Origin of the sequence: Acinetobacter sp. YH01011, from assembly GCF_013420785.1 — a bacterium.
Classification (GTDB): Bacteria; Pseudomonadota; Gammaproteobacteria; order Pseudomonadales; family Moraxellaceae; genus Acinetobacter; species Acinetobacter towneri.
Genome location: NZ_VOYG01000018.1, coordinates 1 through 52,259, shown reverse-complemented (window position 1 = coordinate 52,259; position 52,259 = coordinate 1). Strand labels below are relative to the sequence as shown.

General features: G+C 40.5%; 47 protein-coding genes and 1 pseudogene. 30 read left to right on the top strand and 18 right to left on the bottom strand.

Features of this window, described 5'->3' with window-relative positions:
* Positions 1-591 precede the first annotated feature (591 nt).
* A complete protein-coding gene (gene gltS / locus FTT78_RS12015; protein WP_026438165.1) occupies positions 592-1,833 on the top strand; it encodes a sodium/glutamate symporter in 1,242 nt (413 codons plus the stop codon).
* A 91-nt stretch (positions 1,834-1,924) separates the two neighbouring features.
* Here gltS and chrA read toward each other — a convergent pair whose 3' ends face one another.
* Positions 1,925-3,151, bottom strand: a complete 1,227-nt coding sequence (chrA, locus tag FTT78_RS12010) for a chromate efflux transporter (protein WP_180044392.1) — start codon at positions 3,149-3,151, stop codon at positions 1,925-1,927.
* A gap of 233 nt (positions 3,152-3,384) precedes the next feature.
* Here chrA and FTT78_RS12005 point away from each other — a divergent pair, with 233 nt between their 5' ends.
* From FTT78_RS12005 to FTT78_RS11995, 3 genes are all read left to right on the top strand, one after another.
* Positions 3,385-4,395 carry a patatin-like phospholipase family protein gene (locus tag FTT78_RS12005; protein ID WP_214129004.1) on the top strand — a complete coding sequence of 337 codons (1,011 nt, stop codon included), beginning with the start codon at positions 3,385-3,387 and terminating at the stop codon, positions 4,393-4,395.
* Between the two features lie 355 nt (positions 4,396-4,750).
* Positions 4,751-4,921: a hypothetical protein gene (locus tag FTT78_RS12000; protein WP_165492551.1), complete on the top strand. Its 171-nt coding sequence runs from the start codon at positions 4,751-4,753 to the stop codon at positions 4,919-4,921.
* Between the two features lie 357 nt (positions 4,922-5,278).
* On the top strand, positions 5,279-5,800 hold the full coding sequence (locus FTT78_RS11995; RefSeq protein ID WP_019837477.1) for an acyl-CoA thioesterase: 522 nt from the start codon (positions 5,279-5,281) through the stop codon (positions 5,798-5,800).
* A 185-nt stretch (positions 5,801-5,985) separates the two neighbouring features.
* Here FTT78_RS11995 and FTT78_RS11990 read toward each other — a convergent pair whose 3' ends face one another.
* The gene (locus FTT78_RS11990) at positions 5,986-6,198 is read right to left on the bottom strand and encodes a hypothetical protein (RefSeq protein WP_096901473.1); all 213 of its coding nucleotides are present in this window, start codon (positions 6,196-6,198) and stop codon (positions 5,986-5,988) included.
* 521 nt (positions 6,199-6,719) lie between these two features.
* On the opposite strand from FTT78_RS11990, the gene FTT78_RS11985 reads away from it, so the two are divergent.
* The 4 genes from FTT78_RS11985 to FTT78_RS11970 all read left to right on the top strand — a co-directional run bounded on the left by FTT78_RS11985 (position 6,720) and on the right by FTT78_RS11970 (position 10,774).
* Positions 6,720-7,742, top strand: coding sequence for a GTP-binding protein (locus FTT78_RS11985; protein WP_096901474.1), 1,023 nt, complete (start codon positions 6,720-6,722; stop codon positions 7,740-7,742).
* 92 nt (positions 7,743-7,834) lie between these two features.
* Positions 7,835-8,365 (top strand): YaeQ family protein, encoded by a 531-nt coding sequence (locus FTT78_RS11980; RefSeq protein WP_004977306.1) that lies wholly within the window; start codon positions 7,835-7,837, stop codon positions 8,363-8,365.
* A 58-nt stretch (positions 8,366-8,423) separates the two neighbouring features.
* Positions 8,424-8,765 carry an FKBP-type peptidyl-prolyl cis-trans isomerase gene (locus tag FTT78_RS11975; protein ID WP_180044390.1) on the top strand — a complete coding sequence of 114 codons (342 nt, stop codon included), beginning with the start codon at positions 8,424-8,426 and terminating at the stop codon, positions 8,763-8,765.
* 167 nt (positions 8,766-8,932) lie between these two features.
* On the top strand, positions 8,933-10,774 hold the full coding sequence (locus tag FTT78_RS11970; RefSeq protein WP_373686465.1) for a diguanylate cyclase domain-containing protein: 1,842 nt from the start codon (positions 8,933-8,935) through the stop codon (positions 10,772-10,774).
* A gap of 24 nt (positions 10,775-10,798) precedes the next feature.
* On the opposite strand, the gene FTT78_RS11965 is transcribed toward FTT78_RS11970, so the two are convergent.
* Complete coding sequence (locus FTT78_RS11965) at positions 10,799-11,119, bottom strand: co-chaperone YbbN (protein ID WP_004977299.1); 321 nt, start codon at positions 11,117-11,119, stop codon at positions 10,799-10,801.
* 152 nt (positions 11,120-11,271) lie between these two features.
* Here FTT78_RS11965 and FTT78_RS11960 point away from each other — a divergent pair, with 152 nt between their 5' ends.
* From FTT78_RS11960 to FTT78_RS11950, 3 genes are all read left to right on the top strand, one after another.
* On the top strand, positions 11,272-12,264 hold the full coding sequence (locus FTT78_RS11960; RefSeq protein ID WP_180044388.1) for an NAD(P)H-quinone oxidoreductase: 993 nt from the start codon (positions 11,272-11,274) through the stop codon (positions 12,262-12,264).
* 303 nt (positions 12,265-12,567) lie between these two features.
* Entirely contained in the window at positions 12,568-12,747 is a 180-nt protein-coding gene (locus tag FTT78_RS11955; protein ID WP_096901477.1) for a hypothetical protein, read from the top strand.
* Between the two features lie 314 nt (positions 12,748-13,061).
* Positions 13,062-13,568, top strand: a complete 507-nt coding sequence (locus FTT78_RS11950) for a hypothetical protein (protein WP_004977287.1) — start codon at positions 13,062-13,064, stop codon at positions 13,566-13,568.
* 132 nt (positions 13,569-13,700) lie between these two features.
* On the opposite strand, the gene FTT78_RS11945 is transcribed toward FTT78_RS11950, so the two are convergent.
* Both FTT78_RS11945 and FTT78_RS11940 read right to left on the bottom strand, forming a co-directional pair.
* A complete protein-coding gene (locus tag FTT78_RS11945) occupies positions 13,701-15,029 on the bottom strand; it encodes a hemolysin family protein (RefSeq protein ID WP_104852324.1) in 1,329 nt (442 codons plus the stop codon).
* 137 nt (positions 15,030-15,166) lie between these two features.
* On the bottom strand, positions 15,167-16,156 hold the full coding sequence (locus tag FTT78_RS11940) for a LysR family transcriptional regulator (RefSeq protein WP_004977282.1): 990 nt from the start codon (positions 16,154-16,156) through the stop codon (positions 15,167-15,169).
* Between the two features lie 645 nt (positions 16,157-16,801).
* Between FTT78_RS11940 and FTT78_RS11935 the strand changes: the two genes are divergently transcribed.
* A complete protein-coding gene (locus FTT78_RS11935; RefSeq protein ID WP_180044386.1) occupies positions 16,802-18,403 on the top strand; it encodes an isocitrate lyase in 1,602 nt (533 codons plus the stop codon).
* Positions 18,404-18,543: 140 nt separating this feature from the next.
* On the opposite strand, the gene FTT78_RS11930 is transcribed toward FTT78_RS11935, so the two are convergent.
* On the bottom strand, positions 18,544-19,374 hold the full coding sequence (locus FTT78_RS11930; protein WP_180044384.1) for a copper resistance protein NlpE N-terminal domain-containing protein: 831 nt from the start codon (positions 19,372-19,374) through the stop codon (positions 18,544-18,546).
* A 356-nt stretch (positions 19,375-19,730) separates the two neighbouring features.
* Between FTT78_RS11930 and FTT78_RS11925 the strand changes: the two genes are divergently transcribed.
* Positions 19,731-20,357: a 1-acyl-sn-glycerol-3-phosphate acyltransferase gene (locus tag FTT78_RS11925; protein ID WP_180044382.1), complete on the top strand. Its 627-nt coding sequence runs from the start codon at positions 19,731-19,733 to the stop codon at positions 20,355-20,357.
* 47 nt (positions 20,358-20,404) lie between these two features.
* Here the strand turns inward: FTT78_RS11925 and ykgO are convergent, their stop codons facing one another.
* The 3 genes from ykgO to mrdA form a co-directional block, all read right to left on the bottom strand.
* The gene (ykgO, locus tag FTT78_RS11920) at positions 20,405-20,527 is read right to left on the bottom strand and encodes a type B 50S ribosomal protein L36 (protein WP_026438469.1); all 123 of its coding nucleotides are present in this window, start codon (positions 20,525-20,527) and stop codon (positions 20,405-20,407) included.
* Positions 20,528-20,632: 105 nt separating this feature from the next.
* Positions 20,633-21,190: a 16S rRNA (guanine(966)-N(2))-methyltransferase RsmD gene (gene rsmD, locus FTT78_RS11915; RefSeq protein WP_004970724.1), complete on the bottom strand. Its 558-nt coding sequence runs from the start codon at positions 21,188-21,190 to the stop codon at positions 20,633-20,635.
* 3 nt (positions 21,191-21,193) lie between these two features.
* Positions 21,194-23,284: a penicillin-binding protein 2 gene (gene mrdA / locus FTT78_RS11910; protein ID WP_180044381.1), complete on the bottom strand. Its 2,091-nt coding sequence runs from the start codon at positions 23,282-23,284 to the stop codon at positions 21,194-21,196.
* A gap of 254 nt (positions 23,285-23,538) precedes the next feature.
* Here mrdA and FTT78_RS11905 point away from each other — a divergent pair, with 254 nt between their 5' ends.
* The 4 genes from FTT78_RS11905 to FTT78_RS11890 all read left to right on the top strand — a co-directional run bounded on the left by FTT78_RS11905 (position 23,539) and on the right by FTT78_RS11890 (position 26,510).
* Positions 23,539-24,057 carry a hypothetical protein gene (locus tag FTT78_RS11905; protein WP_004970721.1) on the top strand — a complete coding sequence of 173 codons (519 nt, stop codon included), beginning with the start codon at positions 23,539-23,541 and terminating at the stop codon, positions 24,055-24,057.
* Between the two features lie 63 nt (positions 24,058-24,120).
* The gene (locus FTT78_RS11900) at positions 24,121-25,437 is read left to right on the top strand and encodes a hypothetical protein (protein WP_004970719.1); all 1,317 of its coding nucleotides are present in this window, start codon (positions 24,121-24,123) and stop codon (positions 25,435-25,437) included.
* Positions 25,438-25,518: 81 nt separating this feature from the next.
* Positions 25,519-26,178 carry an adenylate kinase gene (gene adk, locus FTT78_RS11895; protein WP_004970717.1) on the top strand — a complete coding sequence of 220 codons (660 nt, stop codon included), beginning with the start codon at positions 25,519-25,521 and terminating at the stop codon, positions 26,176-26,178.
* Positions 26,179-26,285: 107 nt separating this feature from the next.
* Positions 26,286-26,510 carry a hypothetical protein gene (locus FTT78_RS11890; RefSeq protein ID WP_225543532.1) on the top strand — a complete coding sequence of 75 codons (225 nt, stop codon included), beginning with the start codon at positions 26,286-26,288 and terminating at the stop codon, positions 26,508-26,510.
* A 129-nt stretch (positions 26,511-26,639) separates the two neighbouring features.
* Here FTT78_RS11890 and nth read toward each other — a convergent pair whose 3' ends face one another.
* Positions 26,640-27,329 carry an endonuclease III gene (gene nth / locus FTT78_RS11885; protein ID WP_154321249.1) on the bottom strand — a complete coding sequence of 230 codons (690 nt, stop codon included), beginning with the start codon at positions 27,327-27,329 and terminating at the stop codon, positions 26,640-26,642.
* 92 nt (positions 27,330-27,421) lie between these two features.
* Positions 27,422-28,216 (bottom strand): RnfABCDGE type electron transport complex subunit B, encoded by a 795-nt coding sequence (locus FTT78_RS11880; protein ID WP_004970712.1) that lies wholly within the window; start codon positions 28,214-28,216, stop codon positions 27,422-27,424.
* A 357-nt stretch (positions 28,217-28,573) separates the two neighbouring features.
* Here FTT78_RS11880 and gdhA point away from each other — a divergent pair, with 357 nt between their 5' ends.
* Complete coding sequence (gene gdhA / locus FTT78_RS11875) at positions 28,574-29,917, top strand: NADP-specific glutamate dehydrogenase (RefSeq protein WP_004970711.1); 1,344 nt, start codon at positions 28,574-28,576, stop codon at positions 29,915-29,917.
* 70 nt (positions 29,918-29,987) lie between these two features.
* Here gdhA and FTT78_RS11870 read toward each other — a convergent pair whose 3' ends face one another.
* From FTT78_RS11870 to rlmH, 3 genes are all read right to left on the bottom strand, one after another.
* Complete coding sequence (locus FTT78_RS11870; protein ID WP_180044379.1) at positions 29,988-30,770, bottom strand: META and DUF4377 domain-containing protein; 783 nt, start codon at positions 30,768-30,770, stop codon at positions 29,988-29,990.
* A gap of 139 nt (positions 30,771-30,909) precedes the next feature.
* Positions 30,910-31,686, bottom strand: coding sequence for a dioxygenase (locus FTT78_RS11865; RefSeq protein WP_096901485.1), 777 nt, complete (start codon positions 31,684-31,686; stop codon positions 30,910-30,912).
* 150 nt (positions 31,687-31,836) lie between these two features.
* Positions 31,837-32,319, bottom strand: coding sequence for a 23S rRNA (pseudouridine(1915)-N(3))-methyltransferase RlmH (gene rlmH, locus FTT78_RS11860; RefSeq protein WP_026438445.1), 483 nt, complete (start codon positions 32,317-32,319; stop codon positions 31,837-31,839).
* Positions 32,320-32,476: 157 nt separating this feature from the next.
* On the opposite strand from rlmH, the gene FTT78_RS11855 reads away from it, so the two are divergent.
* Positions 32,477-33,442, top strand: a complete 966-nt coding sequence (locus FTT78_RS11855) for a M28 family peptidase (protein ID WP_373683476.1) — start codon at positions 32,477-32,479, stop codon at positions 33,440-33,442.
* 354 nt (positions 33,443-33,796) lie between these two features.
* Here the strand turns inward: FTT78_RS11855 and lon are convergent, their stop codons facing one another.
* Together lon and FTT78_RS11845 are read right to left on the bottom strand one after the other, a co-directional pair.
* Positions 33,797-36,223: an endopeptidase La gene (gene lon / locus FTT78_RS11850; RefSeq protein ID WP_131260796.1), complete on the bottom strand. Its 2,427-nt coding sequence runs from the start codon at positions 36,221-36,223 to the stop codon at positions 33,797-33,799.
* Positions 36,224-36,370: 147 nt separating this feature from the next.
* Complete coding sequence (locus tag FTT78_RS11845; protein WP_180044394.1) at positions 36,371-36,967, bottom strand: 5-formyltetrahydrofolate cyclo-ligase; 597 nt, start codon at positions 36,965-36,967, stop codon at positions 36,371-36,373.
* A gap of 351 nt (positions 36,968-37,318) precedes the next feature.
* On the opposite strand from FTT78_RS11845, the gene FTT78_RS11840 reads away from it, so the two are divergent.
* The 7 genes from FTT78_RS11840 to FTT78_RS11810 all read left to right on the top strand — a co-directional run bounded on the left by FTT78_RS11840 (position 37,319) and on the right by FTT78_RS11810 (position 46,034).
* Positions 37,319-38,569: a YncE family protein gene (locus tag FTT78_RS11840; protein WP_104852313.1), complete on the top strand. Its 1,251-nt coding sequence runs from the start codon at positions 37,319-37,321 to the stop codon at positions 38,567-38,569.
* 97 nt (positions 38,570-38,666) lie between these two features.
* Positions 38,667-39,164, top strand: a complete 498-nt coding sequence (locus FTT78_RS11835) for a hypothetical protein (protein WP_180044377.1) — start codon at positions 38,667-38,669, stop codon at positions 39,162-39,164.
* Between the two features lie 520 nt (positions 39,165-39,684).
* Entirely contained in the window at positions 39,685-41,355 is a 1,671-nt protein-coding gene (gene lldP, locus FTT78_RS11830) for an L-lactate permease (protein WP_179996066.1), read from the top strand.
* Positions 41,356-41,379: 24 nt separating this feature from the next.
* A complete protein-coding gene (gene lldR, locus FTT78_RS11825) occupies positions 41,380-42,129 on the top strand; it encodes a transcriptional regulator LldR (RefSeq protein ID WP_004970689.1) in 750 nt (249 codons plus the stop codon).
* A complete protein-coding gene (lldD, locus tag FTT78_RS11820) occupies positions 42,126-43,280 on the top strand; it encodes an FMN-dependent L-lactate dehydrogenase LldD (RefSeq protein ID WP_016659249.1) in 1,155 nt (384 codons plus the stop codon). The genes lldR and lldD overlap by 4 nt, the downstream gene beginning before the upstream one ends.
* Positions 43,281-43,370: 90 nt before the next feature.
* Entirely contained in the window at positions 43,371-45,086 is a 1,716-nt protein-coding gene (dld, locus tag FTT78_RS11815) for a D-lactate dehydrogenase (protein ID WP_035311162.1), read from the top strand.
* 48 nt (positions 45,087-45,134) lie between these two features.
* On the top strand, positions 45,135-46,034 hold the full coding sequence (locus tag FTT78_RS11810; protein WP_004970549.1) for a LysR family transcriptional regulator: 900 nt from the start codon (positions 45,135-45,137) through the stop codon (positions 46,032-46,034).
* A 105-nt stretch (positions 46,035-46,139) separates the two neighbouring features.
* On the opposite strand, the gene FTT78_RS11805 is transcribed toward FTT78_RS11810, so the two are convergent.
* Positions 46,140-46,691 carry a ricin-type beta-trefoil lectin domain protein gene (locus FTT78_RS11805; protein WP_019837853.1) on the bottom strand — a complete coding sequence of 184 codons (552 nt, stop codon included), beginning with the start codon at positions 46,689-46,691 and terminating at the stop codon, positions 46,140-46,142.
* Positions 46,692-47,072: 381 nt separating this feature from the next.
* On the opposite strand from FTT78_RS11805, the gene FTT78_RS11800 reads away from it, so the two are divergent.
* The 4 genes from FTT78_RS11800 (at position 47,073) to FTT78_RS11785 (ending at position 51,150) form a co-directional block, all read left to right on the top strand.
* Complete coding sequence (locus FTT78_RS11800; RefSeq protein ID WP_180009250.1) at positions 47,073-48,647, top strand: sensor domain-containing diguanylate cyclase; 1,575 nt, start codon at positions 47,073-47,075, stop codon at positions 48,645-48,647.
* A gap of 42 nt (positions 48,648-48,689) precedes the next feature.
* A complete protein-coding gene (locus FTT78_RS11795; RefSeq protein ID WP_004970544.1) occupies positions 48,690-49,820 on the top strand; it encodes a TIGR00341 family protein in 1,131 nt (376 codons plus the stop codon).
* A 179-nt stretch (positions 49,821-49,999) separates the two neighbouring features.
* On the top strand, positions 50,000-50,377 hold the full coding sequence (locus FTT78_RS11790; protein ID WP_179988910.1) for a diacylglycerol kinase: 378 nt from the start codon (positions 50,000-50,002) through the stop codon (positions 50,375-50,377).
* A 59-nt stretch (positions 50,378-50,436) separates the two neighbouring features.
* A complete protein-coding gene (locus FTT78_RS11785) occupies positions 50,437-51,150 on the top strand; it encodes a phosphatase PAP2 family protein (protein ID WP_180044375.1) in 714 nt (237 codons plus the stop codon).
* On the opposite strand, the pseudogene FTT78_RS11780 reads toward FTT78_RS11785, so the two are convergent.
* Positions 51,131-52,132: pseudogene (locus FTT78_RS11780) on the bottom strand (ATP-binding protein); the annotation flags it as partial. The gene FTT78_RS11785 and the pseudogene FTT78_RS11780 overlap by 20 nt on opposite strands.
* Positions 52,133-52,259 lie beyond the last annotated feature (127 nt).

Here is a 52,259-nt window from a genome sequence, read left to right as displayed (position 1 = left end):
TCAAATGGCGATTCAGCGTTTAATTGGTTTTGGGAAAAAAGAAGAGTTTAAGGAAATTTTGGCAATTTTAAGAAAGCAGAATCCTGATAGGATAAGGGTTCTGTGAAATTTGTCGTGTACAGAGAAAATTTTTAGAAAAAACCGCAGAAAATAGCAGCTTTTTGTCAAAAAAAATGCATAATGATCGACCTTTAATCTTGCTGTTTTTTTATCAAGTGGTTGAATATCTTTATCGGAAGGTATTTATCCACCTCAGATATTTTGGAGCTTATATGAGATTACCTCTCAGTGTTAAGCCGATTCAGTTGTTTGCACTCGAAGTCACCCCGAAAGTGAAAATACTGTCTTTTGTCTTTCTTTTCTTCTGTTCTAGGCAAACGCAGATGATAACGCTTGAGTGAAACCAAAGGATGGGTTGGCTGAGCGAAATGCATACCTCTTAAACTTCGGTCAAATACGATACTGTTTACATACTTTGTATTGCGGCATTTTTTAGTTGATTTAGAGTCATAGTGATGCAAATGCTTTGGTTTGCATAGACAGCTCTTCATCATATTAAAAACAATCTGCAATCACTATATGGATATTGCCATGGAATTTACTTTTAATGCGTTTTATACGCTGATTGCTGCGGTCATCGTCCTGCTCTTAGGGCGACTTTTAGTCAATAAAATTGATTTTTTAAAACGCTATAATATTCCTGAACCTGTTGCAGGTGGTTTGGTTGCCGCTATTGTTTCATTGTTGGTGAATCAATTTTGGGGTTATAGCATTACCACCAGTAGCGCATTGCAAACTAGCTTTATGCTTATTTTCTTCGCCTCGATTGGTTTAAGCGCGAACTTCACAAAATTGCGTCAGGGCGGAATCGGTTTAATTATTTTCTTGATTGCAATTTCCACATTTATTGTGTTGCAAAACATTGTCGGCATTAGTCTTGCAACATTGTTAGGTATTGATCCACTAATTGGTTTAATTGCAGGATCGATTACTTTAACTGGCGGTCATGGTACAGCAGGTGCGTGGGGTGAAATTTTAGAAACCCAATATGGTATTCAAGGTGCTTTGGCACTGGGCATGGCAAGTGCGACCTTTGGTTTAATTATTGGTGGTTTAATTGGTGGTCCACTGGCTAAAACTTTAATCAATCGTCATCAATTGGCTGTACCACGTACCGACGAACAAATTGAAAAACGCGATAATACGCCTGCGGATCAAGATTCCAATGAGTTTATTCCATTTGAATATCCGCATCAGGTTCGTTTAATTACAGCAGATAATGCAATTACTACTTTAGGTTTATTTGCAGCGTGTTTGGCATTTGCCGAATTTATGACAGGCGCTGCCAAAGGCACGATGTTTGAATTACCAACTTTCGTTTGGGCATTGGCGGGCGGTGTGGTTCTGCGTAATGTCTTAGAAAGTATTTTTAAAGTTAATATTTTTGACCGTGCGATTGATGTGTTTGGGAATGCATCTTTATCGTTATATTTGGCGATGGCGTTGTTGTCACTCAAACTATGGCAATTGGCCGATTTGGCAGGTCCGTTGATGGTGATTTTAGGTGCGCAAGCACTCACAATGGCGTTATATGCAGCTTTTGTGACCTTCCGTCTTATGGGGAAAAACTACGATGCAGCCGTGTTGGCAGCAGGACACTGTGGTTTTGGGATGGGGGCAACGCCAACAGCAGTCGCCAATATGCAGGCCATTACCAATATGTATGGTCCATCTTATAAAGCGTTCTTGATTGTGCCGCTGTGTGGTGCATTCTTTGTCGATTTAATTAACGTTGCGGTGATTCAATCTATTCTAAAATTCTTTGGTGGCTAAGCTCCAAAGCATTCAGGCTTGATTCAGTCATCCACAAAAAATGCCAGTTCAATTGAACTGGCATTTTTATTTGATCTGTAGCATTTTTCATTTAAGCCATGAAATGCAAGAATGCTGTATAGACCAGGAAACTACCAATTAAACTGAGCCAAACAGGTAGTTTGGATTTTAATAATCCAATCACCAAAACAATAAACAGCAGATCAACAATACTCAAAATATGACGCTGTGCCATTTCGAGCACCATATACAGCAGCAAACCGACTACCGCTGCATTAATCCCTGTAACCGCATGACGAATATAGGCTTGCTGCATTAACCAAGACCAATAAGGCAAAGTCGAAAATACCAAAAAGAAAGATGGCAGAAAAATCGCCAACGTGGCTAAAGTCGCATTCAGCAGCGTTGATTCTGTCATTGGAATCAAACTGCCCAAATATGTTGCAAAGCTGAACAGTGGGCCAGGCACCAATTGCGCCATGGCATAACCCAAATCGAACTGTTCTGTACTGACTAAGCCTGTGCTAACAAAATCTTGATGCAATAAAGGCAAAATGACATGCCCACCGCCAAAGACCAAAGATGCGGCTTGATAGAAACTTAAATTGGCTGCATAGAGTAATTGAGGTTGCAGCCAGTTTAGACCTGACAGCACAATAAAGGGTGCAACAAAAAGTACTGCCCAAAATACAGCATAACGACGATGTTTGAGTAAATGTGCCGCAGTAAAATGCGTATCTGTCGCCGTTGTATTGGTGGATGATTGTGCAGCAGTTGGTGCTGCGCGTTTCGCCATCCAAATGCCAAAACAAGCTGCAATCAGAATCACTAAAACTTGATTGAAGCTCAAGGGCATCAGATAAATAAATAGGGCAGAAGCAAACATTAAGGCATATTGCCAAACCGTTTTACAAAAACTACGCAACATTTGCCAAAATGCCCAAGCCACCACGGCCAATACGATCAGTTGAATACTGTGAAAGCTATTTGACGACAGTACATCTAAATATTGATGTCCCAAAACTGCAACCAAAGCCATAAACAACGCTGAAGGTAGGGTGAAACCCAACCAAGCTAGGACTGCACCCCAATAGCCTTTTTGCAAATAACCAATCGCTAACCCCACCTGACTACTAGTTGGGCCAGGTAAGAGTTGTGCAAGTGCGACAATTTGTGAATACTGGGATTCATCTAGCCATTTCAGTTGTTGCACAAAACGCTGATGGAAAAACACCAAATGCGCTGCAGGCCCACCAAAAGACAGACAGCCTAATTGCAGAAAAATCCAGAATAATAAGGAATAAGAAGGTGTTGGCATATAATTTTAGACAGATTCGACTTGTGCGCCACTGTAGTGGCTAGACGTGACAGTTTAACGAATTACTACAAGGATCGGTTAAAATAATAGATAGACTATGGGCGGTCATGCAAGGCGAAACAAATAGCATCAGTGGCATGGTTAAGATGGTTGCTGTATCAAGTTAGCTGATCAACCTTGTCACGATTGGCGGTGAAATATCGACTGAAACCTATGGATTCAAGAAGGTCATTATGAAAATTGGGTATGTATCTCTTACAGCATTATTGATGGTGGGATGTCAGGCAGTGCCATCACAGCAGCAATTTTCGACTCAAACTTTACTTGAGTCGCAGCCCGTGGTTGAAGCAGAGTCACGCCTGAATCAAATTGATTTTCGTCAGTTAAAACAACAAAAAAAAGGTCCAGTTGTCGCCTTGGTTTTGGGCAGTGGTGGCGCACGTGGTTATGCACATATTGGGGTGATTGAAGTACTTGAGCAGTACGGTATTCATCCTGATTTTATTGTGGGCAGCAGCGCAGGCAGCATTGTCGGTTCAATTTATGCCAGTGGTAAAAATGCACAGCAATTACGTGAAATTGCCATGAATATGAAAGCCAATGATGTGCGGGATGTGACTTTAGATTTAAAAGGCTTTTTTGATGGTAAAAAAGTTGAAAATTATGTCAATGCACAAGTCGATCAACTCCGTTTGGAGCAATTTAAAATCCCGATGTACGTGGTGGCGACTGAATTAAAAGAAGGCAAAAAAGTTGTATTTAATTATGGCAATACGGGTCAAGCGGTGCGTGCGTCAGTGTCTATCCCAAGTATGTTTGTACCTACTAAAATTGCAGAACATGAATATGTCGATGGTGGTTTAGTGAGCCCTGTACCTGTCAAGGTTGCACGCGATTTAGGGGCAGATATTGTGATTGCCGTGAATATTTTGGCGCAGCCTATTCATACTGAAACCAGTAATGTGTGGGGATTGTTTAACCAAAATATTAATATTATGCAAAAGCATTTGGCCAATGAAGAATTGAAACTGGCAGATGTGGTCATTCAACCTGATTTACGTGAAAAAGCCCATATTTTTGATGTAAAAGGGCGCGAAGCGACTATGCTGGCAGGTGCAGAAGCAACCGCAGCGCAATTAAATAAAATTGATCAGGTCTATCAACAGCATCATTATGCGCATGGGCATAGAATTGTAGACTATAAAGTGAGTAATACTTTTGGGCTTTATGGACAGTTTAAATAGCTGTCCAGATCCTTCATTTAGGTCAATTCAATGAAATCAACAGATTTAACTTAAGTCTAATTAGGTGCTTGATAAAAATAACTTTAATGTTAGATTGCTTAGATTTATTCTTTGTAAGTATTTGATATTATAGTTTAAAAATAAAGATACCCTAAAGATATCTAAATACTGAGATGAGGTATTTAGACTTAAAATCAATTTTTTAGCGTGTTCTTTCGCACTGTTTCCATTTATTCTATGCAGCATTTACTGAATTAGTTTTTTAAGCAGTTTACCAATTGAACATGCTTCCAAGACAGCCTAACTTTTGTGCTTCAGGACTTTAAAACTTTATAAAAAATCGAGGGGATACTTCATGCACGGCTTTGAAATTGGACAGCAGGTGAAACTTGCTACTATGGAGCAAGTTATTTTTACAGTGACGATGATTAATCCAGATGGTTCTTATGTGATTGAAGCTGCACTGAGTACTGAACAAACTTTGACTTATAGCAATGTGTCGCAGGAAATGCTGCGCTTGGCTTAAATGTCGCAGCGAAGTTTGAAAATTTACGGGGAAATTGAACTTTTTTTGTGTAAATTCGCCGAAATTTGCTTGAATAATCCATTGAATAAAAGATTTTAGATTGTTTTTTGAACACTTGAATCAGGGGGATTCACGTAATATTCAATTTGAACAAATATTCTAAAAAATCAGAAATGGATTAAAAAATAACAGCTTGGGAGTCTTAGTCTTTAGTCTTATAATTTTAAATAAATGTTATCATAAACAATATAAATAATAATGATGCAGTTGTTGCCGAAATGAACATTCAAACTTTTATAAACGCGATATAATAATACGCTCATATCTTACTGTCTTTAAAAGAGTCTAGAGAACGCGATGTCACCATTAGATCAAATTGCCCCAGTGTTAGATGACCAGTCAGAATTAACCATGACCGTGTTAATGACACCCGACATGGCAAATTTCTCAGGGAATGTACATGGTGGAACAATTTTAAAACTATTAGACCAAGTGGCGTATGCATGTGCAAGCCGCTATTCGGGTAGTTATGTGGTGACTCTTTCGGTTGATAAAGTGAACTTTAAAGAGCCGATTCATGTGGGTGAATTGGTGACTTTCCTTGCTAGTGTGAACCATGTCGGTCGTACTTCAATGGAAATTGGGATTCGTGTAGAAGCACAAAATATCCAAAAGCGTACAGTGCGCCATACCAACAGCTGTTACTTCACTATGGTTGCAGTGGATGAAAATGGTAAACCAAAACAAATCCCTGCGTTGAAATTAGACAACGACTGGAAACGATGCCGCTTTGAAGCAGCGGAGCAACGCAAAGTTGCGCGTTTGCAAGAAAATCATCATCCATCTTGCAGTATTTATAAGAAAACTGAAAAAACCTAAGTTTTCATCAAATTTAGCTGAAAACCTGTTTGCAATTGTAGACAGGTTTTTTTGTGCCTATTTTTTAATTTTGTCCAAGGCAATATTGATTGGCTTTGTAGATAAACAAAAACTGAGTAAAGCGAGAGAGTGGCTTAAAACTCAGTTTTTGTATTCAATTTACATTTTAAAACGTATCGGTTTTTTTAAGGTTGTTGGGTCGATGCTGCTGGTGTTTCAGTGCTAGCTTCAGATGCAGGTTGTGCAGCAGCTTGTTCTGAAGCAGGTCCAGCCACAGTTTCCTGCGTTGAAACAACCACTTTTTCCTGTTCTGTTGCTGTCGATTCAGCCTTTGCAGCAAAAGTAGTTGCAGTGGCAAAAGCAAAAGTTGAAGCGAGTAAAATTTGTGTCAATTTCATGGTTTGGCATCCTTATTTAAAGTTTTTCATGAGTAGTAGGGAGTGCTCAGCACAAGCATTAAGTAAAAAAACTTATTGCGGCTAAAGTGTTCAAGTCAGTCATCACCTGATTTGAACGGGCTGAACAGGAACTCATGCTAAAGAGCCAAAGCTATGGGATCAATGCTTGCAACAAAGCAAAACAATGGCGGTTACTTGAACCGCACAATGATGATGAATAGGTCGTAGTTTGGTAATTTTTGTTTTAAATATGCAGTCAAATCCAATCAAAATGGCTGTGTTTTCCGCAATAAAATTGCGTGGTTGGCAATAAAACATAACATCAAGCGGCTAAAACTCGTGTATTTCCCCAAATAAGTTGCAGATCATCACGTAATAAATGTAAGCGAATTTTTCAAATCATGATGGTGATAGATGTGCTGAAATGAATAAATTTCAGTGTGTTTAGATTCAGATTGAACTAATCGCTAAACTTGCTTAGCATGCTTGAGTTGTTTGAAATTCAATAAAGTGAGCTTATTTTGAAATTAATTGCACCACAAAAAGCAGTCCCGACGCATATTATTTCTGGTTTTCTCGGTGCAGGAAAAACCACCTTATTGAAACAGTTACTCAGCCAAAAACCAGAACATGAAGTTTGGGCGGTGCTGATGAATGAATTTGGACAAATCGGGGTCGATCAACAACTCTTACCTCAGCAACAGGGTTATCAAGTCAAAGAATTATTGGGCGGTTGCTTATGTTGTAGCAGCCAATTGCCTATGCAAATTGCTTTGTCGCGTTTATTGTCCGAAGCGAAGCCTGACCGTTTATTCATCGAGCCGACAGGTTTGGGGCATCCTGCGCAACTCTTGGAACAACTGACCGAACCACATTGGCATACGCATTTATCGATGCGCGCCTTGGTGACGGTAGTAGATGGTTCGCGTTTGCATGATCAGGCGTGGACGCAGCAAAACCTGTATGCCGATCAGCTCAAAGCTGCACAAATTATTGTGGTGTCACATGCAGACCAAATGCAGGCGGCAGATGAGCAAGCCCTCATACAACTACAACAGGAATATCAAGCCTACGCGCAAAAATGGTTGAAAGCAGAACAGGGTCATCTGGCTTTGACCGAAATGGATATACCGTATGTCGGTACACAGCGTAAAATTCAGCCGTTGCTAAAATTGCAACAGAAGGTCAGCTCTACAAATCTGCAAGAGTCTGCAGAAATCAAACAATTGCCATATCACTATGTCGAAACTGCACAAGGATATGCAGTCGCAGGTTGGAAATTGCCTAAACGTTGGCAATTCGACTTTTATCCCTTATTAGATTTACTCTGTGAACAGCAAGATTGGCTGCGTATTAAAGGAATTTTTTATACCAATCAGGGTTGGAAAAGTTTCAACTTCAATCCGCAGCAATTTAATTATCAATCTACCGATGAAGGCATAGACAATCGGTTGGAAATTATTTATCAAAGCGAGCGTGATTGGGAAAAATTTGAGGCTGAACTATTGGCGTATCGGGTCGATGCTGCTGCGGTTCTAGACTGAAATCTATACGTTATCGGGCAAACGATACAGCAAAATCACAGAAAATCCATTATGCTTAGTGGCAAATTTAAACATAGTTTTAGGAATAGACAATGGCGCTGAAAGCGACAATTTATAAGGCAGATTTGAACATTGCCAATATGGATGTGCATCAATACGGTGACTATCAGCTCACCATGGCATTGCATCCTTCTGAAACTATTGAGCGATTGATGGTGCGTATTTTGGCATTCGCACGTTATGCAGATGAAGCTTTGGAATTTACCAAAGATTTATTTGAAACCGATGAGCCTGCTTTGTGGGAAAAAGACTTAACAGGGCAGTTAATTAAGTGGATTGAAGTCGGTTGCCCAGATGAAGACAAAGTCAAAAAAGCCAGTTCGCGTTGTAAGCAAGTTGCGATTATTGCTTATGGTTCATCGGTAGATGAATGGTACAAACGTAACAGTAAAATCAAAACTTTAAATAATGTTGAAGTGTGGCAACTATCGCCAGCGAGTACCGAAGCCGTTCAAGCTTTATGCGAACGTACCATGCAATTGCAGTTGAATGTAATGGATGGCGAATGGACATTGATTGGCGATCAGGCACAGGCTCAGATTGAGTGGACACAGTTGCAATAACACTTGCACGAGCTGGAAATTATCTTAAACATCGAAGTGCAAATATTTGGAGATGAACATGAGTGCAGAATTAGAAATTATTGATTTGGTGGTGGGTGAGGGGAAAGAAGCGGTTAAAGGCGCTTTAATTACTACGCATTACACAGGCTGGTTGGAAGATGGCACAAAGTTTGATTCATCCTTAGACCGTGGTAACTATTTTGAAACCGTGATTGGTACAGGTCGTGTCATTAAAGGCTGGGATCAAGGCATCATGGGGATGAAAGTGGGTGGTAAACGCAAACTGATCGTACCTGCGCATTTGGCTTATGGTGAGCGCAAAATGGGCAATATCATTCCTACTAATTCTAATTTGATTTTTGAAATTGAATTGTATGATGTGAAAACACGCGATCAATAAACACCTTTCAACTTAGCCAAACCGCTAGAATTTAAGTCATTCATCCGATGCCGATGCCAGTAAGGTCTAGCATAAATGACTTAATTTTTTACTTCAAATTTAGTGCAAGAACGATTAGATTAAAAAACAAGCACAATAGGATTTTTGCATTTTTGAATTTCACTCGGATGTGGCACAAGTGTGCATTACTCTTCTTAATTTTACTGTGCAGTGTACTCACACCACCGCGTGTGTTGGCGCAGTATGAGTCTGCACCTGAATCTTACTATCTATATCAACAACTGCTCAATTCTGTTCAATTTACTGAAGATCAATCGAGTATTTTGACTGGGCGATGGTTGTTTTATCCGCAACAATTGATTCAAGAACCCAGTGCGGTACTGGCATCGAATACCGTTGAATTGCCTGCTTCATTTGAAGATTTAATGGGCAATGCCAATACTTACGGCACTTTTATTGGGCACTTTCAAATTCCAAAAGAATTTCTAGGCAGACGTATTGCGATTTGGATTCCCAACCAATATGGCGCCTATCGGGTATTTTTAAATGGCGATCCACTGGTGCGTGTTGGCACAGTCGGTGCAGATGCGAGTAGTCACCAAACCGAAAATGCCCCACGAATTGCATATTTTGTTCCTGAAAGTGAATATTTTACCCTGACCATTCAAGCGTCTAGCTTTCAGAGCTTGCAAGGTGGTTTAAAAAATCCAATGAAAATTGGTTTAAGTCGCACCATCAATCAACAGTATCAGCGTTTGATGATGAGTATTGCCATGATTTGTGGGGCAGTACTTGGTATTGGTTTGTTTACCTTGATGTTTTCGGCATTTAGTCTTGCAAATGGTGGAAAGACCAAGCGTATTTTTATTTTCGGCATTTTTATTGTTTTTCTGGCATTACACAATTTATTTTCTGCACCCTATGCCTATACCACTTTCCTGAATTTAAGTTGGTCTTGGGGAATAAGACTCGAATATTTATTTAGTTTTTTAGCGATTTTATTTTTCCTGAGTTATATGTTTTTGCTCAGTTCGCGCTATTTGCATCGTTGGGTATATAGCGCGGCAATGCTGTTATTGAGCTTTAATATTGGGGTGACGCTGTGGGCAGAACCCACTATTTTTCAGCAGTTGGCATTTTATAGTTCTTTTTTCTTTGTGCTGATTTTGGCAAATTTTGCTTATGGATTTTATCAAACCCTGCATTCAGGAGAGCATTATTCTAGAATCAATTTTTGGGCAGTAATTATTCTGTGTGGCACATTTATTCATGATTTTTTATTAATGCTGAATTTGGTCAATTCCATTCATTTATCTTTTATTTCGACCAGTGTTTATGCATTGCTCATCATGTTTCAGCAGGCACGAAATTATGCCTACCATAACTTACGCATTGAACGCTTGAACCAAAAACTGATTCATTTAAACAGCTCGTTAGATTTAAAAGTGCAGGAACGCACTGAACAACTCAGTCTTTTGAATGAAAAACTGGAAATACAGATTAAAACCGATGCATTAACAGGGGCATATAATCGCCGTGCATTAAATGAAGAAATTCAGCGTTTGTATTTTGAAACCTTGCAAAATAAGCGACATATTTTGGTCTTTGCGATGCTCGATGTCGATTATTTTAAAAAATACAATGATCATTATGGGCACTTAAAAGGCGATCAAATTCTGCAAAACCTAGTTAAAGTTTTACAAGATATTTTGCCTAAAAATGCGTTTGTGGCACGTTATGGGGGTGAAGAATTTGCCATTTTACTGCACGATATTCCGCAACCTGCGATTGCACCACTCATGCAAAAGGTCTTGCAGGCTGTGCGTGATGCAGCTTTTGAGCATGTAGCACGAGAAGACCATAAACAATATGTGACTTTAAGTATCGGTGTAGCGTGGATGACTCGCGCACAAGCGTATACGCACGTGGATGATTTTATGAAAGCTGCAGATGCGCATTTGTATCAAGCCAAACATGCAGGACGCGATCAGGTAGTAATTCAAACTTAATATGTTGACGCTACTCTACATGGCTTAAAGATAGCTCTGAATTTTTTGTTGAAGTTGTACGACAGAAACATTGCCCGACAGTCGTTCAACAATTTGCCCATCTTTAAAAATCAGAGTGGTCGGTAAACCAAAGACTTGATAACGCAAAGTTAAAATTGGAGATTGATCGACATTCACTTTGCCAAACTTTACCGAAGCATCAAAAAGTTGGGCAAGCTGCTCAAAAAATGGTGCATTTTGAACACAAGGCGTACACCACGTCGCATAAAAACGAATCACCGCAACGCCTGTTTCATATTCAAACTCACGGTAATTATTTTCGTTGTATTCCACAATTTCTGACATCACATACTCTTTAATCATAAATAAAAATTTAATCACGCATGAAACACCACGGCATGAGAATTATACCTAAGTTAATCTGGGTTTTAATGCTTTGCTGTTTTATGTTCAAATAGTCAGAATTCATATCAGCATCAAACAATCAGGGATTTGCCATGACACAAAACACAATGCAGCAGATTATTATTACAGAACCAGGTGGCCCAGAAAAATTAGCCTATGAAACGGTTGCAATACCTGAGCCACAAGCCAATGAGGTTTTGGTCAAAGTACATGCTTTTGGTTTGAATCGTCCTGATATTTTACAGCGTCAGGGTCTGTATCCTATGCCTAAAGGCGTGACGCCAGTGCCAGGTTTAGAAGTAGCAGGTGAAGTAGTTGCTGTGGGTGCAGATGTTAGCCAATTTAAAGTTGGTGATGCAGTGTGTGGCTTAACCAATGGTGGTGGTTATGCAGAATATTGTGTTGTACCAGAAAGCCAGACTTTGACAATTCCAACAGGTGTCAGTTTTGTACAAGCCGCTGCGATACCTGAAACATTTTTTACTGTGTGGGCCAATGTATTCCAAATGGGTAAAGCCAAAGCAGGTGAAACGGCGCTGATTCATGGTGGAACCAGTGGTATTGGTACAACTGCTTTAATGCTGTGCAATGCCTTAGGTTTAAAAACCTTTGCAACCGTAGGTTCAGATGAAAAAGTACAAGCAATTTCACATCTCACCACAGCAATTAATTACAAGACACAAGATTTTGAACAAGTGATTAATGCAGCGACAGACAATGCTGGGGTCGATGTCATTTTAGATATTGTTGGTGCGCCGTATTTGGAACGTAATTTAAACTTATTACGTCGTGATGGTCGCTTGGTGTATATCGCATTCTTAGGTGGTGCAAAAGCCAAAGAAGTAAAACTTGGTCAAATTATGATGAAGCGTCTTACCATTACGGGTTCGACCATGCGCGCCCGCAATACTGCAGAAAAAGCTGAAATTACCAAAGGCTTGCAAGAGATTGTTTGGCCATTGTTAGCAAAAGGCGAATGTCTGCCAATGATTTATAAAACTTTCCAGTTTGATCAAATTCAACAAGCACATGCCGAAATGGATACAGGTGAGCATGTGGGCAAAGTAGTGGTGGAAGTGATTTAAAGACTCAAAATTTAAAATCAGCCCGCATAAAAAACTGACCGAGTGTCAGTTTTTTATGCATATTTTTATAGAAGATTTTAACAAAGATTTTTTGAATCTTTTTTAGCAATTATTTTAATCATAATTACATAAATATTCCTTTAAACTACAATTTAACACAATAAAATTTTTCCAAATAGTCAAATATTAAGGAGGTGTAGGACACACCCTGTCAATAATAGAGCTTATCTTTATATTCATTGAATTCATTCTCAAGATAACAAAATGGTTCATGTAAAATAATTTGATAGAGAGAGCAGGCTTATGAAAATTTTATCTGCATATACGCCAAAACACAGTCTACGTGCATTAAAACGGTTACACAAAAATATTGTTCGTCAGCAAATCAATGTTCGGAACTTAAATAAAATGTATCATGCGATGCTACATTTAGAACGCTATATTGACCGCCTCGATCATGATAAACGCGAAAACTTGTATTAAGTGTAAAGAGCAACCTGTTAATTATTTTTTACTAAAAAGTACAAGTGAGTTGAAAAGTTAAACCTGTTATTTATTGGATTATTCATTTGAAATAACGGGTTTTAAATAGACGGTAAAATTCAGGAGAAAAACTAAGGGAACAATAAGAAATTTAAAATAAACAAGGACGATCAAAGCTGAAAGATCAATTTTAAACTGCTGCACTGTAATAGGTGCAGCACTGCCTTGTGTGAACAATTGCTTCGGAATGTGTCGAGCTTTTAGCTAAATTGTGCGAAAATAGCGTTTTGCTATTTTTTGTCCAAGGGCAGTACATGATTGACCAATCTCCTGAATCATTAAGTGATATCGAAATACTCGACATTTTGCAGTCTATGAAAAGTGATGAGCTAGACACAGAGGCAAAAGAAATTATCCGTAATGGTGGGAAAGCAGGTCGTCAGGAAGCGCATAAAGCAGCGTTGGTGGCATTGAATCAGTCATTCGAAAGCAAATTTGTAGAAGCAGTAAGTTTGGCTTTGCAGTTAAACGAAGCGCAAATGAAAAAAATCCGTTATAAAAAAGACCGTGTACGTATTTTAAAAGCACGTGGCATTGATTATTTAGCCATTGATGGCACAGAAACTGCACAAGTATTGGCTCAGGTTGCACAAGCGATTGTGCGTGAAGATGCTGTGGTGACGCATGATTTGCACAACATTTTTCCTTTCTGGAAAGAGGGCTGGCCGATGGTGCAATTCGACAATGTCTATAAAATTCTAGCTGAAGATATTGCGATTCACTATCAAGCGGTATTAGATGAATTGATCAGCAAATATTAAATAGATATTCAGCTAAATTTCAGAAGTATCAGTTCAGATTTAAAAAAGCACCACTTCATTTTGATGTGGTGCTTTTTTGTGAATGCGAGAAAATGTAGATGCAATCAGGCTGAACGAATACAAGGAATCTCACTATCCATCTGCTTCAGTGTTGTTTTGTATTTCCTGCGTTTCTACAATTCGTGTCACTAAAAGTTGGTCAATTTTAAAATGATCGACGTCGACCACTTCAAATTTATAACCATCAAAAAGTACAGAGTCGGCAGGACGCGGGATTTTACGTAGCTTATACATCATAAAACCTGCAATGGTTTCATAATTTTCATCATCTGGCATTTCATCAATTTGCAGCGCGTGTTTAATGTCTTCAATTGGTGTACTGCCATCAATCAGCCAAGAATTGTTATCACGTTTAATGATTTGCTGATCTTCTTCAATAGGTGTTACCCAATCGCCCATCACAGTAATCATAATATCAGACAGGGTAATCACGCCCACAACCAAAGCATATTCATTAATCACCACGGCAAATTTTTCTTTGGTCGAGCGGAAACGATCTAAGACTTCAGACAGCGTGAGTGTATCTGGAATGGTCAATACATTGCGGATGGTGCTTTCATTCAGTTGCAGTAAAGATTGATTATTGAGGATTCTGACCAGAATATCTTTGGCATCGACATAGCCAATAACATCATCAATATTTTCGCTACAGACCAAAAATTTGGAATAAGGATATTCTGCAAGTTTTTGACGAATACTGGCTTCAGATTCCTTTAGGGTAAAAAACACCACATTTTCACGTGTAGTCATACTCGAAGGCACGTTACGTTCTTCAAGTTCAAACACGTTTTCAATAAAGTGATGTTCCTGCTTTTGTAAAACACCTGCTTGAGCGCCTGCATCCATGACTGCAGAAATATCATCAAATGTAATATTGTCTTCGCGCGTGGTATTTACTTTAAATAAACGGAACAGCACGTTGGCAATCGCATTAATCATCCATGCCAAAGGCTTGCATATCCGAATAAAAATTTGAATCGGATTAATCACCGATACCGCAATTTTTTCAGGGGCGATCATTGCCAAACGCTTAGGCATTAGGTCGGCAAATAAAATAAACAGCGAAGTCACTAAGGTAAATGACAAGGCAAAACTAAGCGTTTCAGCCCATGGTCCTTGATAGAAGCGAACAACTAAGTTGTAAAAATAAGGACGGAATGCGCCTTCACCTAAAATACCACCTAAAATGGCAACTGCGTTTAAGCCAATTTGTGAGGCAGCAAAAAAATCAGCTGAGTTTTCTTGTAGGTCTAAAACTTTTTGGGCACGTTCATCGCCTGATTCGGCTAGAATTTTCAGTTTAACTTTACGTGCACCAGCCAACGCAATTTCAGTCAGCGATAAAAAACCAGCTCCGACAATGAGGATGAGGATAATAACAATATTCTGGAAGAGGCTCACGAATCCACCTGTGGATTATATTATTTTAAATATAACAATTTGAATCTTTATTAAATCATGATTAAACAATGAGGAATATCGAAATATTCCTCATCTGAGTATAAGCGTTTGTGCCAATAAGTTCAGTGAATTTTTAATTAATAGGCTGAAAATTGAGAGTTATTCAGTAAAAACTCACGGTTTTCTTCTTCAATCATTTGGCGCGCTACATATAAAATCAATTGGCGTAACCAACGGTGTGCAGGGTGATGATGTAACAACGGACACCATGCCATCTTTAATTCAAATTCTGGAATATAAAATGGTGGGTCTTTAATCAGTAAGCTTTGGCTTTTGGCTTGTAAGCGCGCAATACGTGTAGGTAAGGTTGCGACTAAATCTACATTAGACGCGAGTAGTGCAGGCATTTGATAATGACGGGTAAACACCGAAATTTTACGTTTTTGTCCAATACGCTCTAAAGCTTGATCAATCCAACCCAGTCCCGCTTGTTTCTCTGGATTCACACCAAAACCAACGCCCATACCTGTTTTAGAAACCCAAATATGTTGTGCATCTAAGTAGCTTTTTAAATTCAGGTTATTGGCAGCAGGGTGTTTGTGATTGAGCAGGCAAGAAAAACTATCACGCCAAACTAAAACCTGATGGAAACTTTGTGGAATTTCATTAAAACGGTTAATCGCCAAATCGACTTTACCTTGTTCCATGTCGCGATAAGACACATCACTCGGGGTTAAAAAGTCTAATACCACATTAGGTGCTTCAGAGCGTAAAGCTTTAACCAAGCGTGGGACTAATGTGGCTTCTGCGTAATCGGAGGTCATAATCCGAAATACACGATTTGAAGTATAAGGGCGGAACTCAGTACGCGGCTCCAAAATCATAGAAAGGTCAGATAAGGCATCGCGGATACGCGGTTGTAATTCTAAGGCACGTTCAGTTGGCGTCATGCCTTCAGAAGAACGAATTAGCAGGGGATCATTAAATAAATTGCGCAAACGACGTAAAATGTTACTCATCGCAGGTTGGGTAACGCCCAATTGTTCTGCAGCACGGGTTACATTTTTTTCACGAAGTAAGACGTCAAGATAAATTAATAGATTAAGATCAACCCGCTCCAGATTCATAAAATAAATACCGAAAATAAAATCACTAAATTATTGGAATTATGCCATAAGCCGTAAGGCTTGTGTATAAATTATGATGAAAAAATCGACGAGATAAACAGCAAAAAATCTGAATAAAAACAGCCAGCCCCATCATTATTTCCTAAAGAAATGTAGGTTGCCTAGTACTGCATCTATACTTTTTAATCTTAAATGCAAAAACACTTAAAAGCATTGGCAGAACTGATAGCAGATTCTATTTTGTATGAAACTTATGCACTTACATTGCGCTGAAAAGCAGCAAAATTTTGCTAAAAAATGGCAGAAATCGCCAATGCAAGCATTTTTTATGAAATGCAAGACTTAAGTCTAATGCAGAAAATATCGGCACAGAGATGAATTTGTAAGCAAAGATATTTGATTGATTTTCTAAATAAGGTTTTTAAAATCAATATGTTGTGTTTTTATTGTTTTTGTGAATTAAGACTTTGATCTATACATTTTTTTAAAAAATACCGAGAATTACACGAGAATATTGGATTAATTCATTCAGTCACTCTACTCTGTATTCATCGTAACGAAGTGCTCTAAATCTGAGCAATCAAGCATAAGCGCGATTTAGCCTTCGATTGATAAATCCTAAATAATATTACAGGGTACAATATCATGACTACATACCAAACAGCGATTGATGCAATCCGCGAATTAAAAGCAAAATTCGGCAACACTTGGGCAGACATCAGTCCTGAAGATGCTGCGCGTATGCAAATGCAAAACCGTTTCAAAACTGGTTTAGATATTGCTAAATATACAGCTGCGATTATGCGTCGTGATATGGCTGCTTATGATGCTGATTCAAGCAAATACACTCAATCTTTAGGTTGCTGGCACGGTTTTGTTGCGCAACAAAAAATGATTGCGAACAAAAAATACTTCGGTACTACTGAACGCCGTTATATCTACCTTTCTGGTTGGATGGTTGCTGCACTTCGTTCAGAATTCGGTCCACTTCCTGACCAATCTATGCACGAAAAAACTTCTGTTCCTGCATTGATCGAAGAAATCTACACATTCTTACGTCAAGCTGACGCAAAAGAATTAAACGATTTGTTCCGCGCACTTAAAAAAGCACAAGACGCTGGTGATACTGCTAAAGCTGCTGAAATCACTGCTCAAATCGACAACTTTGAAACTCACGTTGTGCCAATCATTGCGGACATCGACGCTGGTTTCGGTAACGAAGAAGCAACTTACTTATTAGCTAAGAAAATGATCGAAGCGGGTGCATGTGCACTTCAAATCGAAAACCAAGTTTCTGACGCGAAACAATGTGGTCACCAAGCTGGTAAAGTAACTGTTCCACACGAAGACTTCATCGCTAAAATCCACGCGTTACGTTATGCGTTCTTAGAAATGGGTCTTGACGACGGTATCATCGTTGCACGTACTGACTCTGAAGGCGCTGACTTAACTCAAAAAATCCCAGTAGTTAAAGAGCCAGGCGACATCGCTTCTCAATACATCAGCTACTTAGACACTCAAGAAATTGACATCTCTGAAGCGAAAGAAGACGAAATCCTAATCAAGCGTGATGGTAAATTACACCGTCCTAAGCGTTTAGCTTCTGGCTTGTACCAGTTCCGTGAAGGCACTCAAATTGACCGCGTTGTACTTGACTGTGTAACTAGCTTACAAAACGGTGCTGACCTTCTTTGGATCGAAACTGCGACTCCAAACGTAGAAGAAATCGCTCACATGGTTAACCGTGTACGTGAAGTTGTGCCAAATGCGAAACTTGTTTACAACAACTCTCCATCATTCAACTGGACACTGAACTTCCGTCAACAAGCGTACGACCGTTGGGTTGCTGAAGGTAAAGACGTATCTGCATACGACCGCGCTAAATTAATGAGCGCTGAGTACGACGATTCTGAATTGGCTGCTGAAGCTGACGAAAAAGTACGTACATTCCAAGCAGACGCTTCTCGTGAAGCAGGCGTGTTCCACCACTTGATCACTCTGCCTACTTACCACACAGCTGCTCTTTCTACTCACGAGCTTGCTCAAGGTTACTTCGGTTCTGAAGGTATGTTGGCTTATGTTGCTGGCGTACAACGTAAAGAAATCCGCGGTGGTATCGCTTGTGTGAAACACCAAGCAATGGCTGGTTCTGACATCGGTGACGACCACAAAGAAATCTTCGCTGGTGACAACGCGCTTAAAGCGGGTGACGATGCGAAAAACACAATGAACCAATTCAACGCGTAATCGCTTGATGGTTTAAAAGAAAACCCTGCTGATGCAGGGTTTTTTTATGGCTGTAGAAAAATCAAAGAATTCTGAAACACTTTTTAAGAAATAACTTTAAAGTGAAGTTTCTTTATTTATGAAAATTCAGCAGCTGTAACCTATTTAATTTTGATCACATCTGCCTGTACAGAAGCAGGGTAATGGAAAGACACCTTAATCCATTGTTTTTGTTGTGTAGGAATCGGTTCTAAAAATTGCGGATCGACTACAGCAGCATATTCCTGATATTGCTGATCGACCAAAACCAAGTCATTGGCATGTAATTGTAATGCTTGATCAGATTGATTGTGAATTGCCAGAAAATAATCGTGTGCCATCACAGGGTCGTTTAATTCTTTGACCTCAACATTTTGTACGTGTTCAGCCTGAATATCGACATGCTTCAGGGCATTACTGACTTGCATATTTTCTACAGGATGTAAGAAAACCTGAGTTTCATTTTTCTGTTGATTTTGTGTCTTTTTCTGATTGTATAAGCTGAATTGAAGACCGTGAGCTGTGAGTTGAATACGTGCATAGGCTTGCCCATTTTCTGTATTGAGCAACCATTCATTTGCCGTGTTTTGCGATGGGTGTTGGTTCTGTTTGTCTTGCTGATTGTTGCCCTGAGCAGCTTGAATCGTTCCCGCCACTTGGTTTTCGCGCTGGCGCTGTTTCGAGCGTTTAATGTCGCTGAGTTGAAAGGTTTGATCATCATTCAGGCGTAAATGAATCACATGCTGTTCACAGTTGTCACAAGGCAATAAGGCTCTAAAGTTACCTGTAGCTTGTCCTGTCCATGAAGTTGCTGAATTTTGAACTTCAGTTTTGGGCGTAATTTGTGGCTCAGAAGGCAAAGCGGATTGATATTCCCTGCTTGGATCAGTTGATCCGCAAGCTACTAAAAATAAGCTAAGTGTACTGAGTGCAATCGGATAACGATTCAGCATAAATGTTCTAAACTTCAAACTTGTCTTGCTGCCACCTTAAACTTTCACCTTGTATCTGAAAAGCCAATTTGTCTTATTTTTAATGAAGATTTGTAGCAAATCATAACAAGCCCGATGTTTTAAAGTTTTAAGTTTCACTTCAAGGATTACATCGGATTAGACCGTAAAAAACTCAGCAAACTGTGCGTAAATTTATATATTTACCATTTTAAACTTGCTTGAATCTAGCAATGAATAAGCGCAAAAACAGTATGATTTTGCATGGAATGACAAAAATAAGATGAGTGCAGGAAATTTTTATACATTTATAAAGTATTTGTTTATTTATTCGTCGTTTTAGACTTTTGTATTTGTCGATGCTTGCTAAAATTCGCACACTTTATTTGGGGTATGCGGTTGTGTTTGAAAAGTTAGCTGAGCGAAGCTTAAATTTAATGGGTTGGGAAATCGACAATCATTGTCCGTTGGAATTAGACCAATATGTGATGATTGCTGCACCGCATACCAGTAATTGGGATGCCTTATATGCACGCTTAGGGCTTAAAGCTTTGGGCGTTAATGTTCGCTTGACCATTAAAGACAGCTATATGAAATTGCCGTTTGGGCCATTTGTCCGTGCGATGGGAGGTATTGGTATAGACCGTCGTCCGAAAGCACCAGGCGAAGCACGACCTAGTATGGTTCAGCTCATGACGGACTTATTTAAAACCCATCCTAAATTGGTGATGTTGGTGACGCCTGAAGCCACACGTGCGCGTCAAGAACAATGGAAAACAGGTTTTTATCATGTTGCGTTAAATGCAGGTGTGCCAATTGCTTTGGCGTATATGGATTACGCAAAAAAGAAAACGGGTGTGGGAAAAATTGTGCATCCAACCGGCGATTTTGAAAAAGATATGGCTGAAATCATGGCATTTTATGCGCAGGTTCAAGCAAAATTTCCTGAAAGTTTTAGTGTCGATACACGTTACTATTCAGAATAAGCACACTATTTCAGTGTAATAATCTATCAAAACTAAAAGACAGGGGATTATCCCTGTCTTGCTTTAAAACGTGGATTGGATTTGCAAATCACAAATAATTTGCCACGACGTTTCACAATTTGACAATCGGCACGCGATTTTGCACTTTTTAAAGATGAACGAACTTTCATGAAGATAAACACTACAATATGTAATGTTATAATATTACATTAATAGATGACTCTTGAAAAGTGTCGATAGTCATAAAATTACCGCGTATCTTTTAAGGAGAAAATTTAAACAACAATCTTTTGGTATAAGCCCGCACGTACAGTTCCCGCTTTGCTCTCTTTAACTTTTTGCCAAGTCTGCGGTAATTTTAACAGGTTTAAATCACGATCTGCTTCAACATAAATCAGACCTTGTGCCGCAATGAGTGGATCAGCCAACCCTGCCAATTCTTCCCATAAATCTAAACTATAAGGCGGGTCTAAAAATACCAAATCAAACTGATCTTTTAGTGTCGCCAAAGCATGTTGTGCGGTAGAAACTTTTAATTGTGCTTTGCTTTTATTGACGCGTAATAATTCTAAATTTTGCTGTAAAAACTGTGCTTGTGTACGGTTTGGCTCAATCATGACCACGTGTGCCGCACCGCGAGACAGGGCTTCAAAAGCTAAAGCGCCCGAACCTGAACAGAGGTCTAACACTTTGGCGTTTTGCACATCCCACATTAACCAGTTGAATAAGGTTTCGCGCACTCGGTCGGGCGTAGGGCGTAATCCCTCAATTGAAGCAAAAGCCAACTGACGACGTTTCCATTCTCCACCAATAATGCGTAGTTGATTTTTCATGGCTTAGTCGCTCTCAATTGGGTTAGTGGGTACAACTGCTGTTGGCGCAGTTGCAGGTGGATTGGTTGGAGCTGAACTCGGAGTAGTTTGCGAAGGATTTGGGTTGAGCGCAGGGTGATTGGTTGCTGTATTCGGATTATTCACGTTATTCGTATTTGGTGCAGTAGATGAAGGGACTTCACCACTTGGCAATTCACTTGGTTTTAAACCTGCAGTCATTAAGCCACCACTCACTTGTGCGGCAGATGGACGAATTGGCTTTTTATTTTTATTCAGTAACCAATAGTCTAAAACTGGACGCGCCAAAGCCGTTGCTGCAGAACCACCGCGACCATTTTCTAGAATGATGGCAATTGCGATTTCAGGGTTTTCGGCAGGAGCGAAGCCAACAAATAAACCGTGGTCAAGCTGACGGTCGGTCAATAAGGCTTCGTTATAGCGTTTACCTTGCGCAATACTTTTAACCTGTGCTGTACCTGTTTTACCTGCAACTGAATATTGCAAGCCGCCTTTAATCCCTTTACCTGTACCTGATTGAATCACATCAACCATGGCATCACGCATTTTAATCCAGTCTTCTTCTGTGCCGTTAAAGTCAATTTTTCCGTTGGTACCATTGTGAACTTTAAATGGTTTCGCGCCACGACTTTCACGTAACACGTGCGGTGTGACTTTAAATCCTTTGTTGGCGGTGATGGCGGTGGCCATTGCTAATTGCAATGGTGTCGAGGTAAATGCACCCTGACCAATACTGACGGAAATTGTTTCACCTTTCATCCATTTGGCTTTGCGCGTACGCATTTTCCAGTCCGGGTTTGGGTAGAGTCCTGTGCTTTCACTTGGTAAATCGACCCCAGTTTTTTCACTAAAGCCAAATTGACGCATCCAGTCATTCATTTTTTCAATGCCCATGCGATACGACAATACATAGAAGTAGGTATCACACGACACGACTTGAGCTTTGTGCATATCGACAATGCCATGCCCAGTTTTTTTATGGTCACGGAAACGGTGGCTGTCGCCTGGTAAAGTGAAATAACCATAATCCTGAATGGCGGTTTTCCAGTCGACATAGCCATAATGAATACCGCCTAAACCAAACATCGGCTTAATGGTAGAACCCGGTGGATAAACACCTTGTACTGCACGGTTATAGAGTGGTTGATCTAAATTATCGCGTAAGGCAGAGTAGTCGGTATGGCTAATACCTGTGACAAATAAGTTAGGGTTAAAACTCGGACTGGAGACTAAAGCTAAAATTTCACCTGTACGTGGGTCAAGTGCCACAATTGCACCACGGCGTTCTGCCAGTTGTTCAGAGGCGACCACTTGCAAGCCATAATCCAATGACAAAAACAAATCATTGCCACGTACAGGGTCTTTACGTCCTAAATTGCGCAGCACATTACCATGTGCATCGGCTTCTACAGATTCGTTGCCGGGTACGCCATGTAGCAAGTGCTCATACGATTTCTCCACCCCAATTTTGCCAATCAAGTTGGTGCCTGCATAAGCATCTTTGTCAATTTCTTTCAGTTCTTTGTCGTTAATGCGCCCGACATAACCAATCACGTGCGTAAATAAGTCACCATGCGGATAGTAACGTGTCATCTGGGTTTCAATATTGACCCCAGGGAACTGAAATTTAACTTCACTAAAACGGGCAATATCCGATTCATTTAAATTCAGCTTGATCGATACACGTTCAGTTTTACGTGAAGTTTTAATCCGACTTTTAAAGCGATCGATATCTTCTTCTGTCAGTTGTAAAACAGGTGTCAGTCGCGCAATGGTATCGTCAATATCTTCAACATCTGCACGGCTTAAAGTGGCTGAGAACACAGGGTAGTTATCTGCCAATAACACACCATTGCGGTCATAAATATAACCACGTGCAGGTGCGAGTGGTTGTAGCCGAATTCGGTTTTTATCTGATGCAGTCGCAAATTCATCGTAGCCGCTAATTTGTAAAAAGGCATAACGAGCCACCAACAGCAGCAAGAAAAAAACCACAACACCCACCGAAAAAAAGATGCGATTGCGAAAAATACGCTTCTCTTGCTGAGCATTTTTTAACGGATAGTGTTGTTTCATACAAAAATTGGCTTAACAAAAATGAGGGAGAACGAATTTGGACTATTCTAACGCATCTATTGGCAATTTTGAGTAACCATGTTTGACTGAATTGCCCGATTTAACCTAGAAGATGGGCGCAATCTTAATTTTTGACTTTAGCGACATCAAAATTGTAATTTGCTGTATATAAGAATCCTGACAATTCTGCTAGAGTCAAAACACGAAAACAGGACTGTTTTTAAAATTAAAACAAATGGACACTGGTGACAATAATGACAAAAGTCTATTCTTTCGTGGCATTACTTGCCTTTTCAAGTTTTAGCTTTGCTGGGAACACTACTTTTTTACCTGAAGCAAAAATTAGCGCAGATAGCGCAAAAACCTGGAATGTAGGGGCGGGTATTACCCAAAAATTACTGCATTTGAATGGTGAATGGGTCAATCCTTATGGCATTGCCTATCTAAAAGCGGGGGCTTTTTTAAATGGTGACCATGAAGTCGGTGGGCAAACAGGTTTTCGTTACCCATACCACCTCACAGGTAAAGACAAAAATGGTTATTATATTGGCGCTTACGCAGGACACCTAGAATCTAAATGGGTGGATGGTGAAGAAAAAGCGCGTTTAGGTGCAGGCATTGATCTGGCTTATGTATTACTGAGCCCTGAACGCATCAGTAGCTTTAGTGTTGGCATTGGCGCAGGTGAAAAATTGGAAGATCGACAAGGGCGAGTGATTGCGGAAACTGAGCCTAGACTACAATTTTCCTATACGCTCAGTATGGGTTTGTAGTCAGAATAGTGACTTTTAACTACTTTAGAATCTTGTAATTAGAACTAAATATGGAAAAAATGCATGCTTGAGTACGTCAATCAGTTGTGGCAAACCTTTTTGAATCGTCCAGATTTTTGGGCCGTGCTCAGTATTATTCCTGTGACTGCTTTTGTGACTTGGGCGCACGTGTGGATGGCACTAAAAATGGTGTTCTATCCAATTAGCTTTTGGGGCTTTCACCTTGGGCCTATTCCTGTGGGATGGCAGGGGATTGTACCGCGTAAAGCAGGGCGTATTTCAGGCATCATTACCGATAACACATTGTCAAAATTAGGTTCATTGCGTGAGTTTCTCAATGCTATGGACCCTGAAGATATGGCGCGTATTATTGGTGAGCAAGTGGGTTTTGAACTTGAGCACTTAATTGATGAGGTCATGTTAGACCGCAATGCTGTGCTTTGGGAAAACCTACCGTATTCGATTAAACGCCGTATTTACGCACAGGCGCATAAACAATTGCCAGGTGTGCTGCGTGAATTGGTGACTGAACTGACCTTGAATGTTGAATCCTTGGTGGATATGCGTGAAATGGTGGTCAGCCAAATGGAAGGTGATCGCCGCTTAATGGTGCGTATGTTCCTAAAAGTCGGTCAAAAAGAAATTAACTTTATTTGGCATATCAGTGCATTGATTGGGATGTTCTTTGGTATTTTCCAAATGATTGTTTGGTTTCTTGTACCATGGCACTGGACGGTTCCATTTTGGGCGGCAATTTGGGGCTTCTTGACCAACTGGATTGCGATTTGGATGGTATTTAACCCAGTCGAACCACATTACGTGAAATATCCGCAGTTCTTTAAATTGACTGAAAATCGTCAATTTCCATGGATTAAGCCAGTGATTCCACGCATTGGGACTTATAATATTCAGGGTGCGTTCATGAAACGCCAAGAAGAAGTCTCGGATGTGTTTGCAACGGTAGTCACAGAAGATCTGATTACGTTAAAATCGATTATGACTGAAATGATGTATGGCAGTAAAAAAGACAAAACCCGCCGTATTGTCAAACGCCACATCAACGAAATTATGGAAACACCATTGGTTCGTACCTCTTTACAGTTGTCTTTGGGGCCAAAAGAGTATGCCAAACTCAAGACTGACTTGATTGATCGTTCGATTGAAATTACGATGGTGCCTGTATGCGACCCTGCCTTTAATGCGAGCCGTGCACAGAAAATTTATCAAATGTTCAGAGATCGTATTCGTGAACTGACGCCAAAAGAATTCCAGAATCTCTTGCGTCCTGCCTTTCAGGAAGATGAGTGGATTTTAATTGTCTTGGGTGGTGTAACTGGTTTTATTGCTGGTTTAATACATTTGTTTGTCGCTTTCTTATAAGAGGATGCTGGCTGCGTAAAGGGCGATGGCTCTGATATGCAACGAGTGTCAAATACATTGTTAAAATGAGGATGTTTTTTTATGCGCATTATCTTACTCGGACCACCTGGAGCAGGTAAAGGTACACAAGCTCAGTTGATCTGTAAGCGCTACAATATCCCACAAATTTCAACCGGTGATATGCTCCGTGCTGCAATTCGTGAAGGTACTGAATTAGGTCTACAAGCCAAAAGCGTCATGGACGGTGGCGGTTTGGTATCTGATGAACTGATCATTGGCTTAGTGAAAGAGCGTATTGCGCAGCCAGATTGCGTGAATGGTTGTATTTTTGATGGTTTCCCTCGCACTATTCCACAAGCTGAAGCCTTGGAAAGCGAAGGCATCAATATCGACCACGTGATTGAAATTGATGTTGCAGACGAAGAAATCGTACAACGTTTGTCTGGTCGTCGTCAGCACCCTGCATCTGGTCGTATTTATCACCTTGTTTACAATCCACCAAAAGTGGAAGGTAAAGATGACGAAACTGGCGAAGATTTGGTTCAACGTCCAGATGACCAAGAAGAAACTATTCGTAAACGTTTAAAAGCGTATCACTCAGAAACTGAGCAATTGGTTGGCTTCTATCAAGGTCGTGCTGCTTCTGGTGAAAATGCACCAAGCTATAACAAATTGAATGGTCTTCGTCCAATTGAAGAAGTTCAAGCAGATTTGTTTGCTATTTTAGACCAAGCAAAATAAGTCTAGGTTTTAGACCAAGCCTGTTTAAAAGAAAATAAAATCGCTTAAACAGGCAGCTTGTTTTGACTTTAAAAGAGTCCTGATTCATATTAGGGCTCTTTTTATTTGTGTCAGTTTGGGAGAGTGCTTTGCAACATGCTGCTGTGATCATCATGTTATTGGCAAGTATTGCCGTTTTAGGCTTTCTTGTTTTTGTGAGCTATAAGTTATTGCGCAACACACAAGCTCAGAATTCGGCTGAAAAAAAATCAGGTAAGCACTATCAATTGCATCCGAAACTTAAACAACAGCAAGAACAACAACGTCAGTCTGAAGATTCTCAGGATAAATAAATCATCTCTGCACAATCTTGTGCATAGATTGCACAGTTATCCACACGATTTTGGATAATCCACATTGCTTTGATGATCTAGCTTGTCATCAATAAGCTTAGATCACTTTGCAAAACTCTACCGAAGCACTTACTTAGATATGGGCGCGTGATGAATTTCATGCAGCGTAGTATGACGATGTGCACCAAATTCAAAGCGATCAGGCCAGTTACACACATCTGACACCACACATTCAGCGCATTTAGGCTTACGCGCAATACAACAATAACGGCCATGTAAAATTAGCCAGTGATGCGAGTCAATTAAAAATTCTTTAGGAATGACTTTAATCAAACGGTGTTCGACTTCTAAAACATTTTTACCTACAGCTAAACCTGTACGGTTACCTAAGCGGAAAATATGCGTATCGACCGCCATAGTAGGCTGTCCAAATGCGGTATTTAACACTACATTGGCCGTTTTGCGTCCCACGCCGGGCAAGGCTTCTAAATCGGCACGATTATCAGGCACGATGCTGCCGTGTTTTTCGATGAGAATTTTGCAGGTTTTAATGACATTTTCTGCTTTGGAATTATACAGCCCGATGGTTTTAATATATTCTTTTAAACCTTCCACACCTAAGGCATAAATCGCTTCGGGAGTATTGGCAACAGGAAACAGTTTGTCGGTGGCTTTATTGACGCTGACATCGGTCGCTTGTGCAGATAAGGTCACCGCTATCAGCAATTCAAATGGATTGGAAAAATTCAGTTCAGTGGTCGGATTTGGACGTTGGTCACGTAAGCGCTCAAAAAAAGTCTGAATTTGCTTTTTGGTCATATTTTTAGACGGCTTTTCTTTGAGCGTGGTGCTTTTGGCAGCCGTTGTTTTGACCGCTTTATTGGTCAGACGTGTATTTCTTTCGGGCATGTTTATGCTCCTAATTCACGTAACTGTTGTTGTAAATTGGTTAGTAATAGCCGTTTTTTCTCATCGTCACGCACACTGAGTTGTTTTTCGAGTTTTTTAATTTGTGTGCGTAATTTTGCCAGTTCGATGGTGGTTTGTGCATCGGCAGTGGAAATCTGTTCATTTTTTTGCACAGGCAATTCAATCACAGGCACAGCAGCATCGGCTTGTGCAGAAAATTGAGCAAACAGTTCGGTATCAATTTCTGCACGTACCACAGGGCCTTTACGGTGCAGACGACGTTGTTCTTCACGTTGTATGTGGGCGTAGTAGCGTTGGCGTAAATCATTCTGTTCTGCCACTCGTGCGCTATCAGAAAGCAGGGGTTGTGTATCTTCTACCAAGTCAATGCAATCGACAGGGCAAGGTGGGATACACAATTCACAGCCAGTACATAAATCAGTCAAAATGCTGTGCATGAGTTTGCCTGAGCCTAAAATGGCATCGACAGGGCAGGCATTAATACATTTGGTACAACCAATGCACTCATCTTCACGAATTAGCGCTTTCATACGCTGTGGGCGTCCATCTGCCTGCACAGGCCAAACACTGGCTTCTGCGGTCAATACAGGGCGTTGCAGTAAGTTTGCTAGTGCATCTGCAACAGGTTGTCCACCGGGTACGCATTTATTGGCCGCTTCGCCTTCTGCAATCGCTTTGGCGTAGGGTAAACAGCCATCACGGTGACCACATAAGCCACATTGAGTTTGAGGGAGTAGCGCATCAATATTTTGAATCAGAGCAATTTGCGAATTCATGGACAAACCAATGCCACTTTAAACAGCAGCAGAAAAACGGAAGATAAGGCTAGGGGGAAATTCTAGGTCGATGATTTTAGCACGATTTTTGCTTTTAGGCTTGTGCGCAAATTAAGAACAACAATTGCTAGCTTTTTGGGCAAAAATGCTCAAAACTATGAATTAATTTGTTACATTAACTTATGGGCTTAACACGCTAAAAAATAAGTTAAATTTATGAAAATACAAATGTTTTAAAGTTTTTTGAAAAAAACTATTGTAGATTGTTAACAAAAGATATTTAATATTTTGCGCCAAAATATATCATTGATTGAAATTTTGACCAATTTTGATCCATTTTCTGCTGAGGATTAAGCGTTGAAATACAACAGCCTTAACGAATTCCTAGATTACGTTAAAACACGTGATGCACATCAACCAGAGTTTCTACAAGCTGTAGAAGAAGTAATGACCAGCCTTTGGCCGTTCATTGAAAAGAACCCTCAATATGCAGCACATGGTTTGCTTGAGCGTTTGGTTGAGCCTGAGCGTGCAATTCAGTTCCGCGTTTCTTGGGTAGATGACCAAGGTCAAACCCACGTAAACCGTGCATTCCGTGTACAGTACAACTCAGCAATTGGTCCATTTAAAGGTGGTATGCGTTTCCACCCATCAGTGAACCTTTCAATTTTAAAATTCTTAGGTTTTGAACAAACCTTTAAAAATGCTTTGACCACATTGCCAATGGGCGGTGGTAAAGGTGGTTCAGACTTTGACCCTAAAGGTAAGTCTGAAGGCGAAATTATGCGTTTCTGCCAAGCCTTAATGATCGAGTTATATCGTCATTTAGGTTCTAACACGGATATTCCTGCGGGTGATATTGGTGTAGGCGGTCGTGAAGTGGGTTACATGGCGGGTATGATGAAGAAGCTCAGCAATGACACTTCATGTGTATTCACAGGTAAAGGCTTGTCTTTCGGTGGTTCTTTGGCGCGTCCAGAAGCTACAGGTTACGGTACTGTGTATTTCGCTGAGGAAATGCTCAAGACTCGTGGCGATTGCTTTAAAGATAAAGTCGTTGCGATTTCTGGTTCAGGCAACGTTGCACAATTTGCTGCAGACAAAGCAATGTACTTGGGTGCGAAAGTAGTTTCACTTTCTGACTCGAATGGTACTGTGTACGTGAAAGAAGGTTTCACGCCAGAATTACTTGCTGAAGTGATGGAACTTAAAAACGTAAAACGTGGTCGTATTTCTGAATTTGCGTCTAAGCACGGTTTTGAATACCTTGAAGGTCAACGTCCTTGGGGTATTAAATGTGATATCGCGCTTCCATGTGCGACTCAAAACGAACTTGATGCGAATGATGCAGCAGCGCTTCTTGCAAACGGCGTAATCTGTGTTGCTGAAGGTGCGAACATGCCTTCTACACTTGAAGCGGTTGAGAAATTCGTTGAAGCGAAAATTCTTTATGCGCCAGGTAAAGCATCTAACGCCGGTGGTGTAGCAACTTCTGGTCTGGAAATGTCTCAAAACGCATTGCGTTTAGGCTGGACTTTCGAAGAAGTTGATGAGCGCTTACACGCAATCATGAAAGAAATTCACCGCAACTGCGTAAAATTCGGTACGAAAGAAGACGGTACCGTGAACTATGTAGACGGCGCAAACATCGCTGGCTTCGTAAAAGTTGCTGATGCAATGCTTTCTCAAGGCGTATTCTAAGTCTGACTGAGTTTAAGCTTGAAAAAAACCGAGGTGAATGCCTCGGTTTTTTTATATTGCGATTTTATCGTTATAGAGTGCCTTTGACTGCTTCACGCTCTACGGTCATGTCGAATACATAGGCATATTTAGACTGGTCAGCTGCCGGATTTTTAATTTCATAACGTTTTACCCGAATAATCTGACGCTCATTCGATGAATGCTGAAAACCTTCGATCTGATCGTAAAATAAAGTCCAGTCTTTATCGACCTGAGTCTTTAAGCCTTTTTTATCATATTTGATTTCTTTCACCTGTAAGCAGGTTTGCTGAGCTACACCCGTACAGGCTTTAGTCTGTGACGAAACTTCCAGGAAAATGGTTTCTGCCTGACCTTGGTATTTGGTTTCCGGTGTCATTTTTCCGGTAAAGACATATTTTTGACCATCAGCTGCAGTAATACTCAGTTTTGGCTGATTGGCATCATTTAGATCCAGACTAAACGGAATATTACGCTTTTGCAGAAGCTGGCTGATAAAACGTTCCTGTTCCATTAATGGTGCATCACATGCCATCATGGTGCCCATCATGTCACCCGTACTCAGGGAATTATCTTTAACAGTCCAGCTCGTGCCAAGGCCATTACAGCCAGAAGCTACACTTAGTCTGCCTCGTTGATCAAAGCTCAGAACAATCGGGCGTTGCAGCCCACGATCAAGTTCCCAGGTATAAGCGGGCAAAATTTGTGTAGGCGTTTTTAATGTGGTGGATAGAGTAGAAATAGCCGGATCTCCTGAAGTGGCAGGAAGATGTGAAGATTGACATGCAGTTAAAGCCAAAGGGAGCAGGGCAAGCGCAAAAATACTGAATTTCATTGGTTTATATTCTATGTGCTAAAGTTTCAACGTGATTATAACCAAGAGATTAACAAAAAATATGGATACAAATCGTAGCTTTTGCTAACAAAATGTATCCAAATTAAAAAGTCAGATTTTAAATAAGCGGAGCTATCGGTTAGTCAAAACGATAAATATCCATACCGAGTGAACCCATGCTAAAGCTGCTATGTACAATGTTAAATCGATCTCCCGTACCCATTGCAAAAAACAGCGGTGCAAAGTGTTCTAGGGTTGGGTGATTACGTGCTACATGTGGCAATTGTTGCCAATCTAGTACTGCATCATAATTGCGATGACTTAAATGCTGCACCACACGATTACGGAAACTAGATGCCCATTCAGGCACAGCCGCATTGGGTGTATTCCATGATAATTCACGTAAGTTATGGGTGATACTGCCTGAGCCAATCAGTAAAATTTGCTGTTCACGTAATGGCGCTAAACTTTGCCCAATGTGATAAATCTGTTCGGCGCTCATATTCATGGGCAAAGAAATGGTAATCACTGGAATATTGGCATCGGGATACATGTGTAGTAATGGCATCCATACGCCATGATCATGCGGGCGTGTGCTGTTGGCATGGGCAGCAAAGCCCGCATCAGCCAAACGCTGCAAAATATCTTCTGCCAGTTCAGGTAAGCCAGGTGCAGGGTAGCGCAGGGCGTACAAGGCTTCAGGAAAACCACGGAAGTCATGCCATGTTTCAGGGCGAATACCTGTGTTGACCTCCAGTGCATTACTTTCCCAATGCGCCGACATCACCACAATGGCTTGCGGTGTTGGCAAATTTTCACTTAAACGGCTGAGTGCAGGCCCGACCTGTTCAGGATTGAGTGCCAACATGGGCGAACCATGTGAGATAAATAAACCGGGTAATGTCTGTAAGTTCATGCCTAGATCCCTAAAGCCTGCTGTTCTACAGCATCGCAAAAAAGTGTGTATAGCGAAATGTACTTTTGTTCAACGCTATGTTGCAGCTTTGCAACGTCGTTTGAGTTGAAGATATTTTGATAACTCAACGTACAAATTGAATAAGTTGATTTAACCTGCACGATGATAAGGATGGTTGTGGTTGATGCTCATAGCACGGTATAGCTGCTCAATCAGCATCACGCGAACTAAAGGGTGTGGCAAAGTTAGTTTGGATAATGACCAATGCCATGCTGCTGCTTTACGTACTGCTTCAGAGTGACCATCTGGTCCACCAATCGCAAGCACGACATCATTGCCTTCTAGCATCCAGCCTTTCATGGTTTCTGCAAGTTTTTCGGTGCTGAACTCTTTGCCGCCCACTTCCAAGGCAATTAACAGCTCATTGTTTTTCATGGCATTTAAAATGCTATCACCTTCAATTTGGCGATATTTTAGAATATCGGCCTCAGAATCATTTTTGCCACGTTTCGCCATTGGCAGTTCGACAATTTGAGTCTGCACAAAAGGCTGAATCCGTTTGAAATAATCTTCAAAACCAGTCAGCACCCAAGCAGGCATTTTTTGTCCAATGGTCAGAATGCGAATTTTCATAGGCGAGTTCATGTAGCGATCAATCAGAATCTCGCATTATAACCATGATTCAACACAAGCGCTGTGTAACGACACAATTTGCAATTGAATTTGCCAACAGGCTGTTGCTTTAATACTCAGCAATCTTATTGGTCTTTTTTGTCTTGGAATTATCAGCATGCGCGCGTTTCAAAGTCAGCAGTTATATTCATGGATATTGGGCGCGGGTATGGGATTGATGACCACTGCTACATTTGCTGTGCCTGAGGCTCAATGGGCAGAACCAAACAATTTGCAAGTCTATATGCAGCAAGTGATTGGGCAGCAGGGTTTGGGTAATTCCGAACAGTATCGTCATTATAAAAATGTGATTGAACTGAATCGGGTTTCGGCATGGATTCGGGAACAAATGCGAGTATTTGGAATTCCGTGTCAATTTCAAAATTATGTGGTCAATCAGCAAAGCTACCGCAATGTGGTGTGCAAATTGAATATCGGTGCTGCGCAAAAAACGATTTTTGGTGCGCATTACGATGTTTATGGGCAGCAGCAGGGGGCAAATGACAACGCTTCTGGCGTTGCAGGTGTAATCGAAACAGCACGAATTTTGGCGCAGGAAAAGAATAAACTTAGTCAAAATGTTGAATTTGTTTTTTATACCTTGGCAGAGCCACCATTTTTTAAAACCGAGTCGATGGGCAGTTTTATACATGCCAAATCTGTGCAGGCTGAAAAGGAAAAAATCCGTGCGGTGTATGTGCTGGATATGATTGGTTATTACGATAAAAATTTGGTGCAAAATTACCCAATCGGTTTAAAGTGGATTTACCCAAGTCATGGCAATTTTATTGTGGCATTGAGTAATATGCAATCACGTGAAATGAGTGCAAGCTATTGCAATACAATGCAGCGTTTGAACCAGTTGCAATGTGAGCGCGTGGTGGCACCGACTTTCATCAAGGGTATAGATTTTTCAGATCATTTAAATTATTGGAAATATGATATTCCTGCCATTTTAATTACCGATACGGGCAGTTATCGCAGCTCACTTCGCCACACCACAGGTGATACTTTAAAAACAGTAAATTTTGAAAAAATGGCACATGTCGTGAATGGCTTGGTTGCACAGATTTTATCACCTTGATGATTGATCGCAGCGCATAAAAAACGCAGCCCTGAATTGAAATAGGACTGCGGTTAAAAGGTCATCCACCTGGAGATATGGATGACCAGACCATGAAGCACGCTTCAATCAAAAGCGTCTGATCAATTTATCGGTCTAAATAGACCAAACAAGAAACATACAGCGCGATGTATCTTAAATTTATATATGTGGATGGTTTGCCTATTTTTCAAGGAAATTGAATTAAAAACAGACTATCCATTTTAAAAATAATTAAAAAATTATTCAATTATTTTAAATCCAGAATCTAAATACGACAAAAGAGCACCGAAGTGCTCTTTTGAGATGTTCTATGCTTAAAGCAGAGTAACTTGCTTAATGACGTGCGGCTTTGCCTGCTGCTACTGGCTTCACAATCGGTGCCTTGGTTAAAGGCTTAGGCATACTGGTCAGTGCCAAAGGCAAGATTTCATCAATGCTTTTCACAGCCTTGATTTCCAAACCTTCTTTGACATTGTCTGGAATTTCAGACAAGTCACGCACGTTTTCCTGTGGGATAAATACCAGTTTGATACCACCACGATGTGCCGCAAGAAGTTTCTCTTTCAAGCCACCAATGCGCATTGCACGACCACGTAAGCTGGTTTCGCCTGTCATGGCAATATCAGGACGAATTGGAATATCTGTAAATGCAGATACCAATGCCGTAGTCAATGCCAAACCTGCAGATGGACCATCTTTAGGTGTTGCACCTTCTGGCAAGTGTACGTGTACATCGGTTTCGGCAAATACATTGGCTTCAATGCCTAAACTGTCGGCACGGGTACGCACAACGGTCATCGCGGCTTTGATTGACTCTTGCATCACATCACCCAATGAACCTGTGGTGATGAAATTACCTTTGCCTTTCATGGTTGCCACTTCAATGGTGAGTAATTCACCACCCACTGAAGTCCAAGCCAAGCCATTTACACGACCCACTTCGGCTTCTTCTTCTGCCATACCATAGTCAAATTTGTGTGGACCAAGGTAGTCAGGCAAGTTTTGTGAAGTCACATCTACCTGTAGGTTTTTGGCTTTTTTGCTGACTGCTTCTTTCACCACCTTACGGGCAATTTTTGACACTTCACGTTCCAGACTACGCACACCTGCTTCACGTGTATAGCGCTGCACAATGTCACGAATCGCTTCTTCATGAACCGTCAATTCTTTAGCACGCAAGCCATTATTTTTGATGGCTTTAGGGACAAGATAGCGTTCTGCAATATTCACTTTTTCATCTTCGGTATAACCCGGTAGACGAATTACTTCCATACGATCTAACAGAGCTTCTGGAATATTCATGCTGTTGGCAGTACAAATGAACATCACTTCAGACAAGTCTAAGTCTAGATCTAAATAGTGATCATTAAACTTGTTGTTTTGTGATGGATCAAGTACTTCTAACAAAGCAGATGCAGGGTCGCCACGGTAATCCTGTGCCATTTTGTCAATTTCATCGAGCAAGAACAGTGGGTTCTTCACACCAACTTTAGTCAATGACTGCACAATTTTACCCGGCATCGCACCAATATAGGTACGGCGGTGACCGCGAATTTCCGCTTCATCACGTACGCCGCCTAGCGCCATGCGCACGAACTCACGTCCAGTGGCTTTTGCAACCGATTCACCCAGTGAGGTTTTACCTACACCCGGAGGACCGACTAAGCACAGAATTGGACCTTTGAGTTTTTTCACGCGCGACTGCACAGCAAGGTATTCCACAATACGGTCTTTGACTTCATCTAAACCGTAATGGTCGGCATCTAAAATTTCTTGTGCTTTCGCCAAGTTAATGCTGACTTTGCTGGCTTTGTTCCATGGCGTATCTAAAATTACTTCCAGATAGTTACGTACCACAGCCGCTTCGCTAGATGCAGGTTGCATGGCTTTTAGCTTACGGAACTCAGCTTCTGCTTTTTTGCGGACATGTTCTGGCAAGTCTGCTTCGGCCAGACGTTTTTCAATTTCAGCGACATCATCTTCCGCACCGCCGTTCATATCGGACAGTTCGCGTTGAATGACTTTCATCTTCTCATTCAAGAAGTATTCACGCTGATTTTTTTCCATCTGGCGTTTAACAGAGTCATGCAAGGTTTGCTCAATCTGCTGTTCTTCAGACTGTTGCAATAAATAAGTCATTAACTCGGTCAAGTGAGCTTCAAACTCATCGTGCTCAAGGAATTTTTGTTTGACATCAATATTCAATGGCACACGGGTTGCAACAAAGAACAACAACTGCAATAAATCTTCAATTTTATTGGCAGCAGCAATCAGTTCACGTGCATTGCGTAATTTTGCTTCTGCATATTGCGCAAATAAGGCACGTAATTCTTGCAAACGTGTTGCTTGGGTATTTTCATCCATCGCAACAGTCATTGGGCTCAAGCTGTGTTCTGCAGTCAAATACGCGTCTTCATCAATAATTTTTTCGAGTTTGGCGCGGTATAAGCCTTCAATCAGAACTTTGATACAGTTTTCATCATTTTCGTGATTCACAACTTGCACAATCTTCGCGACAGTACCGTATTGATATAAATTGTCGTGATCAATTTCTTCTGTAAGCGAATCTTTTTGCGCAACTACAAATACTAGATTGTCACTGTTACGAGCCACATCAACTGCATTGATCGATTTTTCACGACCTACAAATAGCGCGATTTGCATGTGTGGATAAACCACCACATCACGTAGCGCTAAAAGCGGTAATACACTTGGAACCTGAGGCTCTAAGGTTTCTTGATTCATAATAATTTCAGACATGGGCACTCCTAATGAGTGACAACGGTGTTGCCATGTTTTTAATAGTGATGGGTATTTTTTAAAATACAAGGGCAGGTCAACACAAATTGTTTAAAAAGTAGCTAAATATGTGATTTTAAATTGATCTATTCAGTCAAAATGATCAATTTAGCGTTTCAAGGTGCGTTTAAACTGTAAAAAATGTTGTGGAGTTAGTAAGGCATCTACAGGTTGATCCCAATTTTCACGTGGCAAGCGTGTATGAATTAGCTGAAAATCATGTGCAATCCCTAAGCGATAAGGATGCTGCGGGGCAGAGGCTAAAGTGCGGTCATAATAACCACCGCCCATTCCAATGCGGGTGCCATGCGTATCGCAAGCCAATAAGGGCATCAAGACTAAATCTAAATGGGAGATGTGTTTTCCGCGACTTGTTCTTGGTTCTTGCATCCCCAAACGATGATGGGCAAAGCGACGCTGACGATATTGTTGTGGGGTGATTTGTACCCACACCAAGTGTTGATTCATATTGCAAATCATGGGCAAATACACTTGTTTGCTATGCGCGAAGCAATATTCAATGATGCGGTGTGTATGAATTTCACCAAAAGCATGTAAATACATACCTACTTTTTTTGCGTACTGAAATTTTGGCAGTCGTATTAGCCGCTGCAAAACAGCTTGCTGTGCGTGTTGCTGTTGGGTGCGCGTGACCGCTCTGCGCTGTTGTCGAAGCTGTTTACGCAAGCTTTTAAGTTCCAACAACTGCATCTCGGCACATCCTTATATTCTTGAGTTTAAATGCTTGAATGGGTATGGGATTACTGTCATTTCATCGACAAAAACAAGCTTTTATCATACTTGGCATTTTAACAGGATGTGATGCTGTATTTCTGTTTATCTGAAACTTGACCTGCTATCGGATAGTCTAGCTCGAACCCTAGACGCAAAATTACAAAAACTCTTATGCTATTGCCCAATCAATGCCACGCCAACAATCTTCAAGATCGCTTCAAGATGGATTAGGCAGGCTTCAGTTAAAAACAACAAATATGTAAAAACACAAGCCAAAACAAAAACAACACTTTCATTTTGCTGTTCAGGGAGAACAAGAACATGAGTTATTCCAACAGGGTGTTTAAACATCTACTTCAAGGCGTGCTGGCTTTAGGAAGTTGTGTCAGCGCACAAAGTTATGCAGATTCGACCTATTTACCGCAGCCACCGAATACCCAACAAGTCTTTTTTGTCGGCAATAACTGGGATGGCACAGTGACGGTGATTCACCCTTCACAAGACTTTGGCAAAGTGGGTGTGGTCAATATGATTCCTGACCGCAAAGAGCGTTTATTAGAAATTCATTTAAATCCAGTGAAATTGATTGCCTACACTTACATTCAACAAACTGCAGGTGAGGGCAATGACCAGTTGGTGGATGATATGTATTCCACGCCAGATGGACAGTCGATTGTGGCTTCACGTCCAAGTTTTGCCGATGTGGTATCCATCAACATTAAAACGGGCAAAATTAATTGGCGTACGCCAGTCGAAGGTTTCCGCGCAGACCACATGGCGGTTTCACCAGATGGACAACGTGTTGCTGTGTCGGCATCGTCAGGTAATGTGGTGCATGTTTTAGATATTCATACAGGTAAAGAATTGGGGCGTTTTGCAACAGGGGATAAGCCGCACGAAAATATTTACTTTGCAGGTGGAACGAAAATCTTAAACTCTGCGATTGGTAACGTAGAAACTTCGATGGATGCACAGTGGCAAGATTTTACCAAAGGTAAGCGCTTTATTACCATTGCCGATGCCAACAATTATAAAGTTCTGAAAAAAATTGATTTCCGACCTGCGTTAGATGCCTTTGGACGTAAAGATTTATCCAACTCAGTGCGTCCTATGGTGCTAAGTAAAGATGAAAGCAAACTTTATGCGCAGGTTTCATTTTTTAATGGTTTGGTGGAATACGACTTAAAAACCGATAAAGTCACGCGTATTGGACAATTACCGGGCAGCAGTACAATTCCAAAAGACCGCAGCAAATGGGTAAATGATTCACGTCATCATGGTTTATCCATCAGCGCAGATGGCGAAAAACTCTGTGTGGCAGGCACGATGGATGATTACGCGACCATTGTAGACCGTCAGAGTTTAAAAGCAGGCAAACTGATTCCTGCAGGTAAACCATATTGGGCAACCCGTAGCCCAGATGGAAAAAGCTGTGTGATTTCAGAAAGTGAAACCGATGTGGTAACGGTGATTGACTTTGCTACGGGAGAAAAAGTCCGCAGTGTGCCAGTGGGGAATCACCCACAGCGAGTGCGTTTGGGTTATGCACCAAGCGATTGGTCGACGCCGTAATTTTTAAGCCGATCATAACAGGCAAAGCATGCTAAGGCGCTCAAGACGGTATTTGAATTGAGCGCATTTTAGGATGGTTTGCTTATGGAGCATGCACATGAATGGGACTCGATGGCTCGGTATTGGCTTTTTTGTTTTGGCGGTCGCGGTGTTGTTTACCGTGGTGTATGTGTTTCAACCACCGAATAAGACTGTTTCGGAAACAGTGTGGGTGAAACCGAACACGGCTTCCACAGAGATAGAAACAACGCAAAGTCTATATTCAGATGAATCTGAAAATGTACTGGAAACAAACGCTATGCTAGAGCGTGCTGCGGTATCTGCAGTTGAAATGCAGCAATTAATCCAGCAACGTGATCAGTTGTATTTAGGCTTTAAGCAAATTAGTACAGGTTTAAGCCAAGGGCAAAAGCCTGATTTAAACCGTGTACAAAGTATGTTGCTACAGCAGGAACAATTGGTACAAGCAGGCGTATTAAGAGCAGAAGATGCAATGAACTATAGCCAGTTTTTAAAGCAAATTTTACCTGAAATTGCAGGGCAAATTGATTTGCATATTTCGCGTTTAAAGCGCCTGAGCGTGGTGACAGGTTAAGCCACAGTAAGGTGTGAGTTGCTGTTATAAATACACGATGACGCCATTGTTGCAGTCAATAATGGCGTTATTTTTTTGTCTAAAAAATTCTTTTAATCCACATGTTTTTAAGCCGAATAGCGGCCACTTGAGCTGAATTTATCCATGATTCCTTTGATCAAGCGTTCAATTCATCTTAGAAGAAAGCACACGTATTTTACTGTATTAGACGAAAGTTGTATAAGGCTGTGCCGAATAAATTTGGTTTTTCCTTCCTTTTAAAAACTGCAGAAAAAACAAAGTTTAAATATTTCTTTGGCATATTTTTTATGCTGTATATAAAGACATACCTTCAGTAAAATTGGTATGACCATTCAAAATAAAAAATCAGACCAATCTTGACTTTTTCTTGTCTAAAACTATCATTTGTACCTTATATTGAGGAAATTCTGATTTTAACCTCAATATCGGTCAGACCAAAATTAGAATTTTACCTCTATGCTTAGACCTATGTTTACGTTTGAGTGAGCATTTCAAGGAGATGACAATGCTTCAACATTGGCAACAGATCTATGATCCAATGGCAAATATTTGGATTTCGAGTCTTATTGCATTAATCCCGATTATCTTTTTCTTTCTGGCATTGGCTGTATTTCGCTTAAAAGGAAGTGTTGCGGGAACAATTACGGTTATTTTGGCGTTATTAGTGTCGTTATTTGCCTATGGCATGCCTGCACCAATGGCTTTTGCTTCATTGATCTATGGCTTTTTCTACGGTTTATGGCCAATCGCATGGATTATTATTGGCGCATTATTTTTATATAAAATCTCTGTAAAAACAGGGCAGTTTAACATTATTCGCTCATCTATTCTGTCAATTACAGAAGATCAGCGTCTCCAGATGCTACTAGTGGGCTTCGCGTTTGGCACATTTTTAGAAGGTGCAGCGGGCTTTGGGGCGCCAGTGGCAATTACTGCTGCTTTGTTGGTGGGTTTGGGTTTTAAACCTTTATACGCTGCGGGTTTATGTTTGATTGTGAACACCGCACCTGTTGCGTTTGGCGCAATGGGGATTCCAATTATTGTGGCGGGTCAGGTTTCGGGTGTAGAAACCATGGAAATTAGCCAGATGGTTGGGCGTCAGTTGCCATTTATGGTGCCTATTGTGCTGTTCTGGATTATGGCAATTATGGATGGCTGGCGCGGTGTGAAAGAAACTTGGCCTGCAGTGTTGGTGGGTGGTGGTGCTTTTGCGATTGCACAATACTTGACCTCTAACTTTGTTGGACCTGAGTTACCTGACATTACAGCCGCAATTGCCTCTTTGATTAGTTTAACGGTCTTATTTAAATTCTGGCAGCCAAAACACATTTTCCGTTTTAGCGATGCAGACACCAAAGTGGATGCCAACTTAGTTGCAGAACAACAGCAAAAATACAGCATCGGGCAGATTGTTAAAGCATGGTCACCTTTTGCAGTGTTAACGGTGATGGTCACCATTTGGAGTATTAAACCGTTCAAAGATTTATTTGCAAAAGATGGGGCAATGCATGACTGGGTAATTTCCATCAAAGTGCCATTTTTACATCAATTGGTGCAAAAAATGCCGCCTGTGGTTGCTGAAGTTAAAGACTACGATGCAATCTTTAAGTTCGATTGGCTGAGTGCAACAGGGACTGCAATTATGATTGCGGCTGTCATCACCATCATTTACTTAAAAATGAAACCGCGCGAAGCTGTTAAAACTTTTGCAGAAACCATCAATGAGTTAAAAACACCAATTTATTCGATTGGGATGGTGTTGGCTTTTGCTTTTATTGCCAATTATTCAGGCATGTCTGCGACTTTGGCATTGGCTTTGTCACACACAGGCAATGCTTTCACATTCTTCTCGCCATTTTTAGGTTGGATTGGAGTGTTCTTGACAGGTTCAGATACATCAGCCAATGCCTTATTTGCTGCCTTGCAAGCAACAACTGCACAGCAAATTGGTGTACCAGAAGTCTTGTTGGTTGCTGCCAATACCAGTGGTGGAGTAACAGGCAAAATGATTTCACCGCAATCTATTGCAATTGCCTGTGCGGCTGTTGGTTTAGTCGGTAAAGAATCGGATTTATTCCGCTTTACCGTGAAACACAGTATCACGTTCACCGTAATGATCGGTATTATTATCACTCTACAAGCTTATGTGTTCCCATGGATGATTCCATAACCACATGCACAAGAGGATAGCCGCATGAAAGTTTCCGACAAAGTTGTACAAGACCTGCGCACACTGGTTGAAAAAAATCAGATGCAAGTCGGAGACCGATTGCCTGCCGAAAGAAAGTTATGTGAACAACTCGGGGTTTCCCGTTCCTCTTTGCGTGAAGCTATTCAGCAATTGACCAGTCAGGGCATGCTGGTCAGCAAAGTTGGAGCGGGTACTTTTTTGCAACAGCTACCCACCAATTGGTCGCAATATCAAATTGTGCAGCCTTTAAGTAACCTGATTGATGAAGACCCTGCTTATCGTTTTGATGTGCAGGAAGCTCGAATGGTGCTTGAAGGTGGTACGGCATGGTATGCCGCACAGCGGGCAACTGCTGAGGATTTGAAAAACATCCGTGCCTGTTATGAGCAAATCGCCCATTTTCAAATTTTAGGTGATGACGATCAGGCAGCAATTGCCGATGCCAAGTTTCATTTGGCAATTGCCGAAGCATCGCACAATTTGGTGCTCATTCAAATGATGCGTGGCTTATTTGATTTGTTGCAATACAACGTAGTTTTGGGCAGACGCAAAGTCTATACCGAAGCCCACCGTTTCGATCAGTTGCACGATCAACACTTTCAAGTGATGGATGCAATTGAACGCCAGGATCCAGAAGCTGCCCGTTCGGCAGTGTGTGGACATATTGAATTTGTAGTTCAACAAGTACGCATGATAGACGAGGAAGATGCGCGTCGTCAGCGTGCGAGTCGATTAAACAGGATAGCGCCATGATTATTTCTTCTGCGAATGATTACCGCGAAGCAGCCAAACGCCGTTTACCGCCATTTTTATTTCACTATATTGATGGAGGTGCCTACGCGGAACAAACGCTGAAAAGAAATGTGGAAGACCTTTCACAGATTGCCTTGCGCCAACGTGTTTTGAATGACATGTCGGCTTTGAGTTTAGAAACCACCTTATTTAATGAAACCTTGTCAATGCCTGTGGCTTTGGCACCTGTGGGTTTAACGGGCATGTATGCGCGCCGTGGTGAAGTGCAGGCTGCAGTTGCAGCTGACAAAAAAGGCATTCCGTTTACTTTATCTACCGTGTCGGTATGCCCAATTGAAGAAGTGGTGCCTGCCATTTCACGGCCAATGTGGTTTCAATTATATGTATTGCGTGACCGTGGTTTTATGCGTAATGCTTTGGAACGTGCTAAAGCAGCAGGCTGTTCAACTTTGGTCTTTACAGTAGATATGCCTGTGCCTGGCGCACGTTATCGGGATGCACATTCGGGCATGAGTGGTCCAAATGCTGCTATGCGCCGCTATATGCAGGCAGTGATGCATCCAAACTGGGCATGGGATGTTGGCTTACTGGGTCGTCCGCATGACTTGGGCAATATCTCTAAATACTTAGGCAAACCAACAGGACTTGAAGATTATATTGGCTGGTTAGGCAATAACTTTGACCCATCTATTTCATGGAAAGACTTGGAGTGGATTCGTGAATTCTGGGATGGCCCAATGGTCATTAAAGGCATTTTAGACCCAGAAGATGCTAAGGATGCTGTTCGTTTTGGGGCTGATGGAATTGTGGTGTCCAATCACGGTGGTCGTCAGTTAGATGGTGTGCTCTCGACTGCACGTGCTTTACCGCCAATAGCCGATGCAGTAAAAGGAGATCTAAAAATTCTAGTGGATTCAGGTATTCGTAATGGCCTAGATGTGGTGCGCATGTTGGCGATGGGTGCGGATACTTGTATGCTCGGACGTGCCTTTATTTATGCACTAGGTGCAGCAGGTGGGGCGGGTGTGAGTAATTTACTCGAATTGATTGATAAAGAAATGCGAGTCGCAATGACCTTAACGGGTGCTAAAAACATTCAAGCGATTAACTCAGATTGCTTGGTACAACTTGAGCGTGAACTGAAAGGCTAAATTGCCAACAGGAGCGATCAATCCATCAACCGATGCATTTGGCTGAATCGCTTAATTGTATTTTTCACCTTGTTTCAGGACTTGTACACTATGCCACAGACAATTTCTTCTGCAACACAATTTGATGCTGCAGCAACCCTCAAAAACTTGGTCGATATTGTGGGAAAAGCGCATGTATTGACCCATGAATCAGATACTCGTTTATATCGTCAAGGGCGACGTTTTGGCGAAGGACAGGTTTTTGCGGTGGTCACGCCAGGTTCTTTATTGCAGCAGTGGCAAGTGTTACAAGTGGCTGTGGCAGCAGATTGCATTATTATTATGCAAGCCGCCAATACTGGACTCACGGGTGGTTCTACCCCTTTTGGTGATGACTATGATCGTCCTGTAATTTTGATCAACACCCAACGTTTAAAAGGTATTCAGCTCATCAACGATGCCAAGCAAGTGATTTGCTTGCCTGGTGCAACATTGGATGCTTTGGAACAGCAATTGGCGCCGCATCAGCGTGAGCCACACTCAGTCATTGGTTCATCTTGTATTGGCGCTTCAGTGTTGGGCGGGGTATGTAATAATTCAGGTGGTGCATTGGTCAGACGTGGTCCTGCCTATACTGAGTTGGCCTTATATGCACAAGTCGATGCACTGGGCGAGTTGCAACTCATCAATCATTTGGGGGTGAATTTAGGGAACTCGCCAGAAGAAATTTTAACCAAACTTGAGCAACAACAATATCGCCCTGAAGATATTGAATATTCGGAACATTGTTGTGCTTCAGATCAGCGTTACGTGCATGATGTTGCCCAAGTCGATGCCGATACGCCTGCACGGTTTAATGCCGACCCGAGCCGTTTGTTTGAAGCTTCGGGTTCGGCAGGTAAAGTCTGTGTGTTTGCAGTGCGTTTGGATACATTTGAGAAAATTCCGAGTCAGGTGTTTTATATCGGCAGCAATCAGCAGGATGATTTAACCGCGATTCGCCGTTTTTTATTACGTGATTTGCCGCGTGTACCGATTGCTGGCGAGTATATTCATCGAGATGCCTATGACATTGGTGCAGAATATGGCAAAGACAGCTTCTTGTTTATCGAGAAGTTTGGCACCAGTAAAGTACCTGCAGCTTTTGCCATGAAAGATAAAGTTGATGGTTTTCTAACCCGTTGGGGCATGCGTGGATTGTCGGATAAAGTTTTGCAAATGTTCACGAAACTACTGCCAAATCATTTACCAGAACGCATGAACCAATTTCGTGATTTGTATGAACATCATTTAATTTTGCGCATTGAGCAGCAAGATGTTGCGGCAGTACAGCAGTTTTTAATGGATTATTTTATCACGCGCAATTCCGGCAGTTTTTTTCTATGTAATGAAGATGAAGGCCGCAAGGCTTTTCTGCATCGCTTTGCAGTGGCAGGTGCTGCAATTCGTTATCGTGATACACATCGAAATGAAGTGGAAGACATTGTTGCTTTAGATATTGCGTTAAGACGTAATGATCAGCAATGGGTTGAAACCTTGCCCGAAGAGTTGGAGCAGGCGATTATACATAAGTTGTATTATGGTCATTTTTTATGTCATGTCTTTCATCAGGACTATATTATTAAAAAAGGCGTAGACCCGTTGGCGATGGAACATCAAATGTGGTCATTGCTTGATGCACGTGGGGCAGAGTATCCTGCAGAGCATAATGTTGGGCATTTATATGTGGCGAAGCCTGCCTTAAAGCAGCATTATCAAAAATTGGATCCGACCAATTGTTTTAATGTGGGCATTGGGCATAGCTCTAAATTAAAAGCTTGGCGTTAAATAAGGATGAAAACTGAGCAGTGAAACTGATTCTAAGGAAAGATGGATATGTTTAAGTTAGATAGCAAACTGCTACAGATTTTTTACTATGTATATAAATTAAAAAATGTGTCTGCAGCAGCAGATGCATTGGGCATGAGTCAGCCTGCGGTTAGTAACTGTTTAAATAAAATTCGTCAGCATTTTAATGACCCATTATTTTTAAGGGTTGGCAATGAAATGTTGCCTACAGAGTTGGCGAAACAGATTTTTTCACCGATTAGTGAAATTATTAATAAAATTGAAACGGTCAATAATTTTAAAGTCGATTTTGATCCGACACATTCCGATCAATTATTTACCTTGGCAATGACCGATGTTTCGCATTTGGTTTTATTGCCAAAACTGACCAAGTTTTTAAAAAAATATGCACCTTCAGTGCGGATTAAAATTCGTCCTATTACCCGTGAAACCAGTTATCAAATGGCAAATGGTGAAATTGATTTTGCGATTGGTTTTTTACCTGAGTTAGAGCAGGGTTTTTATCAGCAGCAATTATTTTTACAATATTATGTGGTGATTAGTCGTAAAGATCATCCACGTATTTGTGAAAAAAGTTTAGATGTTGAAGCTTATATTCGTGAATCGCATGTCGATGTAGATACCAGTATAGGTCACTACCATATTGAAAATGAATTAAGCAATCGTGGTTTAAGACGTAATATTCTAATGAGTATCCCAAGTTATTTAGGGGTCGGTTTAATTGTGCAAGAAACCGATATGATTGCGACAGTGCCTTATTATTTAAGTGAGGTGTTATTGGCACGCGGGAATTTACAAGTAGTGAGTGCGCCTTTGAATTTTCCAACCTATCCTGTACGACAATATTGGCATACGTCTTGTCATCACCAAACCAGTCATCAGTGGTTAAGAAAAGTGATTTTTGATTTGTTTAGTCAGCATCCTTAATTAATCGTATTTAAAGTAAAATTTTTATAATTTTTTAAATTATCATTCGCTAATTCCCTCATCTTCAAAAGAGCAGGCTAGGCTGAGGGAATTAGTGATTCTTTTTTATAAGGCAATAAAACTAAATTTCTGCCCACGATTTTGATTGCAGCTATACATTTTCATTTTTCCATTATAAATATCTAAACATTTGCCTGTATCTGCACTACGAATACGCTGACCATCGAGATACCATTTTTGGTTACTTTGTCCATTACAGGTATAAGCAATTACTTCAGCACCATCATGTTTCTGTTTTCCTGCTACATCTAGACATTTACCTTGCACGGTAATGCTTTGATCAGGATGGAAAATAAAATGCTGATTGGTACCATCATGACAATGTGAAGTCTGAATGGAACGTTGATTACTGCGACTAAAATCTACGCAGCGACCATCATAGGTTTTAATTTTGACTTTTTGTTGCCATGTTTGTGCAGGATAAGGCATAGGTGTTGGCATATAAATGGTTTGTTGTGCAGGACGTTCTACAGGTGTACTTGCTGGAATTTGAGGTTGAATGACGATATTGGGAATCTGCCCCGATGCTGTTCCGTCAACTACAATACATGCTGTTAAAAGTGAGCAACTGCTTATAGTGAAAAGTGTCTTAAACATAAGAGAAAACAATTTATTTATTAGGTGGATAGGATAAATTTAAAGCATGGAATAAATATTTATTTTTTGTAATTTTATGAGTAATTGACCCTAAAAATTTATCGAATAGACAAGGTTTTCAGCAAAAAATAAGAACGAAAAAATTCAAGTTGTCTTTATTTGTTATTAGTCGGTGCATTCTTAGGAAGTGTGTGGTAGAAATTGTATTTAGAGGATATATTTCTGATTTAGTTTGTGGTCAGCAACAAGCGAATTATCCAATTTGTTGAATTGAACATCAAAAATTCAACTATATTGCTTTAAAATTATGTGATTGAGTTGTAAAATTATGTGTTAAAGTTGGCAATTGTCACAGTTTTTGAATTTTTGGGGTAGGAACTGTTGAAACATTTTTTACTACGACTTGGATTGGATCTGCGTAAACTTATTTTAATTTCCACAATTTTAAGTGTATCAGGCTTATTTGTCGTAAGTATTTTTATTTTAAATTATGTAATTAAACAACAATTAATTCAAAATTCACTTTCGATCAATGAAAAATATGCAGAAAAAATTGCCACCAGTGCCAATCAACATTTTTCAGATATGCTGCAAGAGTTGGATTATAGTGCACGTTTATTAGAAAAAAAATTTTATAATACACAAGTTAGAAAAGAAGAAGTAAAACGCTTAAAAAATCAATCGAATAATTTTAATAGTGTTTTATTGGTAGAGCAGAATAAACATATTTTAGCTTATGCACCTAATACATTAAAACTTAATTTTAATCAGGCTTATAGTACCATTGGTATTGATGGATCTATTGAAAAAAAGAAAACTTATATTTCATCTCCCTATTGGTCTATAAGTAATAATTTAATCGTCATGATGTCACAACCTATTTATAATAAAACACATCAATATTTAGGCTTAATCAGTGGTACGATTTATTTACAGGAGCAGAACTTGATTAATACCATGCTCAATACTCAGTATGATTATAAAAAAAGTTATATGTATGTGATTGATCAACATAATCGTATTATTTTTCATCCAGATAAAAAGCGAATTGGTGAAAAAATTATCAATAATACAGGTTTGGATTATATTAATAAGAATACAAAGGGATCAATTCGTTTAAAGAATAGTTTAGGTATAGATAATTTGGCGGGTTTTGCACATATTCCAAGTGTAAATTGGATTGTAGTTTCTCAGCAGCCCACAGATGATTTACTTGCACAAGCTAATACGCTGATTTTTAAAGTATCGATTGGAATCTTCATTTTTTACTTTTTTATTTTTTTATTGATTTGGTATATCTCAAGCTTTATTTCTTCACCTTTGAACCGCTTGGCACGTATGGCAAGTATGCTCAATCATGCGGACATTGAAAATAAAATTAAAGAAGTTGATCCGTGGTATTTCGAGGTTTTAAAGTTTAGAACCTCATTATTAATGAGTTCGGAAACCTTTAGTGATCGGATTGCGGAGTTAAAACATCGTGTCAATACGGACCCATTAACAGGTTTATATAACCGTCGTGGTATGCAATTATTTTTAAATGAACTGCTAGAGACTCGTACCGAATTTGCAGTATTAGCCATTGATATAGATTTTTTTAAGCAAATTAATGATCAGTATGGGCATGATCAAGGTGATGTGGTACTTAAAACGCTCGCGCAAATAATGCTAACTAATTTTAGGGAACAGGATGTTTGCTGTCGTAGTGGCGGTGAAGAATTTCTAGTTTTAATGACGACTGCAGATGCAAATGTGGTGTATAAAGCTGCAGAGCGGCTTAGAAAAACCATGCAGGAAACTACGATTAATCAGATGGGTCAAATCACCATCTCTGTTGGCATCGCTTTTTGGCCTCGAGATGCAGAAGATGTTTCTGATGTACTGAAACTTGCAGATAATAAATTGTATGAAGCTAAACATGATGGGCGTAATTGCACAAAGTCTACGGCCGTATGAGGATTTGGAAAGATTCTTCTTTAGCTGACACGGAGGTATGCTTTGGAAAAAGATCAAGATCCAACGATAGTGGTTGAAGACAGTCCTGAACAAGAAAAATATGAACTTTTGAAAGAAAAGCTGAAATACAAACAGGCGGAGCGCGAAAATTCTAAAAAAATTGATCATAAACAAGTACGGTTGAACATTCAAGCGGATGCCTTACCAAGCAAAACCTTTTTTATAATGAATGCTTTGGCAGCGATTATTGCGGGCTATGGTTTATTGTCAAATTCAGCCGCAGTGGTGATTGGTGCAATGCTGGTTGCGATGATGCTAGGCCCTATTTCAGGTATGGCTTTAGCATTTATTGATAATCGATGGTTGTTTTTTAAAACAGCATTTAAAACCTTAGTTTTAGGTGTGTCGATGATTGTCAGTATTGGCATCATTTTAGGTCTTATCAATATTAACTTACCTATCACCCATGAAATTCTGTCTAGAACTCAGCCTACCATTATGGATTTAATGATTGCACTTGCGGGTGGTGCAGCAGGGGCATTTGCAGCCGTTTCACCACGTCTGTCTGTGGCTGTTGTTGGCGTTGCAGTTGCGACTGCTTTGGTACCGCCGCTGGTTGCAAGTGGCATATTAATTGCGCATCTGGAATGGAAACATGCAGCAAATGCTCTGCTGTTGGCACTGACCAATATTGTTGCTATTCAAATTAGTTCTTCACTGGTGTTATGGGCAGCAGGTTTTAGACGCGGTTCAGATGAAGAAGTAAATAGCACAGTAATTGAATTTATTAAAAGAAATATCGTGAGTCTTTTAGTACTTTTTGCGCTGGGTATCTATTTAAGCTTTAACTTTATGATGATGTTAAATAAACAGATGTATGAACATCAGGTAGAAAGCTTGATTGAAAGTCAATTTAATCAACATAATAATTTGATTGATACGGTGCAGTTTGATCGGCGTAAAGAGATGACTTTAATTCGCGTAGTCTTGCGTGGAGATATAGCGCCAAAACCTCAACAGATTTCTGCATTGAATCAAAAATTAGCACAAGACCCACGTGGAAAACCAAGTGTGGTTCAAGTGCGCTTTATTCCTGTGCAAATTATTCAAGCCAAAGAAAGTCCTGATTTTGATATTAAGCAAGTTGAAGCCGAGCAATTGATACAACCTTAGATTCAACAATAAGAAATTGATGGTATTTACAGCTTACTTTAGATGGAGTCTTATTATTCAATAGGCATTCATAATGTTACATATTACACAGATTTAATTTAATAGTCTCAAAAGGTTATATTTAAGCCAATTTTAAGCTAAGTGACTTAACATCGGATTTATTTCAAATCAGATTCACTATGCTTCCACGCTCTCCTTACAAAGGCACTTCTGGTTTACAAAGGATTTTGAATGCCACAAGCTATTCTTTGGCAGGGTTTAAAGCCGCCTTTCAAAATGAAGCGGCATTTCGGCAAATCATTCTGATTAATTCACTGCTGATTCCACTCAGTTTTTTCATGCCTGTTAGTCGTGTCGAACAAGTGATCATGATAGTGGTGTGTTTACTTGCCATCATTGTCGAACTGATTAATTCAGCCATTGAAGCTGTGGTCGATCGTGTTTCAATTGAGCAACATCCCTTGTCTAAAAATGCCAAAGATATGGGCAGTGCAGCGCAATTTGTTGCTTTGGCAATTATCGCATTGACTTGGGGTGCATGCCTGATTTCTGCTTAATTCCTTAAAAAACAAGCATAAAACAGACTTTAAAATAGATAGTGAGTTGAGTATTCCTCATGCGGCATCAGCATTCAAAATTTTTACTTCTTCAAGCAATTTTACTCCTTCTGAGTTTGCTGATATTGCTCAATTTCTTTAGCGTTGCAGGCAGGCTAGATTTATACCTCATTCAACCCTTTGTGGATGCTCATGCAGAATTTCCACTTCGACAAGACTGGGCATTGGCTGTATTAAATCATCGGTATGTCAAATATATCCTGATTGCAGTATATCTGAGCTATTTGCTGGCTTGGTTGCTGTCTTTCAAATTTCAAAAATTACGTGCTCGTCGTTGGGAGTTTGGCTATTTCTTTTGGATGGTGGTGATTTCGACCAGTGTGATTGCAATACTTAAATCACAGTCGGCACATGCTTGCCCGTGGGATATGAGCATTGCCACAGCGCATGGTGTTCGGCGGGATTTAAGTGCAACGGCAGGGCATTGTTTTCCAGGGGGGCATGCCTCAAGTGGTTTTGCTTTATTGGTAGGATATTTTGTTTATCGGGCTGCTCAACCTAAACGTGCTTATTTTTTCTTGATTGCGGCTTGCATTTTAGGCATGGGGATGGGCTGGGCGCAAATGATGCGCGGGGCACATTTTTTTAGTCATAATCTTTGGACAGGCTGGATTACTTGGTGTTTGAACGTAGTCGCTTATGCGTTCTTGGCGCATAAATTGCCACAATCAAAATCTAAATTAAAACCCGATCTTAACGCATCGGAAATTTAACCTGCACACATAAACCACCTAAACTGGCACTTTTAGAAAACTCTAAACTTGCACCTAAGCGTTGGGTGGCTTTATCTACAATAGATAAACCTAAACCGCTGCCAATTTCTGCATGGTTGTGAATACGGTAAAAACGCTGTCGAATTTGATTGAATAGTGCGGGGTCAATGCCTGCACCACTGTCTTCAATTTGCAAAATTGCATGTTGTTCTTGCTGAAAAATAGTCACATTGATCACGCCTTGTTTGGGGGTATATTTAATCGCATTATCAATTAAATTATAAATAATGGAATGCAAAGCAGAACTTTGCCCATGAATATTCAACTCTTGGCGTTGTTCGACACCTAAATCAATATCTTTTTGCAATGCCAATTGAATAAGTTGTTCCACACAGGCAATGGTCATTTGATTTAAAGATAGGGTTTGATCGTTTTCAATTAGACTATCTGAGGCATCTTGCTTGGCTAAGCTTAATAACTGATTGACTAAATGCTGTAAACGCAAAACCCCTTGGCTTAAATTATTGAGGGCATCACTATGTGGAAATTGCTGCAATAAAATTTGTACTTGTAAATTGAGTGCAGTGAGTGGGGTACGTAATTCATGTGCAGCATCGGCAACGAACTGGCGCTGTTCCTGCTGTGCGGCAGAAATTCGCGTAAATAACTGATTCATTTCCTGAATCGTGGGTGCAAGCTCGACAGGATAATCCAACATGTGAATCGGGCTGAGATCCTGCGCTTTACGACGTGCCAATTCGCTTTTAAAGTTATTTAGTGGTTGAAAATTATGACGAATCAGCCAACCCAAAGCCAAAAGGGCAAAGGGTAAAAATATTGCATAGGGAATAAACATATTTGCCGCTAATTCTAAAGCTAAATATTGGCGCACAGAGTTTTGCTGGCTAATTTGAATCTGTAGGGTTTCTTGCGGCAAAATATAGGTATGCCACAGTCCAACTTCGGTTTGATGATTATAAAACCGTTATTTAAAACCTACTCAAACCTACTCAATGTGGGTTTGATGTTTAATTCCTACTTCACCATCAAGAACCTAAAACATTTGCTTTAGGGATTACCTCAATTCCATAGGCTGTCACGGTGTAACT

Coding starts and splice junctions, on each gene's coding strand:
- gltS (WP_026438165.1), top strand. CDS start 592: ATGGAATTTACTTTTAATGCGTTTTATACGCTGATTGCTGCGGTCATC.
- chrA (WP_180044392.1), bottom strand. CDS start 3,151: ATGCCAACACCTTCTTATTCCTTATTATTCTGGATTTTTCTGCAATTA.
- FTT78_RS12005 (WP_214129004.1), top strand. CDS start 3,385: ATGAAAATTGGGTATGTATCTCTTACAGCATTATTGATGGTGGGATGT.
- FTT78_RS12000 (WP_165492551.1), top strand. CDS start 4,751: ATGCACGGCTTTGAAATTGGACAGCAGGTGAAACTTGCTACTATGGAG.
- FTT78_RS11995 (WP_019837477.1), top strand. CDS start 5,279: ATGTCACCATTAGATCAAATTGCCCCAGTGTTAGATGACCAGTCAGAA.
- FTT78_RS11990 (WP_096901473.1), bottom strand. CDS start 6,198: ATGAAATTGACACAAATTTTACTCGCTTCAACTTTTGCTTTTGCCACT.
- FTT78_RS11980 (WP_004977306.1), top strand. CDS start 7,835: ATGGCGCTGAAAGCGACAATTTATAAGGCAGATTTGAACATTGCCAAT.
- FTT78_RS11975 (WP_180044390.1), top strand. CDS start 8,424: ATGAGTGCAGAATTAGAAATTATTGATTTGGTGGTGGGTGAGGGGAAA.
- FTT78_RS11970 (WP_373686465.1), top strand. CDS start 8,933: ATGTGGCACAAGTGTGCATTACTCTTCTTAATTTTACTGTGCAGTGTA.
- FTT78_RS11965 (WP_004977299.1), bottom strand. CDS start 11,119: ATGTCAGAAATTGTGGAATACAACGAAAATAATTACCGTGAGTTTGAA.
- FTT78_RS11960 (WP_180044388.1), top strand. CDS start 11,272: ATGACACAAAACACAATGCAGCAGATTATTATTACAGAACCAGGTGGC.
- FTT78_RS11955 (WP_096901477.1), top strand. CDS start 12,568: ATGAAAATTTTATCTGCATATACGCCAAAACACAGTCTACGTGCATTA.
- FTT78_RS11950 (WP_004977287.1), top strand. CDS start 13,062: ATGATTGACCAATCTCCTGAATCATTAAGTGATATCGAAATACTCGAC.
- FTT78_RS11940 (WP_004977282.1), bottom strand. CDS start 16,156: ATGAATCTGGAGCGGGTTGATCTTAATCTATTAATTTATCTTGACGTC.
- FTT78_RS11935 (WP_180044386.1), top strand. CDS start 16,802: ATGACTACATACCAAACAGCGATTGATGCAATCCGCGAATTAAAAGCA.
- FTT78_RS11930 (WP_180044384.1), bottom strand. CDS start 19,374: ATGCTGAATCGTTATCCGATTGCACTCAGTACACTTAGCTTATTTTTA.
- FTT78_RS11925 (WP_180044382.1), top strand. CDS start 19,731: ATGCTTGCTAAAATTCGCACACTTTATTTGGGGTATGCGGTTGTGTTT.
- ykgO (WP_026438469.1), bottom strand. CDS start 20,527: ATGAAAGTTCGTTCATCTTTAAAAAGTGCAAAATCGCGTGCCGATTGT.
- rsmD (WP_004970724.1), bottom strand. CDS start 21,190: ATGAAAAATCAACTACGCATTATTGGTGGAGAATGGAAACGTCGTCAG.
- mrdA (WP_180044381.1), bottom strand. CDS start 23,284: ATGAAACAACACTATCCGTTAAAAAATGCTCAGCAAGAGAAGCGTATT.
- FTT78_RS11905 (WP_004970721.1), top strand. CDS start 23,539: ATGACAAAAGTCTATTCTTTCGTGGCATTACTTGCCTTTTCAAGTTTT.
- FTT78_RS11900 (WP_004970719.1), top strand. CDS start 24,121: ATGCTTGAGTACGTCAATCAGTTGTGGCAAACCTTTTTGAATCGTCCA.
- adk (WP_004970717.1), top strand. CDS start 25,519: ATGCGCATTATCTTACTCGGACCACCTGGAGCAGGTAAAGGTACACAA.
- nth (WP_154321249.1), bottom strand. CDS start 27,329: ATGACCAAAAAGCAAATTCAGACTTTTTTTGAGCGCTTACGTGACCAA.
- FTT78_RS11880 (WP_004970712.1), bottom strand. CDS start 28,216: ATGAATTCGCAAATTGCTCTGATTCAAAATATTGATGCGCTACTCCCT.
- FTT78_RS11870 (WP_180044379.1), bottom strand. CDS start 30,770: ATGAAATTCAGTATTTTTGCGCTTGCCCTGCTCCCTTTGGCTTTAACT.
- FTT78_RS11865 (WP_096901485.1), bottom strand. CDS start 31,686: ATGAACTTACAGACATTACCCGGTTTATTTATCTCACATGGTTCGCCC.
- rlmH (WP_026438445.1), bottom strand. CDS start 32,319: ATGAAAATTCGCATTCTGACCATTGGACAAAAAATGCCTGCTTGGGTG.
- FTT78_RS11855 (WP_373683476.1), top strand. CDS start 32,477: ATGCGCGCGTTTCAAAGTCAGCAGTTATATTCATGGATATTGGGCGCG.
- lon (WP_131260796.1), bottom strand. CDS start 36,223: ATGTCTGAAATTATTATGAATCAAGAAACCTTAGAGCCTCAGGTTCCA.
- FTT78_RS11840 (WP_104852313.1), top strand. CDS start 37,319: ATGAGTTATTCCAACAGGGTGTTTAAACATCTACTTCAAGGCGTGCTG.
- FTT78_RS11835 (WP_180044377.1), top strand. CDS start 38,667: ATGAATGGGACTCGATGGCTCGGTATTGGCTTTTTTGTTTTGGCGGTC.
- lldP (WP_179996066.1), top strand. CDS start 39,685: ATGACAATGCTTCAACATTGGCAACAGATCTATGATCCAATGGCAAAT.
- lldR (WP_004970689.1), top strand. CDS start 41,380: ATGAAAGTTTCCGACAAAGTTGTACAAGACCTGCGCACACTGGTTGAA.
- lldD (WP_016659249.1), top strand. CDS start 42,126: ATGATTATTTCTTCTGCGAATGATTACCGCGAAGCAGCCAAACGCCGT.
- dld (WP_035311162.1), top strand. CDS start 43,371: ATGCCACAGACAATTTCTTCTGCAACACAATTTGATGCTGCAGCAACC.
- FTT78_RS11810 (WP_004970549.1), top strand. CDS start 45,135: ATGTTTAAGTTAGATAGCAAACTGCTACAGATTTTTTACTATGTATAT.
- FTT78_RS11805 (WP_019837853.1), bottom strand. CDS start 46,691: ATGTTTAAGACACTTTTCACTATAAGCAGTTGCTCACTTTTAACAGCA.
- FTT78_RS11790 (WP_179988910.1), top strand. CDS start 50,000: ATGCTTCCACGCTCTCCTTACAAAGGCACTTCTGGTTTACAAAGGATT.
- FTT78_RS11785 (WP_180044375.1), top strand. CDS start 50,437: ATGCGGCATCAGCATTCAAAATTTTTACTTCTTCAAGCAATTTTACTC.